Raw genomic sequence first — 55967 nt, forward strand, 5'->3', positions numbered from 1 at the left:
ATGATCGGGCGGGTCATGGGTGGGTCCTGCGGCAATTGCGTTGCCGCAGCCGATACAGGCTGGCCCAAGTTCAAGCAAGAAGCCTCGATCGGTCCACAGAGCCTTTGAGGGCGAGCCTTTGACGGGACAGGCAAAAATGCTAGGAGGCGCGCGAAACCGGCGAAATCGGGGCTCCCCATGGATGCAAGGCAGTTGAAGGTCGAGGCCGCGCGGGCAGCGCTCGCCCATGTCGGCAGCGGCATGCGGCTTGGCATCGGCACCGGCACCACGGCGGAAGAATTCGTGCGGCTGCTGGCCGAGAAGGTTGCGACCGGCCTCAAGGTCATTGGCGTGCCGACTTCCGAGCGCACCGCAGCACTCTGCCGCGAGCTCGGCGTGCCGCTGTCTACACTGGAAGAAACACCCGAGCTCGACCTCACCATCGACGGCGCCGACGAGGTCGACCCGGAGCTGACCCTGATCAAGGGCGGCGGCGGCGCGCTGCTGCGCGAGAAGATCGTCGCGGCGGCGTCCGAGCGCATGATCGTGATTGCCGACAAATCCAAGATGGTCGGAACCCTCGGCCGGTTCCCGCTGCCGATCGAGGTCAACAAATTCGGCCTGCGCGCCACCGAGATCGCGGTACGCGCCGCCGCGGCAGGGCTAGGCCTTTCCGGCCCGGTTACATTGAGGATGACGGGAAGCCAGCCATTTGTTACAGACGGCGGCCACTTTATCCTCGATGCATCTTTTGGCCGCATTCCGGATACAAGAGCGCTGTCGAATGCTCTCTTCGCCGTTCCAGGCGTTGTCGAGCACGGTCTATTCATCGGGCTGGCGTCAACGGCCATCATCGCCGGCGGCGACGGTATCGAAACCGTCCATGCAGCCTGAAACCAGGGAGTTCTACCGACTATGATTTTGCCTAAACGAGTTCGCCGCTTTTCGACGCTTCTGGCGGCCTCGGCCGTCCTTGCGCTGTCGTCACCGGTGTTTGCGCAGGACATCAGCGAATCGCATCTGAAGGCCGCGCGCGCGGCTGTCGCGGCGATCCATGCCACGGACTCGTTCGACAACATCCTGCCGCAGGCGGCCGGCGCGCTGGAGTCGCAGCTCATCCAGAAAAACCCCGACATGCAGGAACTGATCGGCAAGACCGTGACCGAGAAGGCGCTTGGCATGGCCTCGCGGCGCGCCGATCTGGAAAAGGAGGCGGCCATGGCCTATGCCAAGGTGTTCTCCGAGAAGGACCTCAACGATATCGCCGCCTTCTACAGCTCCGAGGCCGGCAAGAAGCTGCTGGATAGCGGCCCCGCGGTGACGCGCGACCTCGTCAAGGCTGCCGACATCTGGCAAAATGGCGTTGCCCGCGATCTCGCCCAGCAGGTCGGTGAGACGCTTGCGGCTGCCGCCAAGGCCAAGGCGCCGGCAGCTCCGGCGCCGGCCACCGCCGCACCTGCCGATGGTTCCGCTCCGGCGGACAATTCGGCTCCGGCTGACGATTCGCAGAACTGATCCTTTTGATCCGCCGACTGCGGCTGGACCACAAAGCCCGGGTTTGCCCGGGCTTTTCTTTTGCCGCTTGGCAGCCTACCTCTGACCCCCGTCTTTCTCATCCGCAGGAGCCCAAGCGATGGCCGCTTATGACTATGATCTGTTCGTCATCGGTGGCGGCTCCGGCGGGGTAAGGGCGGCCCGGGTGGCGGCGGCTCTCGGCAAGCGCGTAGCCATCGCCGAGGAATACCGCTTCGGCGGCACCTGCGTCATTCGCGGCTGCGTGCCGAAGAAGCTCTATGTCTATGCTTCGCAATTTCCCGAGCATTTCGCCGATGCCGCCGGCTATGGCTGGACGGTGCCCGAGGCGAGCTTCGACTGGCCGACGCTGGTCGCCAACAAGGACAAGGAGATCGCGCGGCTCGAAGCGATCTACAAGAAGAATGTCGAAGGCTCCGGCGGCGAGACCTTTCATTCACGCGCAGTGCTCGTCGACACGCACAGCATCTATCTGATTGCCGAGGACCGCACGGTCAGCGCCGACCAAATCCTGATCGCCACCGGCGGGCGTCCGGCGCCGCATCCGGCGCTGCCAGGCCATGAATATTGCATCTTCTCCAACGAAGCCTTCGATCTCAAGGAGCTGCCGAAGGCGATCATGATCGAGGGCGGCGGCTACATCGCCGTCGAATTCGCCAACATCTTCCACGGCCTGGGCGTCGACACCACGCTGGTCTATCGCGGCCAGGAGGTTCTGAGCCGCTTCGACATGGATCTGCGCCGCTCGCTGCACGAGACAATGGAGAGGAAAGGCATCAGGATTCTTTGCCACGCGGTTTCGGAATCGGTGCGCAAGACACCGGAGGGCAAGCTGGACGCGCAGCTCACCACTGGCGAGACACTGACGGTCGACCAGGTGATGCTGGCGATCGGACGTATCCCCAATACCGAGAATATGGGCCTGGAAGGCGTCGGCGTCGAACTCGGCAAGACGGGCGCGATCGTCGTGGACAAATATTCGCGCACCAATGTCGATAACATCTGGGCGATCGGCGACGTCACGCATCGCGTGCAACTCACGCCAGTGGCGATTCACGAGGCGATGTGCTTCGTCGAGACGGCCTTCAAGGACAACCCGACAGCGCCGGACCACGACACCATTCCGACGGCTGTATTCTCGCAGCCGGAAATCGGCACTGTCGGCCTGTCGGAAGACGACGCAATCGAGCGCTATGCGGATGTCGAGATCTACCGCGCATCCTTCCGTCCGATGCGCCACACGCTGTCCGGCCGCGACGAGAAGATGCTGATCAAGCTGGTGGTCGACGGCGCATCCAGGAAGGTGATCGGCGCCCATATTCTGGGCCCCGATGCCGGCGAGATGGCGCAGCTTCTCGGCATTCCGCTGAAGGCTGGCCTGACCAAGGAGGACTTCGACCGCACCATGGCCGTGCATCCGACCGCGGCCGAGGAGCTGGTGACGATGTACAAGCCGACCTATCGCGTGAAGAACGGCGAACGGGTCTGACCGGATCGTGGGATTGCGACGGCCGCCGGCGATGCCGGTGACCGTCAAGACGCTTCTACAGAAGCGTGCCGCGCAGGATCATCAGCGCCACCGAGAAGTAGATGACCAGCCCGGTGACATCGACCAGCGTGGCAACGAACGGCGCCGAGGCGCTCGCCGGGTCGAAGCCGATGCGCTTCAGCGCGAAGGGCAGCATCGATCCCGACAGCGAGCCGAAGGTGACGATGCCGACGAGCGCCGCTCCTACCGTCGCCGCGATCAGCATCCAGTGCGGGCCGTAGTCGTAGAAGCCGAAATACTGCCAGAGCGCGATGCGGCAGATGCCGACGATGCCGAGGATCGAGCCGAGCACCAGACCGGTCGGCAGCTCGCGCAAGGCCACCCGCCACCAGTCGCGCAGCCCGATCTCGCGCAGCGCCAGCGCGCGAATGACGAGCGACGTCGCCTGCGAGCCGGAGTTGCCGCCGGAGCTCATGATCAGCGGGATGAACAGCGTCAGCACGATCGCCTTCTCCAGCTCGCCTTCGTAGCTCTGCATGGCGTTGGCCGTCAGCATCTCGCTGAAGAACAGCGCGCAAAGCCAGCCGGCGCGCTTCTGGATCATGGCGAGGAAGCTCATCTTCATATAGGGCTCGTCCAGCGCCTCCATGCCGCCGAAACGGTGCACATCCTCGGTCGTCTCCTCGATCATCGTGTCGATGATGTCGTCGATGGTGACGATGCCGAGGAGCTTGCCGTGGTCGACGACCGGCAAGGCGAGCAGGTCGTATTTGGAGATTGTCTGCGCCAGGGTCTCGCGATCGGTGAGCGGCGTCACCGTCACCGGCATGCGATCGGGCGCCACCGACAGGATCGAATCCTCCGGATTGCCGGTGATCAGCCGGCGCAATCCGGTCGCCCGCAGTAAAAGATGCGTCTCCGGGTCGACGATGTAGATGGCGTAGATGGTTTCGCGGCTGCGCTCGACCTTGCGGATGTAGTCGAGCGTGCGCCCAACGGTCCAGTCGGAAGGCACGCTGACGAATTCCGTCGTCATGATCGAGGCGGCGCTGCCTTCCGGATATCCCAGGATGGACAGCAGCGTCGCGCGCAGCGGCGGCGCCAAGGCGCCGAGCAGCTCCGAGCGGGCCGGCTCGTCCAGCTCGCGCAGGATGTCGGCGGCGCGGTCGACCGACATGGCAGTCAGGAGCTTGCTCGCCTTCAGGCGCGGCAGGGCCTCGGCAAGCTCGGGTGCTGCTTCGAGCTCAGGCTGGTCGAAAATCTCAACCAGCCGCTCGAACGGCACGGCGCAGAGCAGCTCGATCGCCGTCTCGCGGGATTCATGGTTGAGGGCTTCAACGACGTCGGCGACGTGATCGTTGGCAAGAACACGGGCGACGGCGATTGCTTCGTCGTCCAATACGGGGGCGAATTCGTTCATGGCTCACTCCTTGCCGTCCGGCAGGACGTGAGCCGTCAGGTCACGTCAGGGCGGACGGCGGTTGCGTTCGACTGTGACTGTCGCCAGGCATGGCGGGTTGACCTTTCTGCTCGCGGGGTTCGAGTTTGAATTTGGCGAGCGGGCGCAACATAGGAGCGGTTTTTGCCGAGTCAATCGCGAAGGGCGCCGAAAAGGGACGCGGGCAGGCCGGATCGCGAGACTGTGATCGAAGACAGACCAAGCGGGGCTACGGTCGCCGGTCAAGGGCTTGGTAGGACTGCTATTTCTGCTTCAGCCGGCGGAAGCGCAGCCACTTTTCCTCGACCGGCCGAGGCTGGGCGAGAATGGTGGTGAGCTCGCGCGGCAGGCTGGGCGCAAGCGGCTTCTTGGTGGCCACGCCGTCGGCAATCGAAACCACGCTGTGGTAGAACTCCTCACCGGACAGCGAGCGCGGCGCCACCGCCTCGTGCATGACGCTGATGACGGTGACGTTCGGGCAATTGTCCTTGATCGCCTGGTGGAAGACGATCTTACCTTCGGGATCGAGCGCGCCGGTCGCTTCGTCGAGGAACAGAAGTCCCGGCTGCTGCAGGATGATGCGCGCGACCACCAGCTTCTGCTTCTGGCCGCCCGAAAGCACCTGGTCCCAGATCTTGCCCTCGCGGCTCTCGTCGGCCAGCTGCCCGATGAAGTCGCCGAGGCCGGCCTTGTGCAGGGCCGCGGCAACCTGCGTGTCGCTGTGATCGCTCTCTGAACCCGGCAGGCAGACGAGCTGCTTCAGCGAGACCTGCTGCAGCTTTACCTCCTGAGCGGCGTAGAAGCTCGTCACGCCCTCCGGGAAGACGATGGTGCCGCGGCCATATGGCCACAGGCCGTTGATAGCCTTGATCAGCGAAGTCTTGCCGCAGCCGGATTCGCCCTTGAGGAAGGTCCATTCGCCGCGGCGGAAGCGCAGATTGGCGGCGCTGAGGAAAGGCGTCGCGTCCTCGCCCTGATGCGCCAGCTCGAGCTTTTGGATGGTCAGGCCGAACACCGGGTTCTGGGTGGCGTAGCCGAAGTCGGAGCGGCCGGTCTGCTGATAGAATTCGCGCGGGTGCTGAACGTTCTCGATGGCGTCGGCGAGCTCGGTGACGCGCTGGCTGTTGGCCCTGAGCGTCGCGATCGCCGGCATCACATGGATGAACCACGAGCACTGGCTGATCAACTGGGCGACCATTTCGGAGCCGGTGATGTAGCCTTTGTAGTCGAGACGGTTGTGGATGAACGACACGAGGCCCGGGGCGTAGGCAACGATTCGGGCGCCGACGAAATTGTAGATCAGCTCGAACGAGGTGTAGCTGGTGTTGACGATATTGAGTCGCCCCCACGTCTTGTCGATGTCGACATAGAGCCTGTCATGCATCGACTTTTGCACGCCCTCGCCATGCGAGGCGGCGACGTGGAAGCTGCGGCGCAGGAATGTCGTCAGTTCGCTGCGGTAGCTGCCCTCGGCCTGCTGCATGCGCACGTTGAGCCGCTCAAGCAGCCGCCCGAGCTTGACGGCGATCCAGGTGTTCAGCGGCACGTAGATGGCGACGGCGAGGAAAGCCAGCACCGCGGTGCCGTAGCCGCCCAGGAATTCCAGGCCCTTGACCTCGACCGAGGACCCGATCAGGTTTTCGCCGATGAAATAGAGCGAAGTCGCGACACCCAGCACGCCCATGGCAAGCCCGATGGCGCCGCCGGTCATGTCCTTGATGGATTCCTGGATGCGCTGGTCGATGTTGTCCGGAGCGACGATGCCGCCGGCCGCCGAGCCGTGCTGCGCATGAAAATGGGTATGGTTGCCGTCGAGCAGCGCCTGGTTGAACTGGCTGTTCAGCCAGCCCCGCCATTTGCGGTGCAAGGTCGTTGAAACGAGATTGCGCACGCCGGTGAAGCCGGCATCCTTCAGCACGACCAGCAGCACCAATATGCCGGCATTGGTCAGAATGGTCTGCAACGGGTGGGTGTTGGCCGCGTCGTGGAGGAAGGCGATCGAATTGCCCAACTCGCCCAGTGCCAAGGCGAACCAGACGCCAGCCTTGCTGGACAACGCCGTCAGCAGCGCGATGACGAATGTGAGGATCCAGGCTTCCTTCCACCGGTCGGAGAACCAGTAGGCTCGCATCAGCCCCCAGAATGTGCGCATCGACGATACCGGCGTCAGCGACGAGGTCTTCGCCTCGTTGGATGTTTGCTCCGGTACTGTTCGTTGCGGTCTACCGACCCCAGTCACGATCCCGCCCAAACCTTTCTTAGTTTTGTTACACAGGGTAACACCAATTGATCATTTTCCATTAATTTTCTGCCAGCGAATGTGAACAGGGTTACTCGCCGTGGCATCAGGGCAACAGAAAGGCTGCGCCGGATGATCGCTACTCGCGGCGATTTCATCTTGTATTTCAGTTTGCTAGAGCTGTTTTTGCCGGCCGGCGGCAACCTTCCCTAAGGGAAGTGGAAAACACGGGTTTGTGAATGAAAAAGAAGTGTCCGCAGGCCGCGATGGCTAATGGCGGTGACCGGAATGACCGAAAATTTGCCGCCCGTGAGCTACTCAGGGTTTACCCGATTCGTCCTTTCCGGAGGCGCTGAAATGGCCGGAAATGGTCTTGCTGGCAGCGTCGTATCTGTCGAAGACGATCTCGCCGCTGCCGAAACGGACATGGCCTCCCGGCGATCAGGGCTGTTGCGGCGAGCTGACCAAGCTTGGCTACGGCAACAGCTTCTTCCTGAGCAAAGCCAAAGCGACCGCGAAAACAGGAGGACAATTTTCAGGAAAGCGCGCGGCGGTCAGGTCGGCGGCTACGGATCGCGCTGACGGAACATTCAGGTCGCGGTTTCGAGCTCGCCGCGCGCCTTGGCCTGGGCCACCTGGCGGATGGCGTCGGCAAGCGTGTCGGCATCCTGCGCGCCCATCACGGCATATTTGCCTTCGAGCAGGAAGCAGGGCACGCCGGTGATGCCCATGCGCGAAGCGGTGGCGATCTCGTTGCGGACGGCCTCAACGTCGGCGTCGGTCGGCAGCAGCGTCTCGACCACCGACGCATCCATGCCGGCCTCGCCGGCGGCCGTAACCAACACGGCATGGTCGCCGATGTTCACGCCTTCCTCGAAATTCAGCTGGAAGAGGCGGCGCACCAGCCGGTTCTGCACGTCCTCGCCGGCTGCGCCCGCCCAGCGGATGACGCGGTGCGCGTCGAGGGTGTTCGGCGCGACCTTGATGGCGCCAAAGGCAAAGCTGATGCCCTCGGCTTCGCCGAGCGGCTCGATGCGAGCGTGGATCTGATGGATGCGCTCCTCGCTGCCGAACTTGCCGAGCATGTATTGGCGGCGATCCATGCCGGCTGGCGGGATGGTCGGATCGAGCTGGAATGGCCGCCAGCGCACGCGCACGTCGATGTCGCTTGCAGAAGCGATGGCCTTGTCCAGCCGCTTCTGGCCGATGAAGCACCAGGGGCAGACGACATCGGACACAACATCGACGGTGATGGTGTTCTTGGCGCTCATGCTCGTCTCCTGTTTGGTCTCAGCCGGTCGGGCCTGCCTCAGTTGGGCTTTCGCCACCAGGTCGGCAGCTGGTAGCCGAATATGGGGGTCTTTTGCGGATGTTCCAGATAGCTCCAGTAAGCGACCCATTGCTGCGTGTTGTACTGCATCGGCACCATGTAGCTGCCTGAGATCAGCAGCCGGTCGAGCACGCGCACCGCGGCGACATAGTCTTCCTTAGTGCGGGCGTTCAGCATCGCGTCGATCGCGGCGTCGATCGCCGGATCGGCGACGCCGGCGAGGTTGAACGATCCTTCCGTTTTCGCGGCGACAGATCCCCAGCGGCCGACCTGCTCGCTGCCGGGCGACAGCGAATTGCTGAAGCCGCTCGTCCCGATCAGAACCTCGAAGTCGAAGCGCTGCTTGCGCGACTGGATCTGGTCGCCGTCGAGGGTGCGGATGCCGACGTCGATACCGATCTTTTCCAGTGTGCGCTGGTAGACGGCCGCCAGCCGCTCTTCGTCCTGCGACGAGGTCAGGATCTCGAAGCCGAACGGGTTTCCTTGCGCGTCAAGCATCTTGCCGTCCTGCACATGGAAGCCGGCGCTCTTCAGCAATTCGAAGGCGGTTTTGAGCACCTTGCGGTCCTGGCCTGAACCATCCGTCACGGGTGGGCGCCAGGTGCCGTCCATCACGTCGGGCGGCACGCGGCCGGGGTAGGGCGCAAGCAGCGCCTTTTCGCGATCGTCCGCGGGGTGGCCGAGCGCCGAAAGCTCGGAATTCTGCCAATAGCTCATGGTCCGGTTGAACTTGCCGCCGAACAGATTCTTGTTCGTCCATTCGAAATCGTAGAGCATGCCGAGCGCGCGGCGGACGACGGGATCGGCGAATTTGGGCAGCCGGGTGTTGAACAGAAAGCCGGTCACAACCGGGGGAATGCCGGTGTTGAAGTATTCTTCCCTCACATCCCCCTTTCGGAAGGCTGGAAAGTCGATGTCGCGCTCACGCTTGACCGGATCGGTCTCGTCATCGAGAGCGCAAATTCCTTTCTTGAATGCTTCCGTCTTGGCGTTGGCGTTGAGAAAATACTCGATCGTGACCTGATCGAAATTGTCGAAGCCGCGCTTCGACGGAATGTCTTTGCCCCAGTAATCCGGGTTCCGCTTGAAGACGATACGCTGCCCCGGCAGCACCTTGTCCACGGTGTAGGGGCCGCTGCCGATCAGCGGCTTCAGCGTGGTCTTGTCGAACGTGTCCGTGTCGAAGGCGTGCTTGGGGACGATCGGCGTCAGCGCGACGATCAGCGGGAATTCGCGATTGGCCTTGTCGTTGAAGGTGAACTTCACGCTGTGCTCGCCGGTCTTCTCCAGCTTGGCGATCATGCTCATGCGGTCGCTGTAGGGCGGGCGGCCCTTCGCGGCGAAGACGTCGTAGGTGAACAGCACGTCCTCCGGCGTCACCGGCTGGCCGTCCGACCATTTTGCATTGGGGTTCAGATGGAACTCGATGCTCTTGCGCTCCGGGTCCATATCGGCACTGTCGGCAAGCAGCCCGTAGAGGCTGAAGGGCTCGTCATAGTTTCGCTGCATCAGCGGCTCGAAGACGAGATTGCCGTAAACCGTATCGATCATCCCGCGCGCTGTGGTGCGCAAGCTTTTCAGGATAAAGGGATTGAGGTTGTCGAAGGAGCCGACGACGCAATAGGTAACGCTGCCGCCTTTCGGCGCGTCCGGATTGACGTAGTCGAAATGCTGGTAGTCGGGCGGCAGCGCCGGCTCGCCTTGCATGGCTAAGCCGTGCTTCGGCTCCGACTGTGCCGGAAGGAGCGAAAGAGCCAGAAACGAGGTCGCGGCGATCAGCCGGACGAGAACGCGGTCCATGACCGTCTCCTTGCCGGACGGCTTTGTGATTCGCCATGCACCCTAGAGCATTTCGCTATCCGATTGAATCGGCGCGCCAATGGGAATCGGGTTCCGCCGCTCCAGCGCCGATCGATGCTTGCCCTGGGACATCGAACCGCGAAGAAATCGCGGAAACCGGGCTGGATTCGATGTCGCTGGCAGTGTAACACGCGCTCCGAAGTCATCCTGTTGCCTCATTTGGGCAACAGGTAGCTGGACCACACGGCACGAAGAAGCCGGTCCCGGGATCATTTGAGAGGAAAGTGCACCATATGACGATCAACGCGTACCGCCTTTCGGTGCTGGCCGCAGGCGTGGTCGGCGTTCTGGGCGCCGGGCTTTTCACCGCCTCGGCCCAACAGCAGCCGCAGATCCCGCAGGGCTGGTTCAAGGCCTGTACCAAGCAGGAAGACGTTGACATTTGCAATGTGCAGAACATCGTCACGGCCGGCAACGGCCAGCTCGTCACCGGCGTCAGCCTGATCGAGCTCAAGGGCAAGGTAAACCGCAAGGTCTTTCAGGTCACGGTCCCGACCGGCCGCCTCGTGCCTCCCGGAATTGCGCTGCAGATCGATGCCGGCAAGGCGCAGAAGCTGGACTATGTGATCTGCTTCCCGGATCGTTGCGTGGCGGAAGTGCCGCTGAGCGACCAGCTCGTCGCTTCCTTCAAGAAGGGGCAGGGCATCACGCTCACCTCGATCAACTTCCAGAACCAGCCGAACCCGATCAAGATCGCGCTCACCGGCTTCAGCGGCGCCTATGACGGCCCGCCGCTGCAGCAGTCGGACATCGAGGACCGGCAGAAGAAGCTGCAGGACTTCGTCGCCAAGAACAATCAGGACTTCGCCAAGAAGCTCAAGGACGAGCAGGACAAGGCCAAGACCGCGAACTGATCGCGCGAGCGCGTTTCTCGGAAACAAAAAGCGGGGCAAATGCCCCGTTTTTTTTATTGCCCCGCGCCGCGCGCCCTAGCTAGGAGACGTTCGTTAGCGCTTCAGTGCTTCGACTGGCGCTTCGGCTCGTAGCGGCCGTCCGGCAGCTTGTCGAACATCTCGCCGATCTGCGGATGCCGCACCGGCTCGCCCGACCGGTCCTCGAGCAGGTTCTGCTCGGACACATAGGCGATGTACTCAGTCTCTGAATTTTCCGCCAGAAGATGGTAGAAAGGCTGGTCCTTGCGCGGACGCACGTCGGCCGGAATAGCCTCGTACCATTCCTCTGTGTTGGCGAATTCGGGATCGACGTCGAAGATCACGCCGCGGAATGGAAACAGCCTGTGGCGAACCACTTGCCCGATCGAGAATTTGGCCGTTTTCATCACATTCACCACTTAGGGTCCGAGGCGCCTGTCGTGGCTGCGCACAAGGCGCCTAAGGCCTTGAATTTACACATCACCCGGCCAAAAATCGACCCCGACTTTCGGCTGGTGCCTATTTGGCGCAGACGCGGCCGCAGTTCAATAGCCAACTGCTTGATCTTGGCTGAAGCAACGGGTTAGCCCGCGCGGGAGTTTTCCCGCCTGAGCGAAAAAATTCCGACATCATCGGCCTTGGAATACTACCGGCCGACCTCTTTTCTCAGGCCGCCGGCAATGGCGCGAAAGCCGCTGCCCGGCCGCAGCCCCTCGCGCATGAAGAAGGCGCGCAGCGGCGCGAAGCCGCCAAGCGCACTAAGGCCGGCGCTGCGCGCCATCTGCGCCGGCAGCATGTCGGACAAGAGCGACATGTTGAGCAGGTTCACGGCGCCGCTGCGCGCCCAAATGTCAGGCCGGCGCCTCGTGTCATAGGCGGCAAGGCTTCGGCGCGATCCTGGATCATTGCTGTTTTCGCTCGCGATTCCAATCAGATCGTCGATGTCCCTGATGCCGAGGTTGAGGCCTTGCGCGCCGATCGGCGGAAACACATGCGCTGCCTCGCCGACCAGCGCCACGCGGTTTTGCGCGAAGCGACCGGGCGTGGCGGCCGACAAAGGATAGACCTGGCGGCCCGGCTCGACAGAGACCCGGCCAAGCATCGATTGCATCTGCTCCTCGATACGCCCCGACAAGGTTGCATCGTCGAGCGCGGCAAGCTCCCGCGCGGTCTCCGGCCTCACCACCCACACAAGGCTCGAGCGCCTGCCGGGCAGCGGCACCTGCGTGAACGGCCCTGTCTCGGTATGGAACTCGGTTGAAACGAAGCCGTGCTCGCTGCGGTGGCCGAAATTGAGCACAAGCGCCGACTGCGGATAAGGACGCGCAAAGGCGCGAATGCCGGCGGCTTCCCGCGCCAGCGAGAGGCGTCCGTCGGCGGCGACAGCAAGCGATGCTGAGAGTTCGCTGCCGTCGGCCAGCCGGGCATGGGCCCGATCGGCGTCCAGGCGCCATGACTCGACGGTGGATTTCAGCCAGTGAATGCCATCATGAGCTGAAACCGCCTTGGCAAGAATTGTGATCAGGGCCTTGTTCGGCAGATTGAGCCCGAATTGTTCCTCGCCGATCTCGCTGGCGCGGAAGGTCACCGTTGGACTGCGGATCAGCCGCCTTGTGGCATCGACGATGCGCATCACCTTGAGCGCCGCGGCCTGCGGCCTCAGTTCGGCAAGGATGCCCAGTCGTTCAAGGACTTTCAGGGCGGGGTTCATGAGGGCGGTGGTGCGGCCGTCGGCGGTGTTGGCCTCAGGGCCGACCAGCGTCACTTCGAAGCCGGCCTCGGCGAAGCCGAGCGCGGCGATCAAGCCGGCCGGACCGCTGCCGGCAACCAGGATGCGGGCTTTGTCGTTGTGCTCCACGCCAGGCTTCCACAATGCGAGGCGACCCGTCGGGCCTTTGTCCGGATATAGGGCAGATTGGCCGGCTTGATCAACGCGGCGATTCAGCCCATTCGATTGCCATGAGCGGCGAGCAGCATGATTTCAGCCATCTCGACCGCGCCGGCCGCGCCACGGCTGGCGTGGCGCGCAGCCCGCGCCTCGCAGTCATGCTCACGATCGGTATCGGCATCGCCCTTGCGTGGTTGCTTCTCGGCGCAATGGCGATACGCGGCGCTGAAGGCAACCCCGTCGGCGCCCCCGGCGATATGCTGCTGAAAAATCTGCCGGGCCTGCCGTTGCCGGATTTTCTCGACCGGTTCTTCGCTCTTTGCCTCGCGCCGGCGCCGCTTGCCGGCATGGCCGGCCTGCAAGCGCCGGCGCTTGTGCTGATGTGGTTCCTGATGGCCGTGGCGACGATGCTGGCTTCGGCGGCGCCGCTGATCCGCACCTATTGCGAAATCGCCGATACTGCGAAGATCAAGGGAGAGCCGGTCGTTCATCCGCTGGTGCTTGTCGCCGGATACCTCGCCACATGGCTCGGCGCATCCGTGGGTTTCAGCGTGCTGACGCTCGCGGTGTACGCCTTTGCCGGTTCCGGCCGGATGCTCGACCCCGCCGTCGGGCTTGCCGGCGCTATCGCGCTGCTTGTCGCCGGCCTCTATCAATTCAGCGGCCTGAAACAGGCATGCCTGGAAAAGTGCCGCAATCCGTTCTCGATCCTGTTCGCCAGGTGGAGCGCGAAACCAGGCCGCATCTTCCGGCTCGGCTTGGAACAGGGCGTCTGGTGCCTCGGTTGCTGCTGGGCGCTGATGCTGGTGATGTTTGCCGTCGGGGCGATGAACGTCTTCTGGATGGCGCTGATCGGCCTGTTCACGCTGATCGAAAAACAGACCGCCGGCAGGGTGGCCAGCCGTGTTGCCGGTGCGATACTGCTTGTATGGGCGGCTGCCCTGCTATTAGTTTCGGCGTGAGGGAGAATTCGATGACCGACCAAAGCTGGGCAATGAAAGGGGAGCTTGTACTCTCCTGCAATTGCACGGTTTTCTGTCCCTGCGTGCTGTCGCTTGGCAGCCATCCGCCGACCGAGGGCTATTGCCAGACATGGGCAGGCTTCCGCATCGATGCGGGCCATTTCGGCGAGATCGAATTGTCGGGCCTCAATCTCGGCCTGATCATGGAAATTCCCGGCTATATGAGCCGCGGCAACTGGACGGCCGGCCTGTTCATCGACAAGCGCGCCTCGATCTATGCGGCGAAGGCGCTAACCAAGATCTTCACCGGCAAGGCCGGCGGCACCACCTCGCTGTTGTCGATCCTCGTCGGGAAATTCCTCGGCGTCGAGCAGGTGCCGATCACCTACGAGACGCGCGACAAGACGCGCGTTTTCCAGATTCCCAAGATTATCGACGGCGCAGTGACGCCCATTCCCGGCAAAGACCGTGAGAAAGATACGGTGATCGCCAATTCGGAATATTGGATCGCGCCGGAAATCATCGTGGCGAAGTCCGACAAGAGCAAGATGCGCGCCTTCGGCCGCAATTGGAATTTCGCCGGCCGCTCGGCCGAAATCTGCAAGCTGGACTGGCGGGGACCGTGAGCAAGAACACAAGGGCCGGCAAGGCAGCCAAGAAGATCGCGCAACGGATCCCATTGCCGAAGAAGAAGGTGACGTGGCCGCAGGCGCGCGCGTTCTCCGTGCATCTGCTCACCGCGTCGGGATCGTTCCTTGCCTTCCTGTCGCTGGTCGCGGCGAGCGAGCAACGCTGGACGGCGATGTTCTGGTGGCTGGGGCTGGCGCTTTTCGTCGATGGTATCGACGGCCCGATCGCCAGGAAGCTCGAGGTCAAGGAAATCCTGCCGACATGGTCGGGAGAGCTCCTCGACAACATTATCGACTACGTCACCTACGTGCTCATTCCGGCCTTCGCGCTCTACCAGCGCGGCTTCATGGGCGAGAATCTGTCCTTCCTGTCGGCGGCTATCATCGTCGTCTCCAGCGCGATCTACTATGCCGACACCGGCATGAAGACGAAGGAGAACTTCTTCAAAGGGTTTCCCGTCGTCTGGAACATGGTGGTGTTCACGCTCTTCGTCATCGAGCCTGGGCAATGGGTGTCTTTCGCGGTGGTGGTGGTTGCCGGCATTTTGACCTTCATGCCGATCAACTTCGTCCATCCGGTGCGTGTCGTGCGGCTGAGACCGGTCAATCTCTTTATGACGCTTTTGTGGTGCGCATTCGGCGCGCTGGCGCTGGCGCAGGCAGCACTTGCCGCCTTCTATGACAAGATCGGCGTGCTGGGAGAGCAGGTCAGCAACTTCACCAAGATCGGCATCACGATCACCGGCCTCTATCTCGCCTGCATCGGAGGCATCATGCAGATGTTTCCCAATCTGGGCGCCAAGAAGTCCTGATCCTGGATCAGGATATTTTTGGCTGAATGGTCATCCTGGCCCTAGCTGTATATCGGCGCATGATTTTCCGAAAATCGGTTCTCCCTTTCGTAATCATGTTTCCAGATTTGTGCACTTACCCTTCAGAGAGCTGAGCGATGTCCAAGGCAATCCGCATCCACGCCCATGGCGGCCCCGAAGTCCTGGCCTATGAAGACGCCGACCCCGGCCGGCCGGGAGAAGGCCAGATCCTGGTCCGGCACACGGCAATCGGCCTCAACTTCATCGACGTCTACTATCGCTCCGGGCTTTATCCGCCACTTGGCGGTTTTCCGCTGATCCCAGGCGGCGAGGCAGCGGGCGTCGTGCTGGCGCTCGGCCCCGGCGTCGACTGGCTGAAGCCCGGCGACCGCATCGCCTATGCCGTCAATGTCGGGGCTTACGCTGAGCAACGGGTGATCGCGGCCGACCGTGTGGTCAAAGTGCCGGACGGTATCGGCGACGAGCAAGCGGCGGCGATGATGCTGAAGGGCATGACGGCCGAATACCTCTTGCGCCGCACCTTTCCCGTCAAGGCCGGTGACACGATCCTCTACCACGCAGCCGCCGGCGGCGTCGGCCTGATCCTCGGGCAATGGGCAAAGCATCTCGGCGCGACCGTGATCGGCACCGCGAGTTCCGCCGACAAGATCGAGGTTGCGCGGGCGCATGGCTTCGATCACGTCATCAACTACAAAGAGCAGGATTTCGTCGCCGGCGTCGAGGCGCTGACGGGCGGGAAGAAATGCGACGTCGTCTACGATTCCGTCGGCGCCGACACTTTTCCGGCATCGCTCGACTGCCTCCGGCCGCTCGGCATGTTCGTCAGCTTCGGCCAGTCGTCGGGGCCGATCCCGCCTTTCTCGATATCGCTGCTGGCGCAGAAAGGCTCGCTCTATGCGACGCGGCCGACGCTCTTCGTCTACAATGCCAGGCGCGAGGATCTGGTGAAGTCGGCCGAAGCGCTTTTCGACGTGGTCAAGAGCGGCGCCGTCGAGATCAAGATCAACCAGCGCTATGCGCTGAAGGATGCTGCAAAAGCGCAAGCGGATCTCGAGGCCCGCAAGACGACGGGAACGACCGTCCTCATTCCCTAAAGCGCTTCACGGAAGCGGCGTACCGCTTTATCGCAATTCCGGACGGAAAACCGCTTTACACCCTTCGGCACGGTGCTCTTTCGGGCTGCCTTGTTTTTCAGCGGCTTGCCGAACTCGAAGGCACGGCTTGCCTGAAAAGGGATGCGGATTTTGCCGTTGTTCTCAAGAGATCTATCTTAGCCCTTGAGTTTCCGCTGAAATTCTTGAAGCTCTTTCAAGTCGGGTGCTGCTTTCCGACTGGAGCCGGCCGCGCATACCATGCTTTCGGGAACACAGAACATGTCTGGGAAACCGGATGGGAGGCACTGTGAGTGCAAATCATGACAGGGCGAACCTGCTCGAGGTTCGCGGCCTAACCAAGATATTCGGCACGCTGACGGCGTGCGATCACATCGATCTCAATATCGCAAAAGGCGAGATCCACGCGCTGCTCGGCGAGAACGGCGCCGGCAAATCGACGCTGGTCAAGATGCTGTTCGGATCGCTCGAGCCGAACTCGGGCGAGATCTTCTGGGACGGCAAGCCGGTCAAGATCACCAACCCGGGCGCGGCCAAGAAGCTCGGCATCGGCATGGTGTTCCAGCATTTCTCGCTGTTTGAAGCGCTGACGGCGGCCGAGAACATCGCGCTTTCGCTCAATGACGGCTCGCCGATCAGCAGCATCGCCGCGAAGGCGAGGGCATTGTCCTACAGCTACGGCCTGCCGCTCGATCCGGATTCGCTGGTCGGAGATCTTTCGGTCGGCGAACGCCAGCGCATCGAGATCATCCGCTGCCTCCTGCAGACGCCGCAGCTCATCATCCTCGACGAGCCGACCTCGGTGCTGACGCCGCAGGAGGCCGACAAGCTGTTCGAGACGCTGGAGCGCCTGCGCGCCGAAGGCAAATCGATCCTCTACATCTCGCACCGGCTGGAAGAGGTCAAACGCATCTGCGACCGCGCCACGGTGCTTCGCCACGGCAAGGTCGTCGGCCACTGCAATCCACGAGAGGAGACGGCAGCGTCGCTTGCCCGCATGATGGTCGGAAGCGAGGTGAAGGCGGTGGTGCGTGCGCCGGCGGAAGGCATCGAAACGGCGCCGGCGCTGCTGGAAATCCGCAGCCTCAGCCGCAAGCCGGCGACACCCTTCGCCATCCCACTGAAGAACATCAACCTCACCGTACGTGCCGGCGAAGTGATCGGCATCGCGGGTGTGGCCGGCAACGGCCAGGGCGAGTTCTTCGAATCCGTCTCCGGCGAAGTGCTGCAGCAGGATACCGGTTCCGTGCGCATTCGCGGCAAGGACGCCGGCGGCCTTTCGATCACCGGCCGGCGGCTGATGGGGGCCGCCTTCGTGCCGGAGGAGCGGCTCGGCCATGGCGCAGCACCGCGCATGAAGCTTTCCGAGAACCTGCTTCTGTCTCGTCACGCCACTGACGGCAAGGCTTTCGTCGGTTCGGGCGGCACGGTGAAGAACGGCGCGGTTTACAGCGCTGCCCAGCGCATCATTAAAGCCATGGACGTGCGCAAGAGCGCGGCCGATCCGGAGGCCGCCGCATTGTCGGGCGGCAATCTGCAGAAATTCATTGTCGGCCGCGAGCTCGACCGTAGGCCCAGCGTCATGGTCGTCAACCAGCCGACCTGGGGCGTGGACGCCGGTGCGGCCGCTCACATCCGCCAGGCTTTGATCGAGCTCGCCCGCAGCGGCTCCGCTGTCCTTGTCATCAGCCAGGACCTCGACGAATTGTTCGAACTGTCGGACGCCATCGCCGTCATGCACAACGGAGAACTGTCGACGCCGCTGCCGATCGCCGAGGCGACTTTCGAGAAGGTCGGCCTGTTGATGGGCGGCGCCGAGCCCGGCCATGCCGAACACAGCTTGGAGGTCGCATGATGCGCATCGAACTTGTCAAACGCCCGCAGCGCTCGGCGCTGTTCTCGATGCTGTCGCCCTTCATCGCCTTCGCGCTGACGATCATTGCCGGCGCCATCATGTTTGCGCTGCTCGGCGTCAATCCGCTCAACGCCTTCGAGATCTATTTCGTCGAGCCGATCAGCCAGGTCTGGCAGTTGCATGAGCTCGCGATCAAGGCAGCGCCGCTGATCCTGATCGCGGTCGGCCTGTCGGTCTGCTACAAGGCCAACATCTGGAACATCGGCGCCGAAGGCCAGTTCATTTTCGGCGCGATCTTCGGCTCGATCATCCCGGTGCTGTTCCCGCAGTTCGAAGGCCCGCTGGTGATCCCGCTAATGCTTTTGCTGGGCATGGTCGGCGGTGCCTTCTACGCATCGATTCCGGCACTTCTGAAGACGCGCTTCAGCACCAATGAGATCCTCACCAGCCTGATGCTGGTCTATGTCGCGCAGCTTTTCCTCGACTGGCTTGTGCGCGGTCCATGGCGCGATCCACAAGGCCACGGCTTCCCGCAGACCATCCAGTTCGGCGATTCAGCCGTGCTGCCTGAGTTGATGCCGGATGCCGGCCGCGCCAATTGGGGTTTCATCTTCGCGCTGGTCGCCGCGGTAGCGATCTGGCTGATGATGAGCCGCATGCTGAAAGGGTTCGAGGTCCGCGTGCTGGGGTCAAGCCCAAGGGCAGGGCGCTTTGCCGGCTTCGGCTTCAACAAGATGGTGTTCTTCGCCTTCCTTCTGTCCGGCGCGCTGGCCGGTCTGGCGGGCATTTCAGAGGTCTCCGGCGCCATCGGCCAGTTGCAGCCGGTGATCTCGCCTGGCTACGGCTTCACCGCCATCATCGTCGCCTTCCTTGGGCGCCTCAATCCGCTGGGCATCGTCGCGGCGGGCCTGGTGCTGGCGCTGACCTATCTCGGCGGCGAGGCGGTGCAGAGCGCGCTCGGTATTTCCGACAAGGTGGCGCGCGTGTTCCAGGGCATGCTTCTGTTCTTCGTGCTCGGCTGCGACACGCTCATCCATTACCGCATCCGCCTGATCGGCATGGCGCTGACGAAGCCGAAGGGCGCGGCGCTCGAAGCAGCGCCCAAGCTCGAGGAGGCTCGCTGATGGACATCACCGTCAACATCCTTTTGACCATCGCGACCGCGGCGACGCCACTTCTGATCGCGGCGATCGGCGAGCTGGTGGTCGAGCGCTCCGGCGTGCTCAATCTCGGCGTCGAGGGCATGATGATCATGGGCGCCGTGGGCGGCTTCGGCGCCGGCTATCTCACCGGATCGCCGTGGATTGGCCTGCTAGCGGCTATCATCGTCGGCGCGCTGTTCTCGCTGCTGTTCGCCGTCATGACGCTGTCGCTCGCGACCAACCAGGTGGCCACCGGCCTGTCGCTGACGCTGCTCGGCCTCGGTCTCTCCGGCATGATCGGCACCAGCTTCGTCGGCCAGCCGGGCGTCAGGCTGCCAAACCTCGACATTCCGGGCATCAGCTCGATCCCGGTGGTCGGCAAGCTGGTCTTCGGCCAGGATCCGGTCTTCTACATCTCGATCGCGCTGACCGCGGCGGTGATGTGGTTCCTGTTCAAGACGCGCACGGGCCTGACGCTGCGCTCGATCGGCGACAGCCATACGTCGGCGCATGCGCTCGGCATCAAGGTCATCCGCTACCGCTATCTCGCCGTGATCTTCGGCGGCGCCTGCGCCGGCCTTGCCGGCGGCCACTTGTCGCTGGTCTACACGCCGCAATGGGTCGAGAACATGAGCGCCGGTCGAGGCTGGATCGCGCTGGCGCTGGTGGTGTTCGCTTCCTGGCGCCCGTGGCGGGTGCTGGCCGGCGCTTACATCTTCGGCGCCATTTGGATCGGCCAGCTTCACGTGCAAGCAATCGACCTTCAGAGCTTCATCAATGCCCCATGGGTGATTTATCAGGTCATCGCTTTCATAAAATCGTTCCCCGCCCAACTGCTTTCTTCGCTGCCCTATCTGGCAACCGTCGTGGTTCTCGTTCTAATCTCGCGCAACAAGCGGCTGACGATGATGAACACGCCGGCTTCGTTGGGGCAGCCATTTGTTCCGGATCGTTGACAACAACAAAAAGACGGGAAGCTCCAAGGCTTAACTCAGAGAGGTAACACAATGAAAAAACTGCTTATTGCGTTGATGACCACGGCCGCGGCGCTGTCCCTGGCGGCAACCGCCCAGGCCGCCGACAAGCTCAAGGCCTGCTGGGTCTACACGGGTCCGATCGGCGACTTCGGCTACTCCTATCAGCACGACCAAGGCCGGCTCGAAGTCGAGAAGGCGCTCGGCGACAAGGTCGAGACCGCCTATCTCGAAAACGTCTCGGAAGGCCCGGACGCCGACCGCGCTTTCGAGCGCCTGGCGCGCGAGAAGTGCAAGATCATCTTCGGCACCTCCTTCGGCTTCATGGATGCCGAAGTGAAGGTCGCCAAGAAGTTTCCCAAGGTTATGTTCGAGCATGCCACCGGCTTCAAGACCGGCGACAATCTCGGCATCTACAATGCCCGCTTCTATGAAGGCCGCTATGTGCTCGGCCAGATCGCAGCCAAGGAATCGAAGAAGGGCCTCGCCGGCTACATCGTTTCGTTCCCGATCCCGGAAGTGGTGATGGGCATCAACTCCTTCATGCTCGGCGCGCAGTCGGTCAATCCCGACTTCAAGGTGAAGATCGTGTGGGTGAATTCCTGGTTCGATCCCGGCAAGGAAGCCGACGCCGCCAAGGCGCTGTTCGACCAGGGCGCCGATATCATCGTCCAGCACACCGACTCGACTGCCGCTCTGCAGGTCGCGGAGGAGCGCAAGCTGCACGGCTTCGGCCAGTCATCCGACATGATCAAGTTCGCACCGCACGCGCAGCTGACCTCGCTGACCGACGAATGGGGCCCGTATTATATCAGCCGCGTCCAGGCGGCGCTCGACGGCACCTGGAAGCCTGACAATGTCTGGCTCGGCATCAAGGACGGCGCCGTCAAGCTCGCCCCCTACACCAACATGCCCGACGACGTGAAGGCGATGGCCGAGGCGACCGAGCAGAAGATCGCCGGCGGCTGGAACCCCTTCACCGGACCTGTCTCCAAGCAGGATGGTTCGCCCTGGCTGAAGGACGGCGAGGTCGCCGACGACGGCACGCTGCTCGGCATGAATTTCTACGTCAAGGGCATCGACGACAAGCTGCCGCAGTAAGCGGCAAATCGCTGAACCGAAACGAAAAAGGGCGCCCCCAGGCGCCCTTTTTTAAGCTGCGTGGGTCCGCGTGGACTGTCAGACGGCCGAGCCGTAAAGGTCGTAAGCATCGGCGCGGTCGATCTTGACCGTGACGATCTCGCCGGCGCGCAGCGGCCGCCGCGACTGGATGTGCACAGAGCCGTCGATCTCCGGCGCGTCGTATTTGGTGCGGCCTTTGCCGGATGTGCCATGCGCCTCGTCGATCAGCACCGGGAGGCGCTTTCCGACTTTCCTGGCGAGCTGCGCAGCCGAGATCTTCTGCTGGCGCTGCATGAAGCGGTGCCAGCGCGCTTCCTTGATCTCCTGCGGCACCTGCTCCAGTCCGAGATCGTTGGAGCGCGCGCCCTTGACCGGCTCGTATTTGAAGCAACCGGCGCGGTCGATCTTGGCTTCGTCCAGCCAGTCGAGCAGCATCTCGAAATCGTCCTCGGTCTCGCCGGGGAAGCCGACGATGAAGGTCGAGCGGATGGCGAGATCCGGGCAGACCTCTCGCCAGCCACGGATGCGGTCCAGCGTCTTTTCGCCATGCGCGGGGCGTCGCATGTTCTTCAGCACCTGCGGCGAGGCGTGCTGGAAGGGAATGTCGAGATAGGGGAGGATTTTTCCCTCCGCCATCAGCGGAATGACATCGGCGACATGCGGGTAGGGGTACACATAATGCATGCGTATCCAGATGCCGAGCTTACCTAGCTCCTCGGCGAGGTCGAGGAATTTCGCCCGCACCTCGCGATCGCCAAACATCGACGTCTGGTACTTGATGTCGATGCCGTAGGCGCTGGTGTCCTGCGAGATGACCAGGATCTCCTTAACGCCGGCCTTGGCGAGCTTTTCGGCTTCGCGCAGCACGTCCGCGGCCGGGCGCGAGACGAGATCGCCGCGCAACGCCGGAATGATGCAGAAGGTGCAGCGGTTGTTGCAGCCCTCGGAAATCTTCAGATAGGCGTAGTGGCGCGGCGTCAGCTTCACGCCCTGCGGCGGCAACAGGTCGATATAGGGATCGTGGCTGGGCGGCGCCGCCTCGTGCACCGCCGCCATCACGCTTTCATAGGCCTGCGGGCCGGTGATCGCCAACACGTTGGGGTGCTTTTCGCGGATGACCTCCGGCTCGGCGCCGAGGCAGCCGGTGACGATGACGCGGCCGTTTTCGGAAAGCGCGGAGCCGATGGCGTTGAGCGATTCGTCGCGGGCGGAATCGAGAAAGCCGCAAGTGTTGACGACGACGAGGTCGGCGCCGTCATGCTTGCGTGCGATCTCGTAGCCCTCGGCGCGCAGCCGCGTGATGATGCGCTCGGAATCGACGAGCGCCTTCGGGCATCCAAGACTGACGAAACTGACGCGTGGGGCGGACATAAATTTGTTTTCCAAGAGATGAGGGCGAGATCGAGGGGCCTCAGGCTCCGAAGATCGATCTACGGCGCGCGGCTTTGAGCCATTTCGCGCGGCGCAATAGCACGCTTCGGCACAGAAGCAAACCTGCCAGCCGGCCACGACAAGAGGCGATGCGGCAGATGCTCGCCTTGAAGGAGCGTCAGTGGCCGTCCGATCCGAACCAGGGCGCCAGGAAAGCAAAATGGTCGGGAAATTGCTGCACGGCGCCTCCCAGAAGCATGTTCACCGCGACATAGAGGATGATCAGCAGGCCGACATAGGCGATCCAGCGGTATTTGTGCAGCAGGCGCGCGACGAAGGATGCGGCAAAGCCCATCAACGCGATCGAAAGGACAAGTCCGATGATCAGCACCGTGGGATGCTTCATGGCCGCGCCGGCGACGGCGAGCACGTTGTCGAGCGACATCGAGACGTCGGCGATGACGATCTGCCAGGCAGCCTGCGAGAAGGTCTTGCGCGCGCCTTTGCCGGCGATCTTGCCGTCCTTGATATAATCGCCGTTCGACAGCGCTTCTGTCGCGTCGCGCTCATCCTCGTGGCTGACGCGCAGCTCGCGCCACATCTTCCAGCATACCCACAGAAGCAGGAGCCCGCCGGCAATGAGCAACATCGGGCCGATGCTCAGCAGCCATTGCGTGATCAGGGCAAAGACAATGCGCAGGACGGTGGCTGCCGCAATGCCGACCAGGATGGCGCGCTTGCGCTGATCGACGGGAAGGCCAGCTGCCGCGAGGCCGATCACAATTGCGTTGTCGCCGGCAAGCGCGAGATCGATTGCAACGACCTGGAGGAGAGCCGAAAGGCCTGCGGCAGTGAATATTTCCATCGACTAGAAATCCTTGCCTGAAATGAGCGTAGCCCTCTACCGGGACGGGCCTAAAGGCACGGTCCATCGGCGTCAAGACGCAGGGTTGGACATCGCCGGAAAACAAGGCCGGCAGCGCAAGCCCTCAAGGATTTAGGGAGTCGCCGGCAAGCCGGCGAGGCCGAAAACTAGAGCGTTTCACCGTTTCACGGAAACGGCGAACCGCTCTATCTCTTTGTTTTGACGCAATTCCGGACGGGAAATCGCTACGCACTTTCCCTGGAATTGCTCTAGTCGTAGAGATTATATTTGGCCCAGTCGGATTCCGGGATTTCGTCGCCGATCTTGTAGCGGAACTGCAGCACCTGCATGTGGTCCGGCGCGGTCTGGCATTTGAACTTCAGCCGGTACCATTGGCCATTGCTGCGGAAGGCGGCGCCCGAGCTCTTGATGGCATCGGCGCTCATCTGCGGCGTGGCGAAGGCGTAGGCCACGACGCGGTCGGCCTTGTAGTTGCGATCGTCGTGGCTGATCCGGTCGAGCACCTCGGCGTCACAGCGCTGCTCGAGGCGCGTCTCAGGATCGAGTTTCATCAGACCGGCGCGCAACGCATTGTCCATCGCCTTGGCCGGCAAGACCGGCGTCAGCGACGCCAGAACCATCAGGCAGAGCTTTTTCATGGGCGCGACAAGCAGCATATTTTGTCCGATAAATCAAATAAACGGTGGTTTACCCACTGTCGGTCGCCAGCGCCGAGCCGTCGCCGCTTTCACGGTGGCAGTCAGGCGCTCCGGTGTGCCATTCCGGCACCGGCAATTTCGAGACTGTCCCGCCGCAACCCAATGGCTGGGATGGGCCATTGAGTGGAGGGCTTCGTTGCTTCAATCACCGTGGTCGGCGCGCTGCTGCACCGAGATGGTTAACAAGCCTCTTGCCTAGATTTTGTTGATTTCGCGCTAGTTATATGGTCTGGAGATGCTAGTGGGGAACGGAAATGGCCAAAATTGATTCACCGACTGTCGGGGCCGACGAGTCTGACCGGATCAATATCGACTATATCAAAAGCCACTTATTCCGCACGATTTCGCCTAACGGAATTCTTACGAGTATCACCCCACAAGGCAAAATTCAGTTTGCGCTTTTCTCCGAACGCCAAGCTATCCCTCAGCGGGTGGTCTACAAATTTGGCGACGATGGTACGCTCGGTGATGTCCTTGAAACGATAGGTCGAGATGCAATCGTCCGTGAAGTCGAGGCAGTTGTGACATTCGACCTGGAAACAGCCACAAGCCTATTGAATGGTCTGAGCGATATGATCAAGGAGCTCAGGTCGTTCGAAGATGAGGAGGATCGAAATGACAGCTAGAGTGGCGCTTGCGCGCCAGCCGGCGTTTGGAATTCGTCCGTTCCGCGAATTGGTAGGTACCCGAGGCCAGTATCACAAAAGCAAGGAAGACTACGTTTCCCGCTTCTATCAACTGGTTCGCACCTGGCGTGCAGAAACTGCCTATTCATCTTCGTCGAGCGAGATGTTCAGTCACCCCGCTTTCCGCGAGATCGTGAGCATGGGTAGAGTGGTTGTGCCGTTGATCGTCCAGGAACTACGTCGGCAGCCTGATTTGCTTGTGGCGGCGCTCCCGCAAATCACTGGCGACGACCCTGTGTCGGAGGACGACCGTGGCGATATCTATGCAATGGCCGCAAGCTGGATCGAGTGGTACCAGCGCCGCAGCAGATGAGTGTCGGGGGCATTCTTTCCCAATTTCCAAACATGACCGTCGCCGACCTTGCACTGACGAGTCCGCGAACGCCGACTTACAACTGCGTAGCGTATGCTGCCGGAGATCACAGGCGGTGGTGGTGGCCAGATCCGCTCGGTCAATTTTACTGGCCGAAAGGCGCTCAACGTGTCGAACGTCTTGCCGCATTTCAGAAAGCATTCGAGATAATAGGCTACTCGCTATGCGCTTCGCGGGAGCTTGAGCCTAACACCCAAAAGATCGCCATTTTCGCCACAAATAGTGATCCGACACATGCCGCTCGGCAGCTTGAAAATGGCCTTTGGTCAAGCAAGTTAGGACGGATGGAAGACGTATCCCATACCCTCTCTAGCCTAGAGGGCGGAACTTACGGGAATGTCGCGTTCGTGATGTCGAAGTCCGTTAAGAAGGTAGTCCTCTGAAATTAATTTCACTCCGGCCCTTCTGTTAACGTGCAGCCGAGCGGCGGTTCCCCGGACCGCATGCAGCGGGCCGGCGGGAGGAAGCGCCCTGGCGGGCGCCATAGCCTATACAGCCATAGAAGAGTGACTTTCATGGCCCCGCGGATAATCGGGCCGACATCATCACCAAAGCGAAATATCGCCCGCACCAAGAGCCCGAAAATGACAACAACCAAAAGGACAAATAGGATCAAGTGCATTAGCCTCAGATCACATTGGCGACGATTTGAAGCGCTGTACCCAGTATGATCAGCACCAGACCGCATATTCCTAAAAAGTCGTACCGCCTCTCACGGATAACTTCTTCTTTGTTTGTCTGCTCAATGACAATTGTATCAAAGCCGCCACTCCGTACTTTGTAGGGCATTCCGTATCTAAACAGAATAATGACTCCGGAGAGCGAAAGTACGAGTCCAACGATATTGAGCACTGAGACCATGTTCATTTCCGCAGCCTCACGCCAGTGCCGCCGCCGAAATTCACCGCTTCGGCATGGTACGTTATCAAAGTATCTGAGGCGAGCGAGTCGAATTAGTGACGACCCAGATTTTCGCCAAGAGCTTGACGCTGACGTTTGGGGTCATCCATCCGGTAAAGACAAAATCGGACCTCTGCTGCACGCCGCAATTCGCAATATGGAAGGCATTTGTGTACCGATCGTCCCGAACGATGTGCCGCTCCGCACCTTGATTCGCCGGTAGACTGTCGATATGATTTCCGAAATTAATTAGGAATTTCAACGGCTTCTGGCGGAGGGAGTGGGATTCGAACCCACGGTGAACTTGCGCCCACGCCGGTTTTCAAGACCGGTGCCTTAAACCGCTCGGCCATCCCTCCATAGTGGTCCCGTTGCAACGATTGCCATGCCGGTACGACTGCGAGCCATGCTCTAGTGCGTCGCGCAAAGACCGTCAATCGCAAGGCACCAATCAGGCGCAAGGAGCCGCTCAGTCGGAGCCTCGGGAACCGCGAGCATTCCATGGACCGGAGCTGCATTGACAATTCGGCGAAAGGTCGGTCAATCTCGGCTTGCTAATATTCAAGCAGGGGGAAATCGTGAAGAAGAGCTATGAGAGGCCGATTCTGACGAAACGCGAGATCCTGTCGCGCGCGACGGCGCAGCAGGTTTCGTCCGAACCACCACCGCCACCGCCGGCATAACGGATTTGTCGGCTGATCGCGAACTCAGCGTGCCGATAATCCCTTCCGTCGGCGTTGATGCCACCGGCAAAGCCTGTGATAGCAGCTTGCAGGGCGTATGGACGGGCATATGCCATAATCTCGCCCTGTTGTGGCCATAATCGATTAACATCGTGATAAGCAATTCCTGTGCAAAAGGGATTGGGGATCAAGGTGTTGGCCTGGCGGGCGACTTCTGGCCCGTCTGGTGACAGCACGGTAGGGGACAATCGAGACATGCAGACCCTGACGCGCCCGCGTCTTCGTCGCGCTTCTGCTTTCGCCCTGTGCGCCCTTTCGGGCTTGCTGCTGGCTGCCTGCGCCTCGCAACCCGAACCGAAGGGGATGGTCTACAAGAAGGCCCGCTCCAAGGAATATTTCGCCGAATCCGAATATGGCGTGAAGGCGAGCCCGCGTGTCCAGTTCATGCGGCGCGGCGGCGGCCGTGACCAGCTCGGCAAGCCCTATCAGGTGCGCGGCAAGTGGTACTATCCCAAGGAAGACAAGGGCTACGCCAAAGTCGGCCTGGCTTCCTGGTACGGCGATGCGTTTCATGGCCGCCTGACCGCCAATGGCGAAGTCTACGACATGACGCATCTGACGGCGGCGCATCCGACGATGCCGCTGCCGAGCTATGCCCGCGTCACAAATCTGGAGACCGGCAGCTCGGTGATCGTGCGCGTTAACGACCGCGGCCCCTATCACGAAGGCCGCATCATCGACGTTTCCGAACGCGCGGCGCAGATGCTCGACTATGCCAAGGTCGGCACGGCCAGGGTCAAAGTGGAGTATGTCGGCCGCGCGCCGCTCGACGGCGATGACGACCAGTATCTGGTGGCCTCCTATCATCCCGGCAACAACCGGCCGGATCCTTCGGACGGCCTGCCGACCGGCGTCATGGTGGCCATGAACGGCCCGTCGCCGAGCGTGCCGGTCGCGGCGTCTCCGGCCGCCGCGCCGTTTCCGGGCGAGTTGACCAATTCGGGGCGGGCCTTTGCAGCGCAGCCGGGGCTTTCGGATCAGCCGGCCGTGCAGCCGGCCGCATTCGCCGTCCAGGGCGCCAGCGATGTCGCGCTGCCGGATTTCGGTCCGATCGTGCCGGAACGGCCGGATTTCACGCTTCCGCCGAACTCGCCCTTCGCCATGGCCTCTCTGTCTTACGCCGATGAGCGGGTAGAGCGCGCCGATGTCTTTGCCGCGCTCGATTCCGGCGGCATGTCGCCGGCCGATATCCTGCGTTCATGGAAGAAATCGAAGCGAGAGCTACAGACGCCTGCGTCCGACTATGTCGCCGCCGGTTCCTTCGACGAGGCTGCGAAGGCAAAGCGTGTGGCCGCAGCGCTCGAGCCGTTCGGCCGGACCGAGATCCAGCGCACCGAGCTCGACGGCAATGACTGGTATGCGGTCAATGTCTATCCAGACGGCCATGGCAGCGTCGACGACCTGCTCCAGGCAGCCTGGTCGCATGGCGCGCCGGACGCGCTTGTTGTGCGTAACTGATCAAATTCGCGCTGCCCGTTGATCCGGCCGGAAAAACCCTGATAGCTTGGCCGTGGGGTAGTCTTTGCGCATTCTGGAGCGGCTCTGCGCTTTCCGGGTTGCTCAGATCGGGTCGACATTTCATGCAGTTCCGCATTTTTCTGCCTTTCGCCAGCCTTCTGGGATTGGCGCTGGTGTTGCTTTGCGCCGCCCCGGCGAGCGCGCAGCTCTTCGAGACCAAGGCGGCGCAGGCGTTCATGATCGATGCCGACACCGGCACGGTGCTCTTCGCCAAGGACCCCGACAAGCCAATCCCGCCGGCCTCAATGGCCAAGCTGATGACGATGGAAATGGTCTTCAACGCCATCAAGTCGAAGCGGATCACGCTCGACGACACTTTCGTCGTGAGCGAAAACGCCTGGCGCACCGGCGGCGCGCCGTCCGGAACCTCGACCATGTTCGCCAAGCTCAAATCCGAGGTCCGCGTCGAGGATTTGATCCAGGGCGTCACCGTGCAGGCCGCCAATGACGGCTGTATCGTGCTCGCCGAGGGAATGGCGGGCTCGGAAGCGAATTTCGCCGCGCAGATGACCGATCGCGCCCGCCAGCTCGGCCTCTCGAAATCGACCTTCGTCAATTCGACCGGCCTGCCGGCCGACGGGCAGCAGACGACGGTGCGGGAGCTGACCATGCTGGCGCTGCATCTGTGGCGCGACTATCCGGAGTTCTTCCACTATTACGGCCAGCCGGACTTCACCTGGAATAAGATCTCGCAGAGGAACCGCAATCCGCTGATCGCCATGGGCATCGAGGCCGATGGCTTCGTGGCAGGTGCCAGCGAGCAGGCGGGCTTCGGCCTGGTCGGCACCGTCAGTCACAACGGCACGCGTGTGATCGCCGCGCTCAGCGGATTGGCCAATGACCGCGAGCGCTCCGAAGAGGCGCGCAAGCTGCTCGAATGGGGCTCGCGGTCATTCCAGAAGACCGAGATCTTCGCCAAGGACGAGGTGGTCGGAGAAGCACAGGTTTTCGGCGGCGCCAAGTCCGGCCTGGCCTTGAAAGCCAAAGGCCCCGTGGACATCTTTCTGCCGATAGCCAACCGCGACAAGCTGACCGCCAGGATCGTCTACCAGGGTCCGGTGTCGGCACCGGTCGAGGAGGGGCAACCGGTCGGGGAATTGCGCGTTTGGATAGGCGAGACGCTGAGCCAGCAGACGCCGCTCTATGCCGCAGAATCGGTGAAGGTGGGTACGCTGCCGCAGCGCGCGTTGGACGCGGCCAAGGAACTCGCTGTCGGCTGGCTGCGGCAGAAACATTTGTGATCGGGCAAGTTCGTGGACCTTTTGTCGGACGGGAGCTATGACAGCGGCCAGCACGGGCAAAGGCAGTCTCGATTGGCGAGCGGATTTTTCATCACCTTCGAGGGCGGCGAAGGAGCAGGCAAGTCGACGCAGATCGAGCGGCTGGCGCGGCGCATGCGCGCCAAGAAATACGAGGTCCTGGTCAGCCGCGAACCGGGTGGATCGCCCGGCGCCGAAGCCGTAAGGCATGTGCTTCTGTCCGGGGCGGCCGAGCCGTTCGGCCCGAAGATGGAGGCGATCCTGTTCGCCGCCGCGCGCTCCGACCATGTCGAGCAGGTCATCCGGCCGGCGGTCGAGCGCGGCTCGATCGTGCTGTGCGACCGTTTCATCGATTCCTCTCGCGTCTACCAGGGCGTCACCGGCGGGCTCGATGCCGATTTCATGAAGGCGCTGGAGGCGGTGGCCATCAACGGCATGATGCCCGACATGACGCTGATCTTCGACATCGATCCCGCTGAAGGCCTGAAACGGGCCGCCGCGCGGCGCGGCGCCGATGACGCCGCCGATCGCTTCGAGAAGGAGACTTTGGCCATCCACCGGCGGCGGCGCGAGGCTTTCCTGGCCATCGCCGCGGCCGAACCGGAGCGCTGCGTCGTCATCGACGCCTCCGCCGATCCCGATACGGTGGAGAACGTCGTCACCGCCGCCGTCTTCGCAGCGCTGGAAGAGCGGATGCCGGCGCAAAGGATTGAGACGGCGCCGGCATGATCTTCGAACGCATCGCCCCCGAACAGCACGACACGCTGGACGGCGTGCCCGAGCCCGCCGAAACGCCGCGGCTGATCGGCCACGCGACGGCGGCAGGGATGCTTGCCAGCGCCTACCGCACCGGCAAGCTGCCGCATGCGCTGATTTTCGCCGGGCCCCAAGGCATCGGCAAGGCGACGCTGGCGTTCCACATGGCGCATCATCTTCTGAGATATCCGGATTTCAAGACGGCGCCCGACACGCTTGCCGTTCCCGATCCGGCCTCCTCGCTGTTTCGCCAGATCGCCACCGGCGCGCAACCTTCGGTGCTGCACCTCACCCGTCCGGCCAATGACAAGACCAAGAGCTTCAAGACGGTGCTGACCGTCGACGAGATCCGCAAGGTCAGCCGCTTCCTGTCGATGACCTCGCATGACGGCAGCTACCGCGTCGTCATCGTCGATCCGGCCGACGACATGAACACCAACGCCGCAAATGCCTTGCTCAAGAATCTCGAAGAGCCGCCGGCGCGCACCCTGTTCATTCTGGTGGTGCATGCGCCGGGCAGCCTGTTGCCGACGATCCGCTCGCGCTGCCAGATGGTGCGGCTGGCGCCTTTGGCCGCCGACGAACTGATGGCGGTGCTGGAAAATGTCGAGCCGCCGCCGCCGGACGATCCGGGCGCGCGCGCGGCGCTCGCCGAGCGGGCAGGGGGCAGCGCCCGCAACGCGATCCTGCTCACCCAATATGGCGGGCTGGAGATCGCCGGCGCGCTCGACACGCTGGTGGCGGCCAGGAAGCCCGACATTGCCGGCGCCCATCGCCTTGCCGAAGCCGTGGCGGGACGCGATCAGGCAATCCAGTTCGACATCTTCAACCGTCGCGCGCTCGACCTGCTTTCGACCGCCGCCAGCGACGCCGCGCTTGCCGGCGATCTCGCCCGGGCCAAAACCCTGTCCGAGGCTTGGCACGAGGCGCTGAACACGATATCTGAGGCTGAGACCTACAACCTCGACAAGAAGCAGCACGCCCTGACCATGATCGACCGCCTGAATTCTGCGATGCGAATGTGACGGCTCGTTCGATGCATGCCGTTGGCCCAGTTTTGGGCGGCATGCATTGGCCTCGGGATGGCAATCGACGTTCCGATACGATATCCACCGCCACAACTCACATTCAGATATTCATGACGGTTCATTCATGTCACGCGACACATTCTACATCACGACCGCGATCTCCTACCCAAACGGCAAGCCGCATATCGGCCATGCCTATGAGCTGATTGCCACCGACGCGCTTGCCCGCTTCCAGCGGCTGGACGGCAAGGATGTCTTCTTCCTGACCGGCACCGACGAGCACGGCATCAAAATGCTGCAGACGGCGCGCAAGGAAGGCATCACGGCGCGCGAGCTCGCCGACCGCAACTCGGCCGAGTTCAGGCGCATGGCCACCGCGCTCAACGCTTCCAACGACGATTTCATCCGCACCACCGAGGAGCGGCATTACGCGTCCTCGCAAGCGATCTGGAAGGCGATGGCCGCCAATGGCGACATCTACAAGGGCGGCTATGCCGGTTGGTATTCGGTGCGCGACGAGGCCTATTACGGCGAGGAGGAGACCGAGGTTCGCCCCGACAATGTCCGCTACGGGCCGCAGGGAACGCCGGTGGAATGGGTCGAGGAAGAAAGCTATTTCTTCCGGCTGTCGGCCTACCAGGACAGGCTGATTGCGCTTTACGAGAGCCAGCCCGATTTCATCGGTCCGGCCGAGCGCCGCAACGAAGTGATGAGCTTCGTCAAATCGGGGCTGAAGGATCTGTCGGTCTCGCGCACCACTTTCGACTGGGGCGTGCCGGTGCCGGGCGACGAAAAGCACGTGATGTATGTATGGGTCGACGCCTTGACCAATTACATCACCGGCGTCGGCTATCCCAATGAAAACGATGAGAAATGGCGGTTTTGGCCTGCCGATGCGCACATCATCGGCAAGGACATCGTGCGCTTCCACGCCGTCTATTGGCCGGCCTTCCTGATGTCGGCGGGAATCCCGTTGCCGAAGCGCGTCTTCGGCCATGGCTTCCTGTTCAACCGGGGCGAGAAGATGTCGAAGTCGGTCGGCAACGTCATCGACCCGTTCACCATGGTCGAGCACTACGGTGTCGACCAGGTGCGCTATTTCTTCCTGCGCGAGGTGCCGTTCGGCCAGGACGGCAATTACAGCCATGAGGCGATCGTCAACCGCACCAATGCCGATCTTGCCAACGGCCTCGGCAATCTGGCGCAGCGCTCGCTGTCGATGATTGCCAAGAACTGCGGCGGCAAGGTGCCGGCGCGCGGCGACCTTACCGAGGCCGACACGGCGATCCTCGACGAGGCGGTCGAAGCGCTGGCCGTTTCTCGTCGGGCGATGGCGGAGCAGGGCATCCATCTGGCGCTGGCGGCGATCTTCGGCGTTGTTGCCGAAGCCGACCGCTATTTCGCCTCTCAGGAGCCGTGGGCGCTGCGCAAGACCAATCCGGAGCGCATGGAAACCGTGCTGTGGACGACGGCCGAGCTGGTGCGCCGGGTGACGCTGCTTTGCCAGCCTTTCATTCCCGGATCGGCGGCCAAGCTGCTCGACCTGTTGGCCGTGCCCGCTGACAGCCGCGCTTTCGAGCACGTCCATGCCAACCACGCGCTGGAGCCAGGCACTGCCTTGCCGGCGCCGGAGGGCGTATTTCCGCGCTATGTCGAGCAGGATGGCAATAGCTGATGCTGGTCGACAGCCATTGCCATCTCGACTTCCCGGACTTCGCCGAGGAGCGGACGGCTGTCGTCGCCCGCGCTCTCGCCGCCGGAATCGGCCGCATGGTGACGATCTCGACGCGGGTTAAGCGATTTCAGCAGGTCCTTGAAATTGCTGAATCTTTCAATGAGGTCTATTGCTCGGTCGGCACCCATCCGCACAATGCGGCGGAAGAGCTCGACGTCACCACTGACGAGCTGGTGCGGCTTTCCGGCCATCCCAAGGTGGTGGCGATCGGCGAGGCCGGGCTCGATTATTACTATGACAAGGCGCCGCGCGATGCGCAGGCGCAAGGCTTTCGCACCCATATCGCGGCCGCGCGCCGCACCGGCCTGCCGCTGGTCATCCATGCACGCGATGCCGACGACGACATGGCGTCGATCCTCGAGGACGAAACAGGGAAGGGCGCCTTCCCCTTTATCCTGCACTGTTTTTCGTCCGGACGCAGGCTGGCCGAAGTCGGCGTGGCGCTGGGCGGCTATGTCTCCTTCTCCGGCATTCTAACCTTCAAGAACTCCGCCGAACTGCGCGCCATCGCCGCCGATGTGCCGCGCCACCGGTTGCTGGTCGAGACCGACGCGCCCTACCTTGCGCCGGTCCCGCATCGCGGCAAACGCAACGAGCCGGCCTATGTGGCGAACACGGCCAAGGTGCTCGCCGAGACCATCGGCGTCAGCGAGGCCGAGATCGCCGATATTACCACCGGGAACTTCTTCAGGCTGTTCACCAAAATGCCGCGTCCCGAAACGGCTGCGGGCTGAGGCATGAGCGACCGGCTGCGCTTTACCGTTCTTGGCTGCGGCTCATCGCCCGGCACGCCGCGCATCACCGGTGATTGGGGCAATTGCGACCCCAAGAACCCGAAGAACCGGCGCATGCGTACGGCCGCCCTGGTCGAGCGGATTGCTGCCAACGGCGCGCGCACCACGGTCGTCATCGACACCGGGCCGGATTTCCGCGAGCAGATGCTGCTGGCCTCCGTCAAGCGCATCGATGCAGTCGTCTACACGCATCCGCATGCCGACCACATCCACGGCATCGACGATCTGCGCGGCTATGTGCTCGAGCAACGCCATCGTATCGACATCCATGCCGACGAGCCGACCATGCTGCGGCTGCGCCAGGCGTTCGGCTATTGCTTCGAGACGCCGCCAGGCAGTTCCTATCCGCCGATCGTCAAGGCGCACATCATCGATCACGCCAGGCCGGTCGTGATCGAAGGCGAGGGGGGTCCCCTCACCCTCGAGCCGCTGCCGCAGTTCCATGGCGACATCATCTCGCTCGGCTTCCGCATCGGCGGGCTTGCCTATTGCCCTGATATCAGCGGCTTTCCGGACGCCACCATTGAGCGTTTGCGCGGCCTCGACACGCTGGTGATCGACGCGCTGCAGTACAACACCCATCCCAGTCATCTGTCGCTTGGCCAGGCGCTGGAGTGGATCGAAAAGCTGACGCCGAGGAACGCCGTGCTGACCCATATGCATGTGCCGCTCGACTACGCTATTGTGATGGCCGAGACGCCGGAGCATGTCGTGCCGGCCTATGACGGCATGGCGATCGAAATTCCTTACGAGTCAGAGCGGTAGCGACAGCTGTTCAGTCGGCGCTGCAGTTCGTCCGTCGAAAGCTTCGCTGCGGTCTCGAAGCCGAAGCGCTGCCGCGGAGCTTGTCGCCGGCAGGGAAAGCCGCAGCAATTCCTGGACGTGCCCGCCACGCCTCAGTTCCATAATCTATCTTATGCGACTTTCCGATATGGCAACGGAGATGCCGACAGCGTGAGGTCACACAGCCCTGCTCGCCAGCCGCACGGAGCTGTTGCGCATTGACGGGTACGAACAGGAGTCGTCCCTCATTGCGGCAGCAAGTGCTCGGAACTCAACCGCCGAACCTCGCGTTGGCCTGGTGAGCGGTTTGAGGACCTTTGCATGCGTTCACGGCTTGAGTTGGCGAGCGGCACGGAATTGTCTTTCCTCACGGCTGGAGAGCCCTCCAAACCGGCTCTTCTGCTTGTTCACGGTTTTCCGAGTTCCTCCAGGACTTTTCGCCACGTTATTCCCGCATTGTCGAAGGTAGCTTATGTCGTTGCTCCCGATATGCCTGGGTTCGGCATGTCCGATGCTCTGCCCGAGCCGTCCTTTGATGGTTTTGCCGATGCGATCTCGGAGTTGCTCGGCCACCTCTCGGTCGGCCCCCGCTACATCTACCTTCATGACTTTGGCGCGCCGGTCGGGCTGCGGATAGCCATGCAGGCTCCCGATGCGGTGTTGGGGTTGATCATCCAGAACGCCAACGCGCATCGGAGCGGAATGGGGCCATCCTGGAAGGCGACGCAGGACTTTTGGACCAATCCGAACCCCGACAATGAAGCGAAAGCCACCGCGCACCTGACCTTCGAGGGCACGCGCGACCAGTATGTGGCAGGTGTTCCCGACGATGTGGCCGCACAAATTCCGGACGAGAACTGGGAGGAAGACTGGCGCGTGATGCAGCGACCCGGAGGCATGGAGACGCAGCGCGCGCTCATTGCGGACTACGGCAATTACGTCGCTCGCTTCGACACGATTGCCGACTATCTGCGGCGCAGGCAGCCACGCGCCCTGATGCTGTGGGGCCGGCATGACGCGTTCTTCGACCTGACAGAGACGCTGTCATGGATGCAGGCCCTGCCGAGGATGGAAGCACATATTCTCGACGGGCCTCATTTCCTGCTGGAAACGCATGCCAACCAAGCTGCGTCGCTGATGGTCGACTTCCTGCAACGGCACTAGAACAGTCCTTGAGTCTTGCCAACCCGAACGCGGTCGACGCCTGGGGCTACATTGTCCGGCATCAATGTTCTGGCCGCTGCCCTGTCAGCCATTTCCGTCTCGCTTGCCTGGCGCAGACCAGCTTGGATAGTTTATTTCATGGCTGCCGGAATCTCGGATCGGATATCCGCCTTCGTCGAAGCGCTTCCATTGAAGCCGGGACTTCGCGTCCTGGAGATCGGATGCGGTCCCGGCGTCGCCGCTCGCGATGTCGCTCGCCGCATCGGCGACGGCTTCATTTTGGCCATCGACCGTTCGGAGAAGGCAATCCGATTGGCGCGGGCGGGATCGGCTGATGAGATGGCTTGGGGCTGCCTCGATTTCAGGCATGCGGCAATCGAAGACTTCGCCTTGAATGCTGGCGAGGCTCTTTTCGACATCGCCTTTGCCATGCGGGTCGGCGCGCTCGACGGGCGTCACCCCGAGGCCAACCGTGCGGCCTTGACGCGGATCAAGGCGGCGCTGAAGCCGCATGGCAGGCTTTTCATCGACGGCGGCGACCCGTTGAAAGAGTTAGATTTGGTTCGTGGCTTGCCGTCCTAAAAACCACCGAGAAACATCGAAGCCCCAAGATGCCATCGCGCCGCGGCGCAACAATGAAAGCATTCAGAAAAATGACCGCCTCGCCTTCCTTTCTTGGCTTTCCCGATCGCCTCGCCGAGGGGCGCGTGCCGCGAGCCGTGATCTTCGGGGCGGGTCATGGAAGCACCTATCGCGGCCAGGACAGCAGCGGCCATGCCTCGGCCGCCCGCGCCATCCGAGCTGCAAGCCAGGATGACATTCCGCTGGTGGAGCACTGGGATTTCGACCTCGGTGGCCCGCTGTTCCATGGCGGACCGGTCTGCTGCGTCGATGCCGGCGATGTCTGGACCACCATGCATGACAATGCCGGCAACCGGGCCCGTATCGAGGCGAAGACGCGCGAGGTGCTGGTACTGCCGGCGGTGCCGATCCTGCTTGGCGGCGACGATTCCGTCGTCATTCCCTTCCTCGCCGGCTTTGCCGATCACGGACCGGTCTGGATCCTGCAGATCGATGCCCATATCGACTGGCGCGGAGAGGTGCATGGCGAACGCTACGGCTATTCGAGCCCGATGCGGCGGGCCGAGCGAGATGCTGCATGTTGCCGGCATCGTGCAGGTCGGGCTGCGCAGCGTCGGCAGCGCCCACCTCGCCGAAATCGAAGCGGCGCGGCGCTACGGCAGCCGCTTCGTAACCGCGCGCGAGGTACATGCCCTGGGCGTGGAAGCTGCTCTCAAGCATATACCTGACGGAGCGCGGGTTGTCGTCACCCTTGACTGCGATGGCCTCGATCCCGGCATCATGCCGGGCGTGGCCGCGCGCACGCCCGGCGGCCTCACCTACACGCAGGCGATCGACCTGATCGCAGGCCTCGGCAAGCGGGCGAGGATTGCGGGATTCGACCTTGTCGAGCTTTATCCTCCCGCCGACATTGACGGTCTGTCGGCCATCACCGCGTCGCGTCTTGTTGTCAACGCGATCGGCGCCATTGTCCGGCAGACCGGCTGAGATCCGATCGGGTGGTCTAGAAAAAGCTGTTCAGAAACGCCGCCGTCACGTCCGAGATGCCGACGATCTTGTTGGTCGCCTGGCGGTAGAATTTGAAGTTGAGCTCGGTCTCGGGCCGGCCGTCCTTCCAATCCTTGAAGCGCTTGAGCTCATTGCGACCCAAATGTCTCGTCGCCAAGGCGGTGCGGCGGACGGCAACGTTGAGGCGCGGCGTCTGCCGTTCGAGATCGGGGCGTCTCGGGGTGGCCTCGGAGGACGTCACGATGCCGCGCGCGACAAGCCCCTGACCGCCTTCGTTCTCGCTGGCGAACAGGAAGATGACGTCGCCCTCGGCGATGCGCTTGCCGCCCTACATGGTTTTCTGGGCGGCGAACACGAATCTCTCCGCCGCTGGGTCCTGGATTTGGGTCTTGATGGCGTATGCCATGCCCTACGGTTCCCGGCTGAGGCCGATTCGGTAACTCAGCACGCGCCGGCCGGCCGGCTCGATCAGCATGACGCCCGGCTTGTCGGCGAATTCGCCGTCGAAATTGATGGCGCTGGCGATGCCGTGCCAGGGCTCGATGCACAGGAAGGGCGCGCCGCCAGGCTTGGACCAGATGCCCAGCTCATTGAATCCCTGCCACGACATCTCGATCGCCGGCCCGCGGCCGGCGGCGTAGCGCACGCTCTTGCTCACCGGCTTGTCGAGGATGACGGCATCGTCGTCGAACAGTCTTTCGGATAGCGGCAGCGTCCTGCCCTCGATGGGCGTCGGCTGCGGCGCCGGCAACAACAGGCCGTCCTTCAGGCGGCGGATCGGCGCCGGCTCATTTTCGGCGAAGGTCACCCGATAGGCTTCCTTCGGCAGCTCCGGGAGCAGCGGCCAGTTGAACGCCGGATGCGCGCCGATCGAGGCCGGCAGAGGCTCGTCGCCGGTATTGGCGATCTCGAAGGTCACGCCGAGTTGCCGTGGTTTCAACTCGTAGCTGATGGCGAGACGAAAGGCGAAGGGATAGTGCGTTCGCGTCTCGGCGTCGTCCGTCAGGACCAATGTGCAGGAGGCCGGCCCCTGCTCCGCCCAGGCAAAGCGCCGGTCGCGGGCAAAGCCGTGCTGCGTCATCGGATAGATTTGGCCGCGATGCCGCAGCTGATCGCCTTTGAGCCGGCCGACGATTGGGAACAGCACGGGCGAATGACGACGCCAGGCGGGGCCTGCCTGCCACAGAAGCTCGGTGCCTTCGCCATCGCGCAGCGAGACCAGTTCGGCCCCCTGCCCGACGATGGTCGCCGAAATGCCGTCAGCGTGAAGCGTCAGCTGGTCCATTGCGTCCTCGCGGCTGGCAGGTTTGGCCGGCAGGCTAGCAAAAGGCCGCGCGTGAACTCAAGCGCGGCAGGCAGATCGCCCCTTGGTCGTCAACGCTTGGTGCGCAGTCGACAAAAAAGTGGCCGGAGGTTTCCCTCCGGCCGTGGCGAGGTCGGCAATGTTGCCTGCTGCGGTCCGGCCTATTCGCGCTCGCCGGTGAAATTCAGCAGCAGCTGGAAGATGTTGATGAAGTTCAGATAGAGCGAGAAGGCGCCGAAGACGGCAAGCTTCTGCTGCGATTCCGCATCGAAGTTCTCCGCATACTGCTCCTTGATCGTCTGCGTATCCCAGGCGGTGAGGCCGATGAAGACGGCAATGCCGATCACCGAGATAGCGAATTGCAGCGCGGTCGAACCGAGGAACAGATTGACCAGGCTGGCGATCACCACGCCGATCAGGCCCATGATCAGGAAGGACGAGAACTGCGTCAGGTCGCGCCTGGTCGTGTAGCCGTAAAGGCTGGTGGCGCCGAACATCGTGGCGGCGATGAAGAAGGTGCGCGCGATGCTGGTCGAGGTGAAGACCAGGAACACCGAGGCGAGCGACAGGCCCATGACCGCGCAGAAGGCCCAGAACATCGCCTGCGCGCTCGCGGCCGACATGGTCTGCATCCTGAACGAGAAGATCATGACGAAGGCGAGCGGCGCCAGCATCACCACCCATTTCAGCGGGCTGGAGAAGATCGGCACATAAAGCGCCGGCGTCGAGGCCACGAAGAAGGCGACGAGGCCGGTGACGACGAGGCCGAGACCCATATAATTGTAGACGCGCAGCATGTGCTTGCGCAGGCCCTCGTCATAGACGGCTCCGGCCTGGACGCCGGTGCCCATTCGGTATCCCAGATTGGGGCTGTTCATTTGGTTCTCCTTGGTTCTCAGTAGAGTGTTCTGGCGAGTTTCTCGGCGGCACGGTCAAGGCTGCCGGCGTCGCCGCGTCCGACCACCGCATAGGCGACCTCGCCGATCTGGAAATACGCGGTTGAGATGTCGTCGGAGGGCGCGATCGTCGGCTTCACCACATCGAACCTGCCCGGCCTGATGGCGAACAACGAGACAAGACCGAGGTCCTTGGTGTCGACCGCTACCTCGACGCTCGGCCCGAATTGCGAGGGATAGACCTGGACGTCGCGAATCTTCCAGTCGTCGGGCAGCGACGGCATGACGATCGCGGTGGCGGCGCGAATCTCGTCGGGATCGTAACCCGGAGCCTCTTGCTGCGACGGCATCGTCTCGCGCACCAAGGTCGTCCGGTGCGCCCGGACCGCATCCTCGACATAGGCCGGCGGCTGCGTCGAGGCGACCACCTTTGTCACGGCGATCGGCCCGAAGGCGCCGTTGGCAAGCCAGCCTGCCGCGACCAGGACGGCCGCGGCCGCCGCACGCTGCAGCACGGCAAGCATGCGTCCCCTGGCAAGGCCTCTTTCCAGCCGGCGCGCCGCTTCTGTCGTGGCCGGACGCGCCCTGCCGACAGGGCCGGCAAGCGCGACGCGCAGTTCGTCGCGCGTCCTCAGATCCGACATCACGCGCGCCGCCACTTCCGGACGCGCGGCGAGGTGCGCCTCGACCTCGATGCGGCGCGCGACATCCAGTTGATCGTCGACATAGGCGTCGAGATCGGCATCGGTCACGGGGTCGACAATAGCGGTCATTGATCGTCTCCCACGATCCTGAGATGAGGCCTGGCTTTTGGCGCCGCGCCCTCTTCCATCTCGCGCAGCGCGGCACGCGCGCGGCCGATGCGCGACATCAGCGTTCCGAGCGGCACGCCGATGACTTCGGCGGCCTCCTGATAGGAAAGCCCTTCGATGGCGACGAGATGGAGTGCAGAGCGCTGTTCCTCCGGCAGCGAAAGAAACGCTTCCCGGACCTGCGACAGGCGCACCGAATGGTCCTGCGAGGCCGGCACGCTCCGGTCGGCGACAAGGCCCGCCTTTTCGATGCGCGCCGCCTCGGAGCGGCGCGAGCGCATGCGGTCGATGAAGATGTTGTGCACGATCGCCAGCAGCCAGGCGCGCAGATTGCCGCTTGACCGGAAGGTCGCGCGCCGCTCATAGGCGCGCACCAGCGCGTCATGGACGAGATCCTCGGCCTCAGTGCTGTCGCGCGTCAGCGAGCGCGCATAGCGCCGCAGCGAACCCAACTGCCCGACGATATCGAAGCGTGCCATCGACCGTTTCATGCCCTGTTTACGGAGCATGTAGGGGTTTTAATCCCCTGCCCGACATTTCTTTTCGTGTCGCCGCCACAGCGGAAACCGCTGGCGCGACGGGATCGATTTGCGTATCACTCCGCCGCCATTGGAGTCCTTTTCGATGTTCGAGACCCTGCAGCCCGCGCCCGCCGACAAGATCCTTGCTCTTATCGGCCTCTATCGCAACGATCCACGGCCCGGCAAAGTCGACCTCGGCGTCGGCGTCTACAAGGACATCGACGGCAAGACGCCGGTGATGCGCGCCGTGGGCGAGGCCGAGAAGCGGCTGCTGGCGAGCCAGGACACCAAAACCTATCTCGGCCTTGCCGGCGACACCGGCTTCAACGCCGCCATGATCAAGCTCGCCTTTGGCGAGAAGGCCGACCATTCGCGTATCCGCGCGGCACAGGCGCCGGGCGGATCGGGCGCGCTCAGGCTGGTGGCCGAGCTTGTGCAGCGCACGCGCCCCGGCGCGACGGTTTGGCTGTCCGATCCGACCTGGCCGAACCATCTGCCGGTGATGCGCGCCGCTGGTCTGCAGGTTCGCGACTATCCCTATTTCGATGCCGCATCGGGCGCTGTCCGCTTCGACGAGATGCTGGCGGCGCTAAAAGTTGCCAACAGCGGCGATGTCGTGCTCCTGCATGGCTGCTGTCACAACCCGACCGGCGCCAATCTCGATATCGCGCAGTGGGCCAAGGTCGCCGACGTGCTGCTGGATCGCGGCTTGCTGCCTTTCGTCGACATTGCCTATCAGGGTTTTGGCGAAGGCCTCGATGCCGACGCCGCCGGCCTGCGGCTGCTTGCCGGCAAGGTGCCGGAAATGGTCGTCGCCTCGAGCTGCTCGAAGAATTTTGCCGTATATCGCGACCGCGTGGGCGCGGCGATGATCATGGCCAAGGATGGCGCCCAGGCCGACGTGGCGATGAGCCAGATGCTGGCGGCCGCGCGCGCGCTTTATTCGATGCCGCCGGATCACGGCGCGGCGGCGGTGCGCATGGTGCTCGAAGACGCCGCCCTGAGGAAGGACTGGGAGACGGAGCTCGAGGAGATGCGGCTGCGCATGCTCAGGCTGCGCGTCGCTTTTGCCGAGGCGTTACGCCGGCAGTCCAATTCCGACCGCTTCGATTTCGTCGCCAGCCATCGTGGCATGTTTTCGAGGCTTGGGTTGACCGAGGCGCAGGTCGAACGCCTGCGTGCCGAGCACGCCGTCTATATGGTCGGCGACAGCCGCATCAACGTGGCCGGCCTGCCGGAGGACGGCATGGACGATCTCGCCAAGGCGATCGTCTCGGTGCTCGACTGAGGCTGTGGACAACTCGTTTCGGTGTCCGGCCAGGATTGGTCGGGCGCTGGCCGCGGGATAGGCTCAAATCATGAAGCCCTCCAAGGACATTTCCCGGCTGATCGAGATCATGGCGGCGCTGCGGGCGCCGAAGACCGGCTGCCCTTGGGATATCGAGCAGAATTTCGCTACCATCGCGCCCTACACGATCGAGGAAGCCTATGAAGTGGCCGATGCGATCGCGCGCGGCGACCTCGACGATCTGCGCGAGGAACTGGGCGATCTGCTGCTGCAGGTCGTCTATCACGCGCAAATGGCTGAGGAGATCGGCGAGTTCGCTTTCGGCGATGTCGTCGAGGCCATCACCACCAAGATGATCCGCCGCCATCCGCACGTCTTCGGCGACGAGAAGGCGCGCAGCGCCGGCATGGCCAAGGGCATGTGGGAGAAGATCAAGGCGGTTGAAAAAACCGAGAAGCGCGACGCCCGCATCGCCCGTGGTCTCGACCCGGAGGATCACGGCAGGGGCTATCTCGACAGCGTGCCGGTCGCGCTCCCTGCCCTGACGCGTGCCCTGAAACTGCAGGAAAAGGCGGCACGCGTCGGCTTCGACTGGAGCGAGGCAGCTCCCATCCTTGACAAGATAGAGGAAGAGATCGGGGAATTGCGCGAGGCGCTCGCCACCGGTGACGCCGCACCTATCAAGGACGAGTTCGGCGACATGCTGTTTGCTATCGTCAATCTCGGCCGCCACCTCAAGCTCGACTCCGAAGCCGCGCTCAGCGGTACCAACGAAAAGTTCCGTTCGCGATTCCACTATGTCGAGCAGGCTCTGGAGGCCTCGGGCAAGTCGCTGGAGAAGGCAACGCTCGACGAGATGGAAGCGCTCTGGCAGCAGGCCAAAGGCACCTAGTAAACAGCCGGTTAGCTGCCGCTCCTGCGATGCAGGCGGTTCTCTATCTCTTGCCGGGCGCTGTGCGTGGCTGTCAGCGATAGCGTGATGCTGCCGTCTTCATTGTCGGTGCGCGAAACGACATCGCCGTTGCGGTAGAGCCAGTCGACCTGGCCAAGCTGGGCGGGGCTCAACGTCACCGTCATCTTTTCCAGCTCGCCCGACACGCGCGTCTCGATGAGCGCTTTCAGCGCGTCGATTCCTTCGCCGGTGACGGCCGATATCGCGATCGGCGGCGCCTTGCCGCTGGCGCTCTCGGCAAGCAGTCGCTCGCGATTGCCTTCGTCGAGCAGGTCGACCTTGTTCCAGACCTCGATCACGCGGTTCGCATCGGCAGCGTCGACGCCGAGATCGCCGAGGATGCGTTCGACGTCCTCGGCCTGGGCGGCGGTGTCCGGATCGGAAATGTCGCGCAGATGCAGCACCAGATCCGCCTCGACGACTTCTTCCAGCGTTGCCCGGAAGGCCGCCACCAGATGCGTCGGCAGGTCGGAAATAAAGCCCACCGTGTCCGACAGGATAACCGGCGTGCCGTGCGGTAGCCGCACGCGCCGCAGAGTCGGATCGAGCGTTGCGAAGAGCATGTCCTCGGCCAGCACCCCTGCCCCGGTAAGCCGGTTGAACAGCGTCGACTTGCCGGCATTGGTGTAGCCGACGATCGCCACCACCGGGAACGGCACCTTCTTGCGCTTGGCGCGGTGCAGGTCGCGCGTGCGCCGAACCGTCTCCAGCTCGTGCTTCAGCTTGGTGATCTTGTCCTGCAGGATGCGCCTGTCGGATTCGATCTGGGTTTCGCCCGGACCGCCGAGGAAGCCGGCGCCGCCGCGCTGCCGCTCGAGGTGGGTCCAGCTCCGCACCAGACGACCCTTCTGATAGTTGAGATGCGCAAGCTCGACCTGCAGCGTGCCTTCCTTGGTGCGCGCCCGCTCGCCGAATATCTCGAGAATGAGCCCGGTGCGGTCGAGCACCTTGGCGTTCAGTTCCTTTTCGAGATTGCGCTGCTGCACCGGCGTCAGCGGATGGTCGACGATGACCAGCTCCGCCTTGCGCTCCTTCACGATATCTGCGAACTCGGCCACCTTGCCGCTGCCGAGCAGGGTGGCCGGCCGCGGATCGGCAACCGTCACCACCGCGGTGTGAACCGGGTTGAGATCGATGGCGCTGGCAAGCCCGACCGCTTCGTCGTGGCGTGCATCCGCCGAACGGCTCAGGCGCGGACGGCTCGACTCGTCGTCGCCGCGGGGCTGCCGGGTAAGCACCGGCACAATGACAACTGCGCGGGTCGGATCCTTGGATTCCGGCCCGAGTTGATGTCCTTGTTTTCCGCGAACGCTGCGGTCCGCTTCCTTATCACGTGCCAATCAGGCGCCCTGGCTTTCCTCGCCATCGAACATCTGAACCGGCTGGCTCGGCATGATCGTGGAAATGGCGTGCTTGTAGACGAGCTGGGAGTGCCCGTCGCGCCGCAACAACACACAAAAATTGTCGAACGATGTGACGACGCCAGTCAGCTTCACGCCGTTGATGAGGAAGATGGTAAGTGGATTTTTGCTCTTGCGAACTGAATTCAGGAACAGGTCCTGAAGGTTTTGCGATCGTTCCGCCATTTTTCTTGTCTTTCGCCGATCCCCTTCGGTTTACGGGCCAATGCGCCAAATTACGAGGCACCTGTCAAGCGCGCAAACCCCCTCTTGCCGACACAATGGCAAGCAGAATGAGATAGTTGAGGTTACTTCCAGTTGTGCGGTTATCAGGCTGGACTTTTTTCCGCAACGTGAAAAAAGGCCTGCCGCAACGAAAGTGTCATCGAACCGGGATGGCCATTTGCGATCGGCGCCCCGTCGATTTCGACGACCGGCATGGCGATTGTGGTCGCCGAACTGATGAATGCTTCCCTTGCCGCCTTGGCTTCGGCGACCGAAAACCCGCGTTCCTCGATCTTGAGGCCAAGCTTGGCGGCGACATCGAAAAGCGTCGTGCGGGTGATGCCGCGCAGGATGCCATGCTCGGCCGGCCGGGTCACAAGGACGCCGTCCCGGGTGACGATCCAGGCGTTGGACGAGCCGCCTTCCTTGACGTTGCCGTCGGTGTCGACGAACCACGCTTCCTGGGCGCCGGCTTCCTTGGCCTTCTGCTTGGCGAGCACATTGGGCAAGAGGCCGGTGCTCTTGATGTCGACGCGGTCCCAGCGATTCTCCGGGACGGTGATGACCTTGATGCCGGTCTCCACCCGCTTCGCGCTCGCGGCCGGATCGGCTTTCCTGGCGGTTATGACCAGGGAAGGCCTTGTGCCCGCGGGCGGAAACACGAACTCGCGGCTGGCGACGCCGCGGGTCACCTGCACATAGACAAGGCCGTCGACCACGCCGTTGCGATTGACCACTTCGCGCAACAGCATCGGCAGGACGCGTTCCGAGACCGGCCAGGCGATGGACAGTTCCTTCAGCGAGCGCTTGAGCCTGGCAAGGTGGCGCGGCATGTCGACGATATGGCCGCGCGCCACCTCGCAAACCTCATAGACGCCGTCCGCGAACTGGTAGCCGCGATCCTCGATATGGACGCTGGCTTGAGCATGGACGACATAGCGCCCGTTGACATAGGCAATGCGCGGCATGGGCATCCTCAGGGAAAATGTCCGGCTTTCTTAGGCGATTCCGCCCCTGCCGTAACGAACAATCGCGTGGGCCAAGGGCTCGCTACACACCCAGCGACTTCAGCTTGCGGTGGAGTGCCGATCGTTCCATGCCGATGAACTCGGCGGTCTTCGAGATATTGCCGCCGAAGCGGTTGATCTGGGCGATCAGATAATCCTTCTCGAATTGCTCGCGGGCCTCGCGCAGCGGCAGCGCCATGATGTGCTGGTCCGACTGGTTGGGCGTGCGCGGCATGACGTCGCCGATCTCGGACGGCAGAAGGTCGGCGGTGATCGGCGCATCGGCGTCTTCGCCGCGCGCCAGGATCATCAGCCGCTCGACATTGTTGCGCAATTGGCGAACATTGCCCGGCCAGTTGTGCGCCTGCAGCACGGCCAGCGCATCGTCGCCGATGCGGCGCGGCCTTATGCCGGCCTGGCGCGCAATCTGCTTCATGAAGTTGTCGACGAGGTAGGGAATGTCCTCGCGCCGCTCAGCGAGCCCCGGCACTATGACCGGAACCACCGCCAGGCGATGGTAAAGATCCTCGCGGAAGCGGCCGTCGGCGATCATTGCTTCGAGGTTCTGCGAGGTCGAGGAAATGATGCGGACATCGACCTTGACGCGCTTGGTGCCGCCTACCCGCTCGAATTGCTGCTCGACCAGCACGCGCAGGATCTTGTTTTGCGTTTCGCGCGGCATATCGGCGACTTCGTCGATGTAGAGGATGCCGCGATGCGCCTCCTCCAGCGCGCCGACCTTGCGCTCGGTGCCGTTCGATTCGGTGCCGAACAGCTCGATCTCCATGCGCTCGGGCGTGATGGTGGCCGCGCTCAGCGTGACGAACGGACCGGACTTGCGCGACGACAGCGTGTGGATGGCCCGCGCCGTCAATTCCTTGCCTGAGCCGGAGGGGCCGATGATCATGACGCGGCTGTTGGTCGGCGCGACGCGCTCGATGGTCTGCCGTAGCTGGCTCATCGCCGACGACATGCCGATCAGGTCGAAGGTCTCGCCGCTGCGCTGCTTGAGGTCGGAAACCTCCCGCCGCAGCTTGGACGTCTCCAGCGCGCGCTCGGCGATCAGGATGAGGCGATCGGCCTTGAACGGCTTCTCGATGAAATCATACGCGCCGCGCCGGATGGCCGACACCGCCGTTTCGATGTTGCCGTGGCCGGAGATCATGACCACCGGCATGTTCGGATGCATGGTCTTGATCTCGTCGAGCAGCGCCAGGCCATCGAGGCGCGAGCCCTGCAGCCAGATATCGAGGAAAATCAGCCGCGGCGCGCGATCGGCAATCGCTGCAAGCGCGCTGTCGGCATCATGGGCCGTGCGGGTTTCGTGACCCTCGTCGCTCAATATACCGGCGACAAGTTCGCGGATGTCTTCCTCGTCATCGACGATGAGAATGTCAGACGCCATTACCGACCTTTTCAGTTTCTCGTTCGTGTTCGCTTCGACCTTCACCGCGTGGCGGCGCGGCTACGATCGTGGCTGGGGGCAGGATGATCGAGATCATCGCGCCCCGGCCGCCATGGAAATCCGCTGGCGCGTCGTGCAATTCGAGACGGCCGCCATGGTCCTCCACGATCTTTTTGACGATAGCGAGGCCAAGCCCGGTGCCCTTCTCGCGCGTCGTCATATAGGGCTCGAGAAGCCTTTGGCGATTCTCGCGCGGCAGCCCCTTGCCGTTATCGATAACGTCGATTCGTATGGCGCCATCTTGCCGTCCGGCCTGAATCCGGATTGTGCCGCCCGAACGGTCCTGCGCATCAAGTCCGTCGATCGCCTCGGCCGCGTTCTTGATGACGTTGCCGAAGGCCTGAGCCATCAGGCGGCTGTCGAAAGTGCCTTTCAACGGCTCGCTGCCGAAGTCGCGCTGGAAGGCAATGTCCGAGCGGCTGACCTCGACCAGGAAGGACGCCTCGCGCAACGACTCGCGAAGGTCGATCGCCTTCATCTCCGGCTTCGGCATGCGGGCGAAGGCCGAGAATTCGTCGACCATGCGGCCGATGTCCTCGACCTGGCGGATTATGGTGTCGGTGCACTGGTCGAAGACCTCGCGGTCCTCGGTGATGACCTTGCCGTAGCGGCGCCTGATGCGCTCGGCCGAAAGCTGGATCGGCGTCAGCGGGTTTTTGATCTCATGCGCGATGCGCCGCGCCACATCGGCCCAGGCCGACGAACGCTGCGCCTGGACGAGATCGGTGATGTCGTCGACCGTCACCACATAGGATTTCTCTTCCTCGCCGTCGTCGCCGGCTTCGACTGTGACCTGGACATTGAAGGTGCGCTCCAGACCGGTGCGGAAGAAGGTCACCTGCTCGCGATAGACCGGCTTGCCGGACTGTCGTCCGATCTCGAACACACGACCGACAAGCGGCAGGACCGTCGAAAGGTTCTGGCCGAGCGTCGCATTCGCCGAAATCGTCAGCATCGTCTCGGCCGAGCGATTGACGATGGTGATGATGCCGTAGGGGTCGACGCCGATGACGCCGGCAGTGACGCCGGCCAGCACCGCCTCGGAGAAACGCCGGCGCTCGTCGATCAGATCCTTGGCCGAGAGCAGCTCGTTGCGTTGCGACTTGAGCTCCAGGATCATGTTGTTGAAGGTCTCGCCGAGCGAGGCGACGTCGCCATCGGACTGGCGTACTGGAACGGCAACGTCGAGATTGCCGGTCGCCACCTCGTCGGCGGCGCCGATCAGCTGGCGGATCGGCCGCACGATCCGGTCGGCGACCGCGATGCCGGTCCAGATCGCCGAGAGCGTGATGATCAGCGTGAGCGACAGATAAGGCAAAGCGAAGGCGACCTGCGAAGTCCGGCGATTGTCCTGCAGATTACGGTATTCGTCGGTGTTGCCCCTGACGATCTGGCGCGCCTTGATCACGTCGGGATCAACCAGCCGGATCGTGTAGAGGTAAAGCCCTTCGATCTCGCGCAGCTTGATAATGGCGCCCATGATGTTGCGGGTGCGCGGTTCTATCAGCACCGGCTTGCCCTCGGCCGCGGTGTCGACAGCGCCCGAGGGCGGCTCGGGCATGGGGAAGTCGGCGTCGGTCTTGGCGTTCATGACGAACGAGCCGTCCGGCTTGATAAGGGCCGCATGCGCCAGGCCGCGCCCGACGGCCTCCTTGTTCAACAGATCGAGGAAACCGCCCTTGTCGAGACCGTAAAGCGTGCGCGAGGCATCGAGATCGTATGCCATCGACAATGTCGTGCCCTGCAGGTTACGCGCGTTCTCCTGCACATAGGCGTCGGCGATCGACAGCGACGAGTTGACGATCGTCTTGGTGCGGATTTCGAACCAGCGGTCGAGGCCGATGTCGAGCGTGATCGAGGCGATGATCGCCACCATGATGGCCGGAATGGCGGCAACCAGTGCGAACATGGCGACGATGCGCACATGCAGCCGCGAGGCAGCCCTGCCGTGGCGCCGTGCCAGAACGATGCGACGCACCTCGCGGGCGATCAAGGCGATGAGGAACAGCACAAAGACGGCATTGGCCGCGATCAGGGCCCAGGTCGCGTCAGCGGTCGGCGCGATCGGCGTTGCGCCGACCAGGATCGCAAACGATATGGCCGCCGTGATCACCGCGCCGGCAATGGCGACCACGCCGGGCAACGCCAGCAACCGTCGCCCGTCACGCGTGCCGGTCTGGTTGAAAAGCGGTTGGGTCAGGGTCGGAGCCTCAGCTGCCATGTCGCGGTACAGAGTCGGTCATCGCGTCGGATGTATGCAACGCATTGTGGCGATTATGCAACAAGTGTGGCCGGGAAGATAATCTTTCCCAGACAAAATTCACCGACGGGACGAGGTGACGTTACGGCTGCCTGGCTGATTTGTAGACGTTGACGCCGAGCTCGCGGATCTTCTTGCGCAGCGTGTTGCGGTTGAGCCCCAAAAGCTCCGCCGCCTTGATCTGGTTGCCGCGCGTCGCCGTCATCGAAGCCAGCACCAGCGGATACTCGACCTCGGCAAGAATGCGCTGGTAGAGCCCGGCCGGCGGCAATTCGCCGGCGAAGGAGGCGAAGTAGCGCTGCAGGAAATGCTCGACAGCCTGGCCGATCGACAGATCGTCGGGGATGAGCGCGCCGCCGTCCGGCACGACCGGCCTTTCGCCGGTTTTCAGCTCCGATTCTATGATTTCCGATGAAATCTCGTCCTGCGAGTAGAGGGCGGCCAGCCGGCGCACCAGGTTTTCAAGCTCGCGCACATTGCCCGGCCAGGGATAGCGTTTCATAAGCTCGATGCCGCCGGAGGATATGCGCTTGGTCTGCAGGCCCTCGCTGGCGCCCTGCTTGAAGAAATGCCGCACCAAGTCGGGAATGTCCTCGGAACGCTCGCGCAGCGCCGGCAGCCTGAGCGGCACGACGTTGAGACGATAGAACAGGTCCTCGCGGAACAGGCCCTGGTTGATCAGCGTGCGCAGGTCCTTGTTTGTGGCCGCGACGATACGGACGTCGGTCTTGATCGGCGTGCGGCCGCCGACCGTGGTGTATTCGCCCTGCTGCAGCACGCGCAGCAGCCGGGTCTGCGCTTCCATCGGCATGTCGCCGATCTCGTCGAGGAACAGCGTGCCGCCCTCGGCCTGTTCGAACCGGCCGCTGGAGCGGTTCTGTGCCCCGGTGAAGGCGCCCTTCTCGTGGCCGAACAGCTCCGATTCGATCAGGTCGCGCGGGATCGCCGCCATGTTGATGGCCACGAACGGACCGCCGCGACGGCGGCCATATTCGTGCAGCGCGCGCGCCACCAGCTCCTTGCCGGTGCCGGACTCGCCGCTGATCATGACCGTGAGGTCGGTCTGCATCATGCGCGCCAGCATGCGGTAGATGTCCTGCATGGCGGCGGATCGGCCGACCAGCGGCATCGTCTCCGGCTGGTCTTCCGCGCGGGCATCGAGCTTCGGCCGCTTCGGCTCGGCCAGCGCCCGGCTGACGATGTTGAGCAGCTCCGTCAGGTCGAACGGCTTCGGCAGATATTCGTAGGCGCCGGTCTCGGAGGCGCGGATGGCGGTCATGAACGTGTTCTGGGCGCTCATGACGATGACCGGCAGCTCGGGCCGCGCCTTCTTGATGCGCGGCAGCATGTCGAAGGCGTTTTCGTCGGGCATCACCACATCGGTGATGACGAGATCGCCCTCGCCCGCCGCAACCCAACGCCACAGCGTCGAGGCATTGGAGGTCACGCGCACCTCGTGGCCGACGCGTGACAGCGCCTGGTTGAGCACGGTGCGGATGGCCGCATCGTCATCGGCGACGAGAATATTGCCGCGAGCGGTCATGTGCGGTCTCCTTCAGCTTCATCGCCGGCGCTTGGTGCGGCCTCCTTCCAGGCTGGAAGCAGGATGCGAAACGTCGTCCCGCGCGGCGTCGAATCGCATTCGATGATGCCGCCATGCTCGCCGACGATCTTGGCGACCAGCGCAAGGCCAAGTCCGGAGCCGTTCGGCTTGGTGGTGATGAACGGATCGAACAGGATCGGCAGGATGTCCTCGGAAACGCCTGGACCGTTGTCATGCACGCAGAATTCCAGCGGCAACGACACCCGGTCCTGCGTTCCGGGTACCGAGACGCGGATGCCTGGGCGGAAGGCCGTCGACAGCGCGATCTCGCCTTGCGGGTCGGCGCCGATCGCCTCGGCGGCGTTCTTGACCAGGTTGAGGAAGACCTGGATCAGTTGATCGCGGTTGGCGAAGACCGGAGGCAATGATGGATCATATTCCTCCAAGATCTTGATCCGTCTTGCAAAACCGTTCTTGGCAATCGCCTTCACATGGTCGAGCACGACATGGATGTTGACCGGATAGCGCTCGATCGGCCGCTCATCGGAGAACACTTCCATGCGGTCGACCAGCGAGACGATGCGGTCGGTCTCGTCGGTGATCAGGCGGGTCAGCGCGCGGTCTTCGTCGGAGGCGGAAAGCTCGAGCAACTGGGCGGCGCCGCGGATGCCGGAGAGCGGGTTCTTGATCTCATGCGCCAGCATCGCGGCAAGGCCGGTGACGGAGCGCGCCGCGCCGCGATGCGTCATCTGGCGGTCGATCTTGTCGGCCATCGACCGTTCCTGGAACATGACGACGACCGAGCCCGGAAATTCCGGCACCGGCGCGACATAGAGATCGACCATCTTTTCTATGCCGAGGCGCGGCGACGAGACGTCGACGCGGTATTCGTTGACCGGCGCGCGGCGTTCGCGCACTTGGTCGACCAGCGTCAGCAACGGGCTGCCGAAGGGCACCAGCTTGGAGAGCGTGTTGCGCGCGAGCATATTCGCGCTGGAGCGGAAGAAGTCCTCGGCATCGGCGTTGGCGAATGTGATGAAGCCGTCGGGATCGACCATGATCACCGGGCGGCGGATGGTGTTGAGCACGATATTGGCGGCATCCGCCATATCGGCCTGCTGTGGCACGTCCGCCTTCATGCCGCGCTCCGCAGGCTGTCCGGGTGCGCGCCATCGGCGAAGACGCGGCCCAGTTCGGCAACGACTTCACCCGGCTCGAAGGACGTGAGAATACGTTTGCGCCGCTCGGCCGAAACATCGGGAGCGTGACGGTCGAGATACCAGCCGAGATGCTTGCGCGCCTGACGCAGGCCGCTTTCGGCGCCGTAGAGCGAGAGCATGTCCTCGTAATGCGACACGACATAGTCGGCGAGCGCCTGCGGCGCGTGCGGAATGCCGGGCGCAGATACACCACCGGCAATTGAGGCGATGCTTCCTGCAATCCACGGCGCGCCGTAATGCGCGCGACCGATCATCACCGCGTCGGCGCCGGACTGTTCGAGGATTGTCGCCGCCTCTTCCGGCGAGCCGACATCGCCATTGGCCACGACCGGGATCGAGACGGCTTGCTTGACGCGGGCGATGGCGCGCCAGTCGGCCTTGCCCTGATAGAACTGGCAGCGCGTGCGGCCATGCACGGTCACCATGCTGACGCCGGCCTGTTCGGCGCGGCGCGCCAGCATCGGCGCGTTGAGCGCGCTTTCGTCCCAGCCGAGCCGCATTTTGACGGTCACCGGTCCCGAAACGGCGCCGACCACCGCCTCGATTAGCGACAGCGCATGGTCGAGGTCGCGCATCAGCGCCGAGCCGGCATAGCCGCCGGTCACCTTCTTCGCCGGGCAGCCCATATTGATGTCGATGATATCGGCGCCCTCGCCCGTCGCGATTCGCGCGCCCTCAGCCATGTGCGCGGCCTCGCGGCCGGCAAGCTGCACCATATGCACCGGCAGACCGGAATGACGGATGCGAAGGTCGCAGCCTGCCCTGCCCTTGGCCAGTTCGCCGCTCGCCACCATTTCCGAAACGACCAATCCCGCGCCATGCGCGTGCGCGCGCTGCCGGAACGGCTCGTCGGTGATGCCCGACATCGGCGCCAGGAAAACCCGATTACGGATTTTCACGCCGCCGACATCAAGAGGCGATGCCAATGTGGTCAGTTCAGCCATGCACAAAAACCAAGCATGTTTGATCGTTGCACATTCTCTAACCAGAAGTGTGGCATTGTGCAACGCGCAATGACGTCACATTAAGGCGCATTTTGGAAAAAGCTGGCCTTCGGCCATCACCCCGACTAGGACCGATCGGAATGAGCGAGGCAAGTGAAAAGCAAGCGACAGGCCTGAACGGCGGGATCGGGGTGGTGATCGTTGCCGCCGGCCGTGGCGCGCGCGCCGGACAGGCGGACGGTCCGAAGCAATATCAGCGCATCGGCGGCCGTGCCGTTATCGCGCATACGCTGGATATCTTCCTCTCCCATCCGATGATCGGTCCCGTGGTCGTGGCCATCCATGCCGACGATGCCGAACTCTTCGAACGCGCGGCCGAAGCGCATGGCGACCGTCTTGTCGCCGTGATCGGCGGCCCTTCGCGCCAGGCGTCCGTCCGGCTCGGCCTCCTGGCGCTGAGGGACCAGGCACCGGCAAAAGTGCTGGTGCATGACGCCGTGCGACCCTTCGTCGACGCCGGGCTGATCGACCGCACCATCGAAGCCATCGGCGAGCGCCAGGGCGCGTTGCCGGCGCTGCCTGTCGCCGACACGCTGAAGCGGGAATCGGCCGCCGGCATGATCGACGAGACGGTGTCGAGAGCCGGCCTTCATGCCGCGCAGACGCCGCAGGGCTTTCCGTTCTGGCCGCTGCTCGCCGCGCATGAGAAGGCGCATCATCTGGGCAAGACGGAGTTCACCGACGACGCGGCGATCGCCGAATGGGCACAGATACCGGTCAAGATCGTTCCCGGATCGCCGGACAATGTCAAACTCACCTGGGCAAGGGACATCGCATTGGCCGACCAGCGGCTTTCGAGCGCGCAGCAGCGCTTCCCGGATATTCGCACCGGCAACGGCTATGACGTGCACGCGTTCGAGCCCGGCGACCATGTAACGCTCTGCGGCGTCTCCATTCCCTATGATCGCAAACTCTCCGGGCATTCGGACGCCGATGTCGGGCTGCATGCGCTGACCGATGCGTTGCTCGCCACCTGCGGCGCCGGCGATATCGGCACGCATTTCCCACCGTCCGATCCGCAATGGAAGGGTGCTGCCTCGAAGATATTCGTCGAGCACGCGGCGAAGCTGGTGCGCGAGCGCGGCGGCCGTATCGCAAATGCCGACATCACGCTGATCTGCGAGGCGCCGCGCGTCGGGCCGCATCGCGCGGCGATGACGCAAGCGCTCGCAGCAATGCTCGGCATCGCGCCCGAGCGCATTTCGATCAAGGCGACAACCAACGAGAAGCTCGGCTTCGTCGGGCGCGGCGAAGGTATCGCCGCGATCGCCACCGCCAGTGTCGTCTATCCGGGCGAGGTGCCGGCATGAGCAACGCCGAACTCGCAAATGCGCTGCTCCAGGCCTGCCAGCAGCGCGGCATCATGCTGGCGACGGCCGAAAGCTGCACAGGCGGCCTGATCATCGCGGCGCTCACCGATATCGCCGGGTCCTCCGCCGTGGTCGATCGCGGCTTCGTCACCTATTCCAACGAAGCCAAGATCGAGATGCTAGGCGTCTCCGCCGCCACGCTCGACGCGCATGGCGCGGTCTCGCGCGAGGCGGTTCTGGAAATGGCGGCGGGGGCGCTGACGCATTCGCAGGCAAGCCTGGCGCTCGCCGTCACCGGCATTGCCGGCCCCAGCGGCGGCTCGGCCGACAAGCCGGTCGGCCTTGTCTGGTTCGGGATAGCGCTTGCCGGACAGCCGGTTCTCGCTGAGCGGCAGCTGTTCGGTCACAAGGGCCGCGAATTCATCCGGCACGGGACGGTGAGGCACGCGCTGCAACTCGGCTTGCGCGCGCTGGGCGAACGTTAGGCGGGCTTTACACCGTAAATCACGTTTGCCCGCTTCTCGAAGGCTTCCGAGAACATGCGGAAGGCGCGGTCGAACATCGTGCCCATCACCGCGCCGAGGATGCGGCTCTTGAACTCGTAGTCGATGAAGAAATGCACCTCGCAGCCGCTGGCCGCGGGATCGAAGCGCCAGATATTGCTGAGATATTTGAACGGGCCGTCTATGTATTTGACGTCGATCGCTTTCTCGTCGGGCTTCAGCAGCACCTGTGTCGTGAAGGTCTCGCGGATCGCCTTGTAGCCGATGCTCATGTCGGCAACCAGGATGGTGCGGCCGTCACGCTCCTTGCGCGAGCGCACGGTGAGCGATTCGCAGAGCGGCAGGAATTGCGGGTAAGCCTCGATGTCCGCCACCAGCGCGAACATCTCGTCGGGCGTATGCGCGACGCGGCGTGTCGCCTCGAATTTCGGCATTGAAGGTCAGCTGGCCTTCGCGAGCTGCGCCTCGCGCGCCGCGCGCAGCCTGGCGAAATCCTCGCCGGCATGGTGCGAGGAGCGCGTCAGCGGGCTCGACGCCATGAGGAGAAAACCCTTCGTCTTGCCGATCGTCTCATAGGACTTGAACTCGTCCGGCGGGATAAAGCGGATCACCGGATGGTGCTTCTTCGAAGGCTGCAGATACTGGCCGATGGTCATGAAGTCGACATTGGCCGAACGCAGATCGTCCATCAACTGCAACACCTCGTTCCGCTCCTCG

Annotated in this window: 54 protein-coding genes, 1 tRNA gene and 1 pseudogene (1 of these 56 running past the window's edge); 29 read left to right on the forward strand and 27 right to left on the reverse strand. The window is 63.1% G+C overall.

The window, feature by feature from the left end; all coding sequences use genetic code 11:
- Positions 1-177: 177 nt before the first annotated feature.
- From rpiA to gor, 3 genes are all read left to right on the forward strand, one after another.
- The gene (gene rpiA, locus LB535_RS25025; RefSeq protein ID WP_095765419.1) at positions 178-873 is read left to right on the forward strand and encodes a ribose-5-phosphate isomerase RpiA; all 696 of its coding nucleotides are present in this window, start codon (positions 178-180) and stop codon (positions 871-873) included.
- Between the two features lie 21 nt (positions 874-894).
- Positions 895-1494 carry a DUF2059 domain-containing protein gene (locus tag LB535_RS25030; RefSeq protein ID WP_224634109.1) on the forward strand — a complete coding sequence of 200 codons (600 nt, stop codon included), beginning with the start codon at positions 895-897 and terminating at the stop codon, positions 1492-1494.
- Positions 1495-1612: 118 nt separating this feature from the next.
- Positions 1613-3001: a glutathione-disulfide reductase gene (gene gor / locus LB535_RS25035; protein WP_224634110.1), complete on the forward strand. Its 1389-nt coding sequence runs from the start codon at positions 1613-1615 to the stop codon at positions 2999-3001.
- A gap of 55 nt (positions 3002-3056) precedes the next feature.
- Here gor and mgtE read toward each other — a convergent pair whose 3' ends face one another.
- Together mgtE and LB535_RS25045 are read right to left on the reverse strand one after the other, a co-directional pair.
- On the reverse strand, positions 3057-4421 hold the full coding sequence (mgtE, locus tag LB535_RS25040) for a magnesium transporter (RefSeq protein ID WP_224634111.1): 1365 nt from the start codon (positions 4419-4421) through the stop codon (positions 3057-3059).
- Between the two features lie 280 nt (positions 4422-4701).
- Positions 4702-6591: an ABC transporter ATP-binding protein/permease gene (locus LB535_RS25045; RefSeq protein WP_224634112.1), complete on the reverse strand. Its 1890-nt coding sequence runs from the start codon at positions 6589-6591 to the stop codon at positions 4702-4704.
- A 375-nt stretch (positions 6592-6966) separates the two neighbouring features.
- Here LB535_RS25045 and LB535_RS25050 point away from each other — a divergent pair, with 375 nt between their 5' ends.
- Positions 6967-7260 carry a hypothetical protein gene (locus LB535_RS25050; protein ID WP_224634113.1) on the forward strand — a complete coding sequence of 98 codons (294 nt, stop codon included), beginning with the start codon at positions 6967-6969 and terminating at the stop codon, positions 7258-7260.
- Positions 7261-7268: 8 nt separating this feature from the next.
- Here the strand turns inward: LB535_RS25050 and LB535_RS25055 are convergent, their stop codons facing one another.
- Together LB535_RS25055 and LB535_RS25060 are read right to left on the reverse strand one after the other, a co-directional pair.
- Positions 7269-7949, reverse strand: a complete 681-nt coding sequence (locus tag LB535_RS25055; protein ID WP_224634114.1) for a DsbA family oxidoreductase — start codon at positions 7947-7949, stop codon at positions 7269-7271.
- Between the two features lie 38 nt (positions 7950-7987).
- On the reverse strand, positions 7988-9808 hold the full coding sequence (locus tag LB535_RS25060; protein ID WP_224634115.1) for an extracellular solute-binding protein: 1821 nt from the start codon (positions 9806-9808) through the stop codon (positions 7988-7990).
- 293 nt (positions 9809-10101) lie between these two features.
- On the opposite strand from LB535_RS25060, the gene LB535_RS25065 reads away from it, so the two are divergent.
- Positions 10102-10722, forward strand: coding sequence for an invasion associated locus B family protein (locus LB535_RS25065; RefSeq protein ID WP_095765425.1), 621 nt, complete (start codon positions 10102-10104; stop codon positions 10720-10722).
- Between the two features lie 101 nt (positions 10723-10823).
- On the opposite strand, the gene hspQ is transcribed toward LB535_RS25065, so the two are convergent.
- Together hspQ and LB535_RS25075 are read right to left on the reverse strand one after the other, a co-directional pair.
- A complete protein-coding gene (gene hspQ / locus LB535_RS25070; protein WP_040983419.1) occupies positions 10824-11147 on the reverse strand; it encodes a heat shock protein HspQ in 324 nt (107 codons plus the stop codon).
- A gap of 239 nt (positions 11148-11386) precedes the next feature.
- Positions 11387-12598, reverse strand: a complete 1212-nt coding sequence (locus LB535_RS25075) for a UbiH/UbiF family hydroxylase (protein WP_224634116.1) — start codon at positions 12596-12598, stop codon at positions 11387-11389.
- A gap of 101 nt (positions 12599-12699) precedes the next feature.
- Here LB535_RS25075 and LB535_RS25080 point away from each other — a divergent pair, with 101 nt between their 5' ends.
- The 8 genes from LB535_RS25080 (at position 12700) to LB535_RS25115 (ending at position 21236) form a co-directional block, all read left to right on the forward strand.
- Positions 12700-13590: a DUF2182 domain-containing protein gene (locus LB535_RS25080; protein WP_224634117.1), complete on the forward strand. Its 891-nt coding sequence runs from the start codon at positions 12700-12702 to the stop codon at positions 13588-13590.
- Positions 13591-13601: 11 nt separating this feature from the next.
- Positions 13602-14216: a DUF1326 domain-containing protein gene (locus LB535_RS25085; RefSeq protein ID WP_224634118.1), complete on the forward strand. Its 615-nt coding sequence runs from the start codon at positions 13602-13604 to the stop codon at positions 14214-14216.
- Positions 14213-15031: a phosphatidylcholine synthase gene (pcsA, locus tag LB535_RS25090; RefSeq protein ID WP_318012347.1), complete on the forward strand. Its 819-nt coding sequence runs from the start codon at positions 14213-14215 to the stop codon at positions 15029-15031. The genes LB535_RS25085 and pcsA overlap by 4 nt, the downstream gene beginning before the upstream one ends.
- A 137-nt stretch (positions 15032-15168) precedes the next feature.
- Positions 15169-16146: a quinone oxidoreductase family protein gene (locus LB535_RS25095; RefSeq protein WP_224634119.1), complete on the forward strand. Its 978-nt coding sequence runs from the start codon at positions 15169-15171 to the stop codon at positions 16144-16146.
- Positions 16147-16441: 295 nt separating this feature from the next.
- Positions 16442-18019, forward strand: a complete 1578-nt coding sequence (locus LB535_RS25100; protein ID WP_224634120.1) for an ABC transporter ATP-binding protein — start codon at positions 16442-16444, stop codon at positions 18017-18019.
- Positions 18016-19143, forward strand: coding sequence for an ABC transporter permease (locus LB535_RS25105; protein ID WP_224634121.1), 1128 nt, complete (start codon positions 18016-18018; stop codon positions 19141-19143). The genes LB535_RS25100 and LB535_RS25105 overlap by 4 nt, the downstream gene beginning before the upstream one ends.
- Positions 19143-20117 carry an ABC transporter permease gene (locus LB535_RS25110; RefSeq protein ID WP_224634122.1) on the forward strand — a complete coding sequence of 325 codons (975 nt, stop codon included), beginning with the start codon at positions 19143-19145 and terminating at the stop codon, positions 20115-20117. The genes LB535_RS25105 and LB535_RS25110 overlap by 1 nt, the downstream gene beginning before the upstream one ends.
- A 51-nt stretch (positions 20118-20168) precedes the next feature.
- On the forward strand, positions 20169-21236 hold the full coding sequence (locus tag LB535_RS25115) for a BMP family ABC transporter substrate-binding protein (RefSeq protein ID WP_224634123.1): 1068 nt from the start codon (positions 20169-20171) through the stop codon (positions 21234-21236).
- 78 nt (positions 21237-21314) lie between these two features.
- Here LB535_RS25115 and rimO read toward each other — a convergent pair whose 3' ends face one another.
- From rimO to LB535_RS25130, 3 genes are all read right to left on the reverse strand, one after another.
- Entirely contained in the window at positions 21315-22628 is a 1314-nt protein-coding gene (gene rimO / locus LB535_RS25120) for a 30S ribosomal protein S12 methylthiotransferase RimO (RefSeq protein ID WP_224634124.1), read from the reverse strand.
- Between the two features lie 178 nt (positions 22629-22806).
- A complete protein-coding gene (locus tag LB535_RS25125; RefSeq protein ID WP_224634125.1) occupies positions 22807-23493 on the reverse strand; it encodes a TerC family protein in 687 nt (228 codons plus the stop codon).
- 269 nt (positions 23494-23762) lie between these two features.
- Positions 23763-24170, reverse strand: a complete 408-nt coding sequence (locus LB535_RS25130; RefSeq protein WP_181181276.1) for a DUF930 domain-containing protein — start codon at positions 24168-24170, stop codon at positions 23763-23765.
- A gap of 296 nt (positions 24171-24466) precedes the next feature.
- On the opposite strand from LB535_RS25130, the gene LB535_RS25135 reads away from it, so the two are divergent.
- Positions 24467-24838 carry a hypothetical protein gene (locus LB535_RS25135; protein ID WP_224634126.1) on the forward strand — a complete coding sequence of 124 codons (372 nt, stop codon included), beginning with the start codon at positions 24467-24469 and terminating at the stop codon, positions 24836-24838.
- Complete coding sequence (locus LB535_RS25140; protein ID WP_224634127.1) at positions 24828-25211, forward strand: hypothetical protein; 384 nt, start codon at positions 24828-24830, stop codon at positions 25209-25211. The genes LB535_RS25135 and LB535_RS25140 overlap by 11 nt, the downstream gene beginning before the upstream one ends.
- 687 nt (positions 25212-25898) lie before the next feature.
- On the opposite strand, the gene LB535_RS25145 is transcribed toward LB535_RS25140, so the two are convergent.
- From LB535_RS25145 to LB535_RS25155, 3 genes are all read right to left on the reverse strand, one after another.
- On the reverse strand, positions 25899-26132 hold the full coding sequence (locus LB535_RS25145) for a hypothetical protein (RefSeq protein WP_224634128.1): 234 nt from the start codon (positions 26130-26132) through the stop codon (positions 25899-25901).
- A gap of 308 nt (positions 26133-26440) precedes the next feature.
- A tRNA-Ser gene (locus LB535_RS25150) sits at positions 26441-26530 on the reverse strand.
- 230 nt (positions 26531-26760) lie between these two features.
- Positions 26761-27045: a hypothetical protein gene (locus tag LB535_RS25155; RefSeq protein WP_224634129.1), complete on the reverse strand. Its 285-nt coding sequence runs from the start codon at positions 27043-27045 to the stop codon at positions 26761-26763.
- Positions 27046-27109: 64 nt separating this feature from the next.
- Between LB535_RS25155 and LB535_RS25160 the strand changes: the two genes are divergently transcribed.
- The 10 genes and pseudogenes from LB535_RS25160 (at position 27110) to LB535_RS25205 (ending at position 37520) form a co-directional block, all read left to right on the forward strand.
- Positions 27110-28372, forward strand: coding sequence for a septal ring lytic transglycosylase RlpA family protein (locus LB535_RS25160; protein WP_224634130.1), 1263 nt, complete (start codon positions 27110-27112; stop codon positions 28370-28372).
- A 122-nt stretch (positions 28373-28494) separates the two neighbouring features.
- Positions 28495-29673 (forward strand): D-alanyl-D-alanine carboxypeptidase family protein, encoded by a 1179-nt coding sequence (locus tag LB535_RS25165; RefSeq protein ID WP_140843361.1) that lies wholly within the window; start codon positions 28495-28497, stop codon positions 29671-29673.
- A gap of 72 nt (positions 29674-29745) precedes the next feature.
- Entirely contained in the window at positions 29746-30420 is a 675-nt protein-coding gene (gene tmk, locus LB535_RS25170) for a dTMP kinase (protein WP_140843363.1), read from the forward strand.
- Positions 30417-31472: a DNA polymerase III subunit delta' gene (locus LB535_RS25175; RefSeq protein WP_224634131.1), complete on the forward strand. Its 1056-nt coding sequence runs from the start codon at positions 30417-30419 to the stop codon at positions 31470-31472. The genes tmk and LB535_RS25175 overlap by 4 nt, the downstream gene beginning before the upstream one ends.
- Positions 31473-31599: 127 nt before the next feature.
- Positions 31600-33150, forward strand: coding sequence for a methionine--tRNA ligase (metG, locus tag LB535_RS25180; protein WP_140843367.1), 1551 nt, complete (start codon positions 31600-31602; stop codon positions 33148-33150).
- Positions 33150-33944 carry a TatD family hydrolase gene (locus tag LB535_RS25185; RefSeq protein ID WP_224628245.1) on the forward strand — a complete coding sequence of 265 codons (795 nt, stop codon included), beginning with the start codon at positions 33150-33152 and terminating at the stop codon, positions 33942-33944. The genes metG and LB535_RS25185 overlap by 1 nt, the downstream gene beginning before the upstream one ends.
- A gap of 3 nt (positions 33945-33947) precedes the next feature.
- The gene (locus LB535_RS25190; protein WP_224530197.1) at positions 33948-34769 is read left to right on the forward strand and encodes an MBL fold metallo-hydrolase; all 822 of its coding nucleotides are present in this window, start codon (positions 33948-33950) and stop codon (positions 34767-34769) included.
- A gap of 339 nt (positions 34770-35108) precedes the next feature.
- Entirely contained in the window at positions 35109-35951 is an 843-nt protein-coding gene (locus LB535_RS25195; RefSeq protein ID WP_224634132.1) for an alpha/beta fold hydrolase, read from the forward strand.
- A 138-nt stretch (positions 35952-36089) separates the two neighbouring features.
- The gene (locus tag LB535_RS25200; RefSeq protein WP_318012349.1) at positions 36090-36533 is read left to right on the forward strand and encodes a class I SAM-dependent methyltransferase; all 444 of its coding nucleotides are present in this window, start codon (positions 36090-36092) and stop codon (positions 36531-36533) included.
- A gap of 71 nt (positions 36534-36604) precedes the next feature.
- Positions 36605-37520, forward strand: a pseudogene (locus LB535_RS25205) (agmatinase).
- 16 nt (positions 37521-37536) lie between these two features.
- Here the strand turns inward: LB535_RS25205 and LB535_RS25210 are convergent.
- The 5 genes from LB535_RS25210 to LB535_RS25230 all read right to left on the reverse strand — a co-directional run bounded on the left by LB535_RS25210 (position 37537) and on the right by LB535_RS25230 (position 41043).
- Positions 37537-37683: a hypothetical protein gene (locus tag LB535_RS25210; RefSeq protein ID WP_224634134.1), complete on the reverse strand. Its 147-nt coding sequence runs from the start codon at positions 37681-37683 to the stop codon at positions 37537-37539.
- Between the two features lie 267 nt (positions 37684-37950).
- Positions 37951-38826, reverse strand: a complete 876-nt coding sequence (locus LB535_RS25215) for an aldose 1-epimerase family protein (protein WP_224634135.1) — start codon at positions 38824-38826, stop codon at positions 37951-37953.
- A 179-nt stretch (positions 38827-39005) separates the two neighbouring features.
- On the reverse strand, positions 39006-39722 hold the full coding sequence (locus tag LB535_RS25220) for a Bax inhibitor-1/YccA family protein (protein WP_224634136.1): 717 nt from the start codon (positions 39720-39722) through the stop codon (positions 39006-39008).
- A gap of 17 nt (positions 39723-39739) precedes the next feature.
- Entirely contained in the window at positions 39740-40513 is a 774-nt protein-coding gene (locus LB535_RS25225; protein WP_095765449.1) for an anti-sigma factor family protein, read from the reverse strand.
- Positions 40510-41043: a sigma-70 family RNA polymerase sigma factor gene (locus LB535_RS25230; protein ID WP_411969612.1), complete on the reverse strand. Its 534-nt coding sequence runs from the start codon at positions 41041-41043 to the stop codon at positions 40510-40512. Before LB535_RS25230 ends, LB535_RS25225 begins: the two co-directional genes overlap by 4 nt.
- 133 nt (positions 41044-41176) lie before the next feature.
- On the opposite strand from LB535_RS25230, the gene LB535_RS25235 reads away from it, so the two are divergent.
- Together LB535_RS25235 and mazG are read left to right on the forward strand one after the other, a co-directional pair.
- Positions 41177-42361, forward strand: a complete 1185-nt coding sequence (locus LB535_RS25235; RefSeq protein ID WP_224634138.1) for an aromatic amino acid transaminase — start codon at positions 41177-41179, stop codon at positions 42359-42361.
- Between the two features lie 70 nt (positions 42362-42431).
- A complete protein-coding gene (gene mazG / locus LB535_RS25240) occupies positions 42432-43253 on the forward strand; it encodes a nucleoside triphosphate pyrophosphohydrolase (protein WP_224634139.1) in 822 nt (273 codons plus the stop codon).
- Between the two features lie 11 nt (positions 43254-43264).
- Here the strand turns inward: mazG and hflX are convergent, their stop codons facing one another.
- The 8 genes from hflX to dusB form a co-directional block, all read right to left on the reverse strand.
- Positions 43265-44653, reverse strand: a complete 1389-nt coding sequence (gene hflX / locus LB535_RS25245; protein WP_224634140.1) for a GTPase HflX — start codon at positions 44651-44653, stop codon at positions 43265-43267.
- Entirely contained in the window at positions 44654-44899 is a 246-nt protein-coding gene (gene hfq, locus LB535_RS25250; RefSeq protein WP_006202172.1) for an RNA chaperone Hfq, read from the reverse strand. It abuts the gene before it with no gap.
- Positions 44900-45042: 143 nt separating this feature from the next.
- Complete coding sequence (locus LB535_RS25255; protein WP_224610746.1) at positions 45043-45906, reverse strand: D-amino-acid transaminase; 864 nt, start codon at positions 45904-45906, stop codon at positions 45043-45045.
- A gap of 82 nt (positions 45907-45988) precedes the next feature.
- Positions 45989-47350, reverse strand: coding sequence for a sigma-54-dependent transcriptional regulator (locus LB535_RS25260; protein ID WP_095765455.1), 1362 nt, complete (start codon positions 47348-47350; stop codon positions 45989-45991).
- Positions 47340-49631 (reverse strand): sensor histidine kinase NtrY-like, encoded by a 2292-nt coding sequence (locus LB535_RS25265; RefSeq protein WP_224634141.1) that lies wholly within the window; start codon positions 49629-49631, stop codon positions 47340-47342. The genes LB535_RS25260 and LB535_RS25265 overlap by 11 nt, the downstream gene beginning before the upstream one ends.
- Before the next feature lie 121 nt (positions 49632-49752).
- Entirely contained in the window at positions 49753-51213 is a 1461-nt protein-coding gene (gene ntrC, locus LB535_RS25270; RefSeq protein WP_140542911.1) for a nitrogen regulation protein NR(I), read from the reverse strand.
- Complete coding sequence (locus LB535_RS25275; RefSeq protein WP_140843396.1) at positions 51210-52352, reverse strand: two-component system sensor histidine kinase NtrB; 1143 nt, start codon at positions 52350-52352, stop codon at positions 51210-51212. The genes ntrC and LB535_RS25275 overlap by 4 nt, the downstream gene beginning before the upstream one ends.
- Complete coding sequence (gene dusB / locus LB535_RS25280; RefSeq protein WP_224634142.1) at positions 52349-53377, reverse strand: tRNA dihydrouridine synthase DusB; 1029 nt, start codon at positions 53375-53377, stop codon at positions 52349-52351. The genes LB535_RS25275 and dusB overlap by 4 nt, the downstream gene beginning before the upstream one ends.
- Before the next feature lie 140 nt (positions 53378-53517).
- Between dusB and LB535_RS25285 the strand changes: the two genes are divergently transcribed.
- Positions 53518-54747: a bifunctional 2-C-methyl-D-erythritol 4-phosphate cytidylyltransferase/2-C-methyl-D-erythritol 2,4-cyclodiphosphate synthase gene (locus tag LB535_RS25285; protein WP_095765460.1), complete on the forward strand. Its 1230-nt coding sequence runs from the start codon at positions 53518-53520 to the stop codon at positions 54745-54747.
- On the forward strand, positions 54744-55232 hold the full coding sequence (locus tag LB535_RS25290; protein ID WP_224634143.1) for a CinA family protein: 489 nt from the start codon (positions 54744-54746) through the stop codon (positions 55230-55232). The genes LB535_RS25285 and LB535_RS25290 overlap by 4 nt, the downstream gene beginning before the upstream one ends.
- Here LB535_RS25290 and LB535_RS25295 read toward each other — a convergent pair.
- Positions 55229-55684: a type II toxin-antitoxin system RatA family toxin gene (locus LB535_RS25295; RefSeq protein ID WP_224610738.1), complete on the reverse strand. Its 456-nt coding sequence runs from the start codon at positions 55682-55684 to the stop codon at positions 55229-55231. The two genes, LB535_RS25290 and LB535_RS25295, sit on opposite strands and share 4 nt — an antisense overlap.
- Positions 55685-55690: 6 nt before the next feature.
- Positions 55691-55967, reverse strand: the 3' end of a protein-coding gene (gene lipA / locus LB535_RS25300) for a lipoyl synthase (protein ID WP_224634144.1). It continues 689 nt past the right edge of the window; 277 of the gene's 966 nt are visible here — the last part of the coding sequence; its start codon lies beyond the right edge, outside the window; its stop codon occupies positions 55691-55693.

The organism is Mesorhizobium sp. CA10 (assembly GCF_020165285.1).
Classification (GTDB): Bacteria; Pseudomonadota; Alphaproteobacteria; order Rhizobiales; family Rhizobiaceae; genus Mesorhizobium.

Excerpts from the sequence above, each read along its gene's own strand:
- LB535_RS25065 (WP_095765425.1), top strand. The coding sequence starts at position 10,102 with ATGACGATCAACGCGTACCGCCTTTCGGTGCTGGCCGCAGGCGTGGTC.
- LB535_RS25050 (WP_224634113.1), top strand. The coding sequence starts at position 6,967 with ATGACCGAAAATTTGCCGCCCGTGAGCTACTCAGGGTTTACCCGATTC.
- LB535_RS25140 (WP_224634127.1), top strand. The coding sequence starts at position 24,828 with ATGACAGCTAGAGTGGCGCTTGCGCGCCAGCCGGCGTTTGGAATTCGT.
- LB535_RS25030 (WP_224634109.1), top strand. The coding sequence starts at position 895 with ATGATTTTGCCTAAACGAGTTCGCCGCTTTTCGACGCTTCTGGCGGCC.
- LB535_RS25145 (WP_224634128.1), bottom strand. The coding sequence starts at position 26,132 with ATGGTCTCAGTGCTCAATATCGTTGGACTCGTACTTTCGCTCTCCGGA.
- LB535_RS25230 (WP_411969612.1), bottom strand. The coding sequence starts at position 41,043 with ATGAAACGGTCGATGGCACGCTTCGATATCGTCGGGCAGTTGGGTTCG.
- metG (WP_140843367.1), top strand. The coding sequence starts at position 31,600 with ATGTCACGCGACACATTCTACATCACGACCGCGATCTCCTACCCAAAC.
- LB535_RS25265 (WP_224634141.1), bottom strand. The coding sequence starts at position 49,631 with ATGGCAGCTGAGGCTCCGACCCTGACCCAACCGCTTTTCAACCAGACC.
- LB535_RS25060 (WP_224634115.1), bottom strand. The coding sequence starts at position 9,808 with ATGGACCGCGTTCTCGTCCGGCTGATCGCCGCGACCTCGTTTCTGGCT.
- LB535_RS25115 (WP_224634123.1), top strand. The coding sequence starts at position 20,169 with ATGAAAAAACTGCTTATTGCGTTGATGACCACGGCCGCGGCGCTGTCC.
- hfq (WP_006202172.1), bottom strand. The coding sequence starts at position 44,899 with ATGGCGGAACGATCGCAAAACCTTCAGGACCTGTTCCTGAATTCAGTT.
- hspQ (WP_040983419.1), bottom strand. The coding sequence starts at position 11,147 with ATGAAAACGGCCAAATTCTCGATCGGGCAAGTGGTTCGCCACAGGCTG.
- mazG (WP_224634139.1), top strand. The coding sequence starts at position 42,432 with ATGAAGCCCTCCAAGGACATTTCCCGGCTGATCGAGATCATGGCGGCG.
- LB535_RS25110 (WP_224634122.1), top strand. The coding sequence starts at position 19,143 with ATGGACATCACCGTCAACATCCTTTTGACCATCGCGACCGCGGCGACG.
- LB535_RS25190 (WP_224530197.1), top strand. The coding sequence starts at position 33,948 with ATGAGCGACCGGCTGCGCTTTACCGTTCTTGGCTGCGGCTCATCGCCC.
- LB535_RS25100 (WP_224634120.1), top strand. The coding sequence starts at position 16,442 with ATGGGAGGCACTGTGAGTGCAAATCATGACAGGGCGAACCTGCTCGAG.
- LB535_RS25235 (WP_224634138.1), top strand. The coding sequence starts at position 41,177 with ATGTTCGAGACCCTGCAGCCCGCGCCCGCCGACAAGATCCTTGCTCTT.
- LB535_RS25220 (WP_224634136.1), bottom strand. The coding sequence starts at position 39,722 with ATGAACAGCCCCAATCTGGGATACCGAATGGGCACCGGCGTCCAGGCC.
- LB535_RS25200 (WP_318012349.1), top strand. The coding sequence starts at position 36,090 with ATGGCTGCCGGAATCTCGGATCGGATATCCGCCTTCGTCGAAGCGCTT.
- LB535_RS25045 (WP_224634112.1), bottom strand. The coding sequence starts at position 6,591 with ATGCGCACATTCTGGGGGCTGATGCGAGCCTACTGGTTCTCCGACCGG.
- LB535_RS25225 (WP_095765449.1), bottom strand. The coding sequence starts at position 40,513 with ATGACCGCTATTGTCGACCCCGTGACCGATGCCGATCTCGACGCCTAT.
- LB535_RS25080 (WP_224634117.1), top strand. The coding sequence starts at position 12,700 with ATGAGCGGCGAGCAGCATGATTTCAGCCATCTCGACCGCGCCGGCCGC.
- rpiA (WP_095765419.1), top strand. The coding sequence starts at position 178 with ATGGATGCAAGGCAGTTGAAGGTCGAGGCCGCGCGGGCAGCGCTCGCC.
- LB535_RS25160 (WP_224634130.1), top strand. The coding sequence starts at position 27,110 with ATGCAGACCCTGACGCGCCCGCGTCTTCGTCGCGCTTCTGCTTTCGCC.
- LB535_RS25125 (WP_224634125.1), bottom strand. The coding sequence starts at position 23,493 with ATGGAAATATTCACTGCCGCAGGCCTTTCGGCTCTCCTCCAGGTCGTT.
- LB535_RS25255 (WP_224610746.1), bottom strand. The coding sequence starts at position 45,906 with ATGCCGCGCATTGCCTATGTCAACGGGCGCTATGTCGTCCATGCTCAA.
- LB535_RS25135 (WP_224634126.1), top strand. The coding sequence starts at position 24,467 with ATGGCCAAAATTGATTCACCGACTGTCGGGGCCGACGAGTCTGACCGG.
- LB535_RS25055 (WP_224634114.1), bottom strand. The coding sequence starts at position 7,949 with ATGAGCGCCAAGAACACCATCACCGTCGATGTTGTGTCCGATGTCGTC.
- LB535_RS25195 (WP_224634132.1), top strand. The coding sequence starts at position 35,109 with ATGCGTTCACGGCTTGAGTTGGCGAGCGGCACGGAATTGTCTTTCCTC.
- LB535_RS25290 (WP_224634143.1), top strand. The coding sequence starts at position 54,744 with ATGAGCAACGCCGAACTCGCAAATGCGCTGCTCCAGGCCTGCCAGCAG.
- LB535_RS25295 (WP_224610738.1), bottom strand. The coding sequence starts at position 55,684 with ATGCCGAAATTCGAGGCGACACGCCGCGTCGCGCATACGCCCGACGAG.
- LB535_RS25085 (WP_224634118.1), top strand. The coding sequence starts at position 13,602 with ATGACCGACCAAAGCTGGGCAATGAAAGGGGAGCTTGTACTCTCCTGC.
- LB535_RS25260 (WP_095765455.1), bottom strand. The coding sequence starts at position 47,350 with ATGGCGTCTGACATTCTCATCGTCGATGACGAGGAAGACATCCGCGAA.
- dusB (WP_224634142.1), bottom strand. The coding sequence starts at position 53,377 with ATGGCTGAACTGACCACATTGGCATCGCCTCTTGATGTCGGCGGCGTG.
- LB535_RS25165 (WP_140843361.1), top strand. The coding sequence starts at position 28,495 with ATGCAGTTCCGCATTTTTCTGCCTTTCGCCAGCCTTCTGGGATTGGCG.
- LB535_RS25285 (WP_095765460.1), top strand. The coding sequence starts at position 53,518 with ATGAGCGAGGCAAGTGAAAAGCAAGCGACAGGCCTGAACGGCGGGATC.
- mgtE (WP_224634111.1), bottom strand. The coding sequence starts at position 4,421 with ATGAACGAATTCGCCCCCGTATTGGACGACGAAGCAATCGCCGTCGCC.
- rimO (WP_224634124.1), bottom strand. The coding sequence starts at position 22,628 with ATGTCCGCCCCACGCGTCAGTTTCGTCAGTCTTGGATGCCCGAAGGCG.
- ntrC (WP_140542911.1), bottom strand. The coding sequence starts at position 51,213 with ATGACCGCTCGCGGCAATATTCTCGTCGCCGATGACGATGCGGCCATC.
- LB535_RS25185 (WP_224628245.1), top strand. The coding sequence starts at position 33,150 with ATGCTGGTCGACAGCCATTGCCATCTCGACTTCCCGGACTTCGCCGAG.
- LB535_RS25130 (WP_181181276.1), bottom strand. The coding sequence starts at position 24,170 with ATGCTGCTTGTCGCGCCCATGAAAAAGCTCTGCCTGATGGTTCTGGCG.
- LB535_RS25275 (WP_140843396.1), bottom strand. The coding sequence starts at position 52,352 with ATGAAGGCGGACGTGCCACAGCAGGCCGATATGGCGGATGCCGCCAAT.
- LB535_RS25215 (WP_224634135.1), bottom strand. The coding sequence starts at position 38,826 with ATGGACCAGCTGACGCTTCACGCTGACGGCATTTCGGCGACCATCGTC.
- LB535_RS25095 (WP_224634119.1), top strand. The coding sequence starts at position 15,169 with ATGTCCAAGGCAATCCGCATCCACGCCCATGGCGGCCCCGAAGTCCTG.
- LB535_RS25105 (WP_224634121.1), top strand. The coding sequence starts at position 18,016 with ATGATGCGCATCGAACTTGTCAAACGCCCGCAGCGCTCGGCGCTGTTC.
- gor (WP_224634110.1), top strand. The coding sequence starts at position 1,613 with ATGGCCGCTTATGACTATGATCTGTTCGTCATCGGTGGCGGCTCCGGC.
- LB535_RS25175 (WP_224634131.1), top strand. The coding sequence starts at position 30,417 with ATGATCTTCGAACGCATCGCCCCCGAACAGCACGACACGCTGGACGGC.